The organism is Ruegeria sp. K11 (assembly GCF_056531905.1).
In genome coordinates, this window is record NZ_JBQFMP010000004.1 from 167,766 (window position 1) to 225,436 (window position 57,671).

A 57,671-nucleotide genomic window follows, 5' to 3' on the forward strand; every position below is an offset into this window, starting at 1 on the left:
CCGCGGCGAAAAGCTCATCGTGCCTTCCTGTGTTTTTAATTCCTGTCGGCGCACCCGGGCAATATCAAGGACGTAAATCCGCGGACGTCCGGTCTCGTAGCTGGTATACAGCAGCTGGTCGCCGTTTGGCGAAAACCGAGGTGCCAGGACGATGGCTGCGCTGTCGGTCAGGTATTGCACATTTGCGCCGTCATAATCCATGATCGCCACCCGCTTGAGACGCTGATCCTTTGGCCCGCTTTCCGAGACAAAGGCCACACGACTGTCGAAATAGGCCCCCTCGCCGGTGATCCGGCTATACACCTGATCGGCCACCTTATGAGCCATACGCCGCCATCCCTCGGTCGTGCCCACAAATTGCAGCCCATTGCCCAGTTCCTGCCCCGAGAACACATCCCAGACCCGGAACCGGACCGTCAGCCGGTTGCCCGAAGCACTGACCGCCCCCGTGACCAGAGCTTGCGCATTGATGGCTTTCCAATCCGCGAATTGTACGGGCGCATCAAAGCTGCTGACCCGGCTGATATAGGCGTCCGAGGAAATCTCGCGGAACAGCCCCGTTCCGGTCAGGTCCGACGAAATGACTGCCGAGATGTCGCGAGCATATTGCGCCGCTGCCGGTCCGTCCGGCACAAAGCTGGGCACTGCAAAGGGCAAGGGTTCGATAATCCCCTCGTCGATTTCCAGTCGCAGGGGACCATCTTGCGCATATACAGGAGCCGACATCAGCGTCAGGCCAATGAAGAGGCTGGTCAGAAGTTTCATCATTTGATCCGCATCCTCTCGGGATTGAATGTAATCTCAATATCCTGCCACTGCCCGTATTTGTCAGCAGGCAGGTCGTATCCTTTTGCCCCACAGCGCAGAATCGCGCGCCGTGCGGCTTCGAAAGCCTGATTGGCCGAGGCCGCCGTACCGCCCGAGCTGTCGATCATCCTCAGGCTGCCGCCCACCACTTTCCCCTCGCGCGTAAGCGAAAAGCCAACCACAACAACTGTTTCCAGCGCATCTGTCGACAGTGACCCCACATTCCAGCATTTCGAAACAGCCACGCGCATGGCGTCTTTCTCACCACTGGTCAGCGGCGGCCCTGAAGGTTCGGAGCCGTTGCCCAGCGCCTCGGCCAGCGCGTCATTGATCGCCTGCTCGCTCTGGGCTGGTTCCGTCGGGGCCGGATCGGGTGTTTCCGCAATCTCGGGCGCGGGCGGTGGTGTGGGCCGGTTGGGACGCACACGCGGGCGCGGAGAAGTTTTTGGGGCCGGATCGTCAACTTCTTCCGCCTCGGTCACGATCTCGGGCGCGGCTTCTTCCGGCGCCGTCTGATCCTGTTGTTCCTGCTGGGTCTCAGCCCCTTCATCCAGCGAGACAGGCGGCGTTTCCACATCATCAGGCTTGGCATCCGGTGGCGGCGGCGCAATCGGTTCTGGTGCGATCTTGTCCGCCGGACGCGGCGCGGTCTCCGGTCCCGGTGGTACCGGCAAAGCCGCGACCTCTGTGTCCGGCTGATCCAGTGTTGGTGGTTCCTCGATCACCTCGGGCTCGGGTGGCAGTTCGACGGTTTCCGGAAGAACCTCCTGCTCCGGCTCGGGAACCGAGACCGCTTCGGGCGCGGGCTGTTCGTCGGGCGTGGGCTCGGGCGCATTGGCCTCATCGGGCTGGTCGGGTTGCTGCAAAGCAGTCGTGGTCGGCAATTCGGGCGCATCGCGCTGCGCGGTCATTGCCGCAAACTGCTCACCCGAGATCACGGACACGTCCTGTACCGCCATTGGCAAAGGTTCGGACCTGAAGGTCCCGCCGAACAGGGCCCAGCCGATTAGACTGACATGCGCAATCGCTGAAATCTTGGTGCCGGTATCCACCGCGCAGCCTCACTCTCCACCATCGTCCAGCGTCGGCCCGCCCGTATCGGTCACAAGACCCACATTGGAAAACCCGCCCGCATTCAACGCCCCCATCACCTGCATCACCTGCGCATAGGGAATGGATCCATCGGCCCGCAGGAACACCCGATCACTGCTGCGTTCCGCCGCAATCGCACGCAGCTTGCCGATCAACTCTTCCCGCAGCACATCCGTCGTCTGAATCTGCACCCGACCTTCTGCTGTCAGTGTGACCGTCAAAGGCTCTTCATTGTCCCCCGGCAACGCACTGGCCGCTGTTTTAGGAAGATCAACCGGCACGCCAACGGTCAGCAAAGGGGCCGCCACCATGAAGATGATCAACAGCACAAGCATCACATCCACAAAGGGCGTCACATTGATCTCAGCCATCGGCTGCGCACTGCCGCGCCGTCGGCCTCGCCTGCGCCCGTTCCCACCCGATGATTGCTGAACCGCCGCCCCCATGGTCAGCTGTCCAACTGACGCGAAAGGATTGTCGCGAATTCGTCGGCAAAAGCTTCATAGCCGCCAACAATCCGATCGCTATCCGCGCTGAGCTTGTTGTAGAAAATCACCGCCGGGATCGCGGCCAGCAGGCCCAGACCTGTGGCCAACAAAGCCTCGGCAATCCCCGGGGCCACAACGGCGAGGTTGGTGTTCTGTTGCTCGGCAATCTCGATAAAGGCGTTCATGATGCCCCAGACCGTACCGAAAAGGCCGATAAACGGGGCTGTCGAGCCCACCGTGGCCAGAATGGACAGCCCCTTTTGCAGGGTCTCCGCCTCTTTCGCGATGGCCACATCCATCGACCGGTCTATCCGCGCCGTCGCCCCCGCGATCAGCCCACCATCGGTGCGATGCGAGCGTCGCCACTCGATCATGCCAGCCGCAAATATCTTCTCGGAACTGCCGTCGGGCTGAGTTCCGGTCTGCTCGAACAACTCATCCAGCGGATTGCCGGACCAGAAGCTTTCGTCAAACACCTGCGCCTCGCGTCGCGCGGCCCGGTAATTGATAAGCTTCTGGATGATAATGCCCCAGGACCAGATTGATGCACCGACCAGCATCAGCATCACCAGTTTGACGATAAAGGTCGCGCGGGCATACAGCCCCCACATGGAGAAATCGATCTCCTGCGCCAGCGCCAGCGTTTCAGCTTCCATGAACCTGCTCTTTAGTTTTGCCTGATGGCCATTTGGCCTTGTTTTGCCAAACGCTAACGCAGATGGATGTGAAAAGCCAACAGAACCACCCCGGCGGGCGAAATTGTTACATCAATGCGCGAATCTCTGCCGGAAGGCGCACCGGCTTTCCTTCGGCATTCATGCAGACAGCGGTCACCTCGGCGCGGAAAATTTCAGTATCGCCGCGCTTGACCAATTGCGACATCGTCAGCCGTGCCCCCGATAACGAGACCATCTCGGTCTCGACTTCCAGCTCGTCTTCGAACCTTGCCGCCGCCAGATAATCCGCCTCGATCCGCCGCACGACCCAGACAATACCAGCATCGCGCATCGCGTTCTGATCATTGCCCAGCTTGCGCACCCAGTCGGAGCGGGCACGCTCGATGAACTTCAGGTAATTCGCATGATAAACCACCCCGCCCATGTCGGTGTCCTCGTAATACACACGAACCGGGTAAAGGTGTTTCATTGCGGCAGCTCCAATCTGGCAAACAGGCGCAACGCATGGGACGGGTCCTGCGCTGCACCGGGCAGAACCGGATCGTAAGCGGCCCGGATCAAAGCGGCAACATCGGGCCGCAGAATCGTCGCCTCTCCGGCAATGGCCAATGGCGATTGGCTGCGAAAAGCGGTATCCGACCACAACAGAACCGTTTGCACCACCTGGCTCAGTGCCAAAGTCTCCGCCGGAACCTTGGACAATTCCTTGTCCATCCGCAGAAATACAAAAGCCGCCCGGATGGCCCCGTCTTCTTCGAAGCGGAAAATACGGTACTGATTTGCGTCAGCCGCGACCAGCCGTTCGACCAGCGGGGCCAGATCAGGGATCAAACGATCCAGATCAGGGACCTCTAGCAGCTCCTGCCAGTCGCGGAAGAAGAAGACCATGCAATTGGCACCCAGTTCGGGATCGGTTTCGGCCATCTTATGGCCCGCCAATGTCACAACTGCCTCAAACGCCCCTTTAACGGTGGCCAGAGTCTCATCCTCAACCCCAAACACAATCGGCACAATGGGCCGCCCCCAGCGCGCAAACAGAAACTCTCCGCTCTCGCGGGTAAACAGCGCCTCAATCTGATCCGGAGTCACGCTCGCCCCTTCATCTTTTCAAAAATACTCCCGCCGGAGGCATAAAATCTAAAGCGCGCGGTATCAACCAAACAGATCGCTCTGCCCCTTAGGGGCGGCCATGCCCAAATGGGTCCACGCCTTCTGCGCCAGCATCCGCCCGCGCGGCGTGCGCTGGATCAGGCCCTGCTGCAGCAGATAGGGCTCAATCACCTCTTCCAGCGAATCCCGGCTTTCGGACAAGGCCGCCGAAAGCGTCTCAATCCCGACGGGCCCACCCGCATAGTTCTCGGCGATCAGCTTCAGATACCGCCGATCCGCGCCATCCAGCCCCAGATTGTCGACACCTAGCCGGGTCAACGCCCCATCCGCCAGCTCTCGGGTGATCCGCCCGTCGCCCTCGACAATGGCAAAATCCACCACCCGCCGCAGAAGCCGCCCGGCAATCCGCGGCGTGCCGCGCGACCGCCGCGCAATCTCGCGCGCACCTTCATCATCCGCAGGCGCACCCAGCTTGCGGGCGTTGCGGGTGACGATCTCGTGCAACTCATCGACCGTATAAAACTGCAAACGCGTCGGAATCCCGAAACGGTCGCGCAGCGGAGTGGTCAGCAATCCCATGCGCGTGGTGGCCCCGACCAGCGTAAACGGCTGCAACTCAATCCGCACCGTCCGCGCCGCTGGGCCTTCGCCAATCACCAGATCCAGCTCGAAATCCTCCATCGCCGGATAAAGCACTTCTTCGACCGCAGGATTCAGGCGGTGAATTTCATCGATGAACAACACATCCCGCGATTCCAGATTGGTCAGGATCGCCGCCAAATCGCCCGCCTTGGCCAGGACAGGCCCCGAGGTCATTCGGAAATTTACCCCCAATTCCCGCGCCATAATCTGCGCCAACGTGGTCTTCCCCAACCCCGGAGGGCCATGGAACAGCGTATGATCCATCGCCTCGCCCCGCTTTCGGGCCGATTGAATGAAAATACGCAGGTTCGCGCGCGCCTCAGCCTGACCAATGAATTCATCCAGCCCCTGCGGGCGCAGGGCGCGGTCATTGTCCTCGGGCATCGGCTCTGGGCGCAGGGTGGGGTCGGCATCTACCATCGGGTCACCCTTTCGGAGCCAGAAGTTTCAACGCGGCTCGGATCAATTCAGCTTCGCCCGCATCCGGCAGCGAGGCTGCGGCCTCAGCCACGGCCGACGCGGCCTCGGACGGGCCATATCCCAAATTCGACAGCGCCGAAAGCGCGCCCGCCGACGCTGCAGCGTTGCCTGATCCGGGTTTCTGAACCGGTCGGGGCGCAGGTGTCGGCTCAGCCGGTTCGACCACCTCCAGCGCCGGCCCGTCCATCGCCTCGGTCACGGTGCCGCCCATCGCCATCACGCCGGGGGCCTTGTCCTTGAGGTCCAGCACAATGCGCTGCGCCGTCTTCGGCCCAACCCCTTTGGCCGCCTTCACCGCGCCCCAATCGCCCAGCGCAATCGCACGGCTCACGCCATCCGGACCCAGCGCACTGAGAATGGCCAGCGAGACCTTGGCCCCAACGCCCTGCACGGAACATAGCAGGCGATGCCACTCCTTCTCGACCAGCGACAAGAACCCATAGAGTTGCATCAGGTCCTCGCGCACGACCATATCGGTATAGATCGAAACCCCCTCACCCACTCCCGGCAAGGCCGCCATGGTCCGGTCCGAGCAATAGACAATATAACCAACCCCACGCACATCGATCAGCACATGATCCGCTGCGCGGTAATCCAGTCGCCCTGTCAGTTTGCCGATCATACGCGCACCTCTTTCATCCGCGCCTGTGGCGCAGCCCCATAGTAGGAATGACAAATCGCGATCGCCAGCGCATCCGCCGCATCCGCCCCTTTGGGCGAACAGCCGGGCAATTGCAGCTTGACCATATGCAAGACCTGCTCTTTCTCGGCATGCCCAACACCAACCACCGTTTTCTTGACCCGGTTCGGTGCGTATTCACCCACCGGCAAGCCCGCCTGTGCCAGCGTCAGCAGCGCCACACCGCGCGCCTGTCCCAGTTTCAGGGTGCCCGCACCATCCTTGTTGACAAAAGTTTGCTCGATCGCAGCCTGGTCGGGCTGGTGTTCCGCGATCACCTCGACGATCTGATTGTGCAGCGACAACAGCCGCTCGCCCAGATCATCGCCGTCCGACTTGCAAAGCCCATTGGCCACATGGCTCAGACGGCTGCCATGCGATTCGATGACGCCCCATCCCAGGGTCCTGAGACCCGGATCAATGCCCAGAATGCGCATGTTCTGCCCCAGCCTGCTCGGGTTTTTGTGATCTTTTTATCGGGTTAGCACGAAGCGTGAACATTTTCCAAGAACTTTGCGCCACACGCAAATCCGACACGACTGTTCCCAAAGCGACAAAGCGGCCGATCCGCGACAAGAATTGGTCTGAATCCGACCCGTCCCTAAGGGAAGTATGGCCCTGAAATTAAGGCATTTTCATGCAATTCAAGCTTTGCAGTAATTGCATAGGACACATGCAAATTCCGCGCTTGCGGTGTCAGATCAACATCCCTAAATGCCCGGCAGATCGCAGGATCACGGCACACGCTTTAAACAGAAGGACACAGGATATGGCTGCACTGGACACCACCCGCATCACCACTGGCTCGTTCGGCCTCGTTGGCCGTATCGGCGCAGTATTCGTATCGGTCGTTAACACCGTTGTCGAATGGAATGACGCCCGCCAAACCCGTAACGCGCTGAGTGGTCTGACAGATCGCGAACTGGAAGATATCGGCATGAACCGCGGCGATATTGACGCCATGGCGGAAGGCCGTCGCTAAGACAATCAACCCACCACTCACACGCCCCCTGTTCCTCCCTCGGCGGGGCGCGCAAGAAAACACCGCGTGCGTTTCAGCATGCGGTGTTTTTCGTTGGGCAAAGCACTAGGTCAAAGCGGAAGACGCCGAATCTGCTCTGCGATAAATCCTGATACCGGCTCGATCTGCATGATCCAGGCCCCGGCCTTTTCTACCGATGTGCCTTCTGCCAGGCTATCGACGCGATTTTGATAGGCTCCGGCCCCAAGGCTGGCCAAAAGGAAGGCTTTGAAGCCAAAAAATCCGATAAGGCACAGCACAAGAACCTTTGCCGGTATGCCGGAACGGACTCTTTGGGGTTTCATCACCACCAAACCATCAGATCGCATCGTGGCTCGGTAGCCACGGCTGAGTTTCTGATGCTTCTTGCTCAGCTGCGCAATGCGCTGATCGAATTCCAGTTGCTTTCCAGTCATGGCAGCCTCCAAAAAAAACCGCCCCCCTCGTTTCCATTCAAGAACGGTAAAAAGAGATTGCGTCAAAAAAGTGGCCAGAATCCATAAAACTCCTGCAAATTGCCTAATTTGCGCCCTGTTTGCTTAAGATTAGCGTCGTCCACTCACCAATTTCGGCACGTTGGACCAGATTAAATCTATTCTGTGAATAAACAGAAACCACGTCATCTGCCTGTTCATTGAGGATTCCCGAAAGGATCGCATACCCGTCGCGCCGTAGGTTTTGACCAATTTCCGGCGACAAGGCCACCAGAGGACCCTTGAGGATATTCGCAAATATCAGGTCATACGGCGCGCGTGATTTGAGGTCCGGGTGATCAAATCCTGCGGCTTCCACACACAGAACCTCGCCCGACATTCCGTTTGCTTTCAGGTTGGCCTCGGCCACATCGACGGCGACCTCGTCGATATCGCTGGCGATGATATCTCCGTCCCAGACCCGGGCGGCCGCCATCGCCAGCACCGCGGTGCCACAACCGATATCGGCAACTTTCGAGGCCGAAAAGCCCTGATCCAATAGATAGTCCAGCGCCTTCAGGCACCCCAGCGTTGTGCCATGATGGCCGGTGCCAAAGGCCATCGCGGCCTCGATCAACAGCGGGATGCGGCCTTCGGGCAGATTGTCGGCATCGTGGCTGCCATAGACAAAGAAACGTCCAGCTTCGACCGGGGCCAGCTCACGTCGGACATGGGCGACCCAATCGGTTTCGGGCAGTTCCGAGACCACAAATGGCTTGGCCTCGAACGCCGCAGCCAGCAGCGCCAGTGCGGCCTCGTCCGGGGACTCGGTGAAATAACCGCCCACTTCCCACAGGCCCGAGCCGTCCTCGACCTCGAAAACGCCAACACCTGTGGGTTCGGGATCCAGCCGCTCCATCGCTTCTCCCAGCCCTTCGGCGGCTTTCTTCCCGGTCAGCGTGGTCAGGGCTGTGAATGTGGGCATCGGGGCCTCCTGTCTCAGTTGAGGCAGCGCCTAGGCCGACCGGCGCCCGACGTCAAGCGCTGGGTTACTCGGCGGGCGCTGGTGCGTATTTCGACAGGATGGTTTCGTTGCCCGGTTCCGGGTGGCGCGGGATCAGCAAAGACAACGCCAGAGACACGATCGCCATGGCCGCCGCCAATCCAAAGACCGCACCGGGGGAGATGACCCATAGCAACCCCAGCAATGCGGGCAGGAACACCGCCGCAATGTGGTTGATCGTGAACGCAACTGCCGCTGTGGGTGCGATATCCGCCGGGTCGGCAATCTTCTGGAAATAAGTTTTCAGCGCCAGCGCTAGGGCAAACAACACATGGTCTATCACATAGAGGATCGCCGCAAGGATCACGCCCCAGCCGAACCAGTAGATGCCGCCGTATGCCGCGAAAACGATAGCCAAACCGGCATATTCAAAGATCAGTGTTCGGCGTTCTCCGAAAACGGACACGGCTTTGCCGAGCATAGGTGCTGCGGCCATGTTGATCATCAGATTGATCAGGTAGAGGCTGGTCAGTTCATGCACTTCAAAGCCGAACTTCTCGACCATCATGAAGCCTGCGAAGACGACAAAGATCTGCCTCCGTGCGCCGGCCATGAACTGCAACGCGTAATACAGCCAATACCGTTTGCGCAGGACCAGTTTCTTGTTTTGCGGCGTCGGTGCATCGAATTGTGGATAAGCAAACAGGCAAACCAAAGCCAGCAGAGCGGTCGCACCGCCCGCGGCAATGAAGACGAAGTTATAGGAAAGATCGAACCGATCCCATGTCAGCACGATCAAGCCGTAAACCACCGCCGTTGCTGCCGAGCCCATCGCCACCAGCCAGCCCAAAATCTGCGGCGCACGGTCCTTGGGCAGCCATTGCAACTGCAGCGACTGGTTCACCGTTTCATAGTAGTGAAATCCGATTGAGCTGAACAACGTCACGAACAGCAGCCCACCCAGGCTGGGAAACCACGCGGTGATCGCGGTGGCCACGCCCAGCATCATCAGCGAGATCATCGCCAGCACCTGCTCGCGGATGAAAATGATCACGGCGATGACGCCCACAGCCAGAAACCCGGGTATTTCGCGCACCGTGTGCAGCAGGCCGATATCCGCCCCGTCGAAATTCGCCACCTCTTTGACGAAATTGTTCAGCAGCGCGCTCCAGGCGTTGAACGCGATGGGCATCATCAGCGCCATCATGAACAGCAGCGTCATGGGGCGGCGCCAGAACGGAAGGCTCTGCGCCTCGGAAAGCGGCATGGGTTTCAGCATGAGAGTGCTCTACGCTCATTTTCCGTGTTTGGCGAGGGGGTGCGCGCACATGAACTCTGCACCTGTGCAGGTTCAGTAAAAACTCTGGGGATCGATGTCCACGGTCAGACGGATATCGCCCTTCAGGTGCAGGGGCGCGATCCAGCGGGCGATGGCGTCCTGAATCGGCGCGCCCTTGGGAGCCTTGACCAGCAGGCGCACCCGATGCCGCCCCCGGATGCGTGCGATGGGCGCAGGCGCGGGTCCAAATACCTGAGCATCAATCGCACGCAGCGGCGCATCGTTGCGCGCCATGGCGTTGCCGATGTCAAAGACCGGACCGACCTCGGGGCCGGATAAGACGATCCCCGCCATCCGCCCGTAAGGTGGCACCCCTGCCGCCTGACGGCCTGCGGCTTCGGCTTTCCAGAACCCTTCCTCATCGCCCGACAGAATCGCGCGGATCACCGGGTGTTCGGGTTGAAAGGTCTGCAACAGCGCCTGCCCCGGCTTATCCGCCCGCCCTGCGCGCCCAGCAACCTGCCGCATCAGTTGAAACGTCCGTTCTGCCGCCCGCAGGTCAGCGCCGTGCAGGCTGAGGTCGGCGTCGATCACACCTACAAGGGTCAGCTTGGGAAAGTTATGCCCCTTGGCCACAAGTTGCGTGCCGATGACGATATCCGCATCGCCCTCGGCAATCTCTTCGATCTTCGCTTTCAGCGCGCGTGCCGAGCCAAACAGGTCGGAGCTGAGCATCGCAATCTTGGCTTCGGGGAAAGTGGCCTCGGCCTCTTCCGACAGCCGTTCTATCCCCGGCCCCACGGGGGCCAGCTTGCCCTCGACACCACAGGACGGACATTCCTCGGGCATCGGCTTGGTTTCACCGCATTGGTGACACATCAGACGTTTCAGAAACCGATGTTCAACCATCCGCGCGTCACAATGGTCACAAGCGATTTGTTCCCCGCAGGCACGACACAGCGTCACCGGCGCATAGCCGCGTCGGTTGATGAACAGCAGCGACTGTTCCCCACGTTCAATCCGCTGCCGCACCGCCTGCCGCAGCGAGGGGGAAATCCACGTCCCCGGCTGCATCTGCTCGGCTCGCATGTCGATGGGTTTCATCTCAGGCAGGACCGCCGCCCCGAACCGGGCCGTTAGATCGAGCCGCTCATATTTGCCCGCCTCGGCATTCGCCCAGCTTTCCAGCGAGGGGGTCGCGCTGGCCAAAATCACCCGCGCCCCGCAGATCGAGGACCGCAGAACCGCCATGTCCCGCGCGCTGTAATGCACGCCGTCTTCCTGTTTGTACGAGGTGTCGTGTTCCTCATCCACGACCACCAACCCCAGATCGCGAAACGGCAGAAACAACGCGGACCGAGCGCCGACGACCAGTTGCGCATCCCCCTGCCCAACCATCCGCCAGACCCGACGGCGTTCGGTCATGGTCGCGCCCGAGTGCCATTCCGCCGGGCGCGCGCCGAAGCGCGCCTCGACCCGCGTCAGGAACTCTGCCGTCAGCGCAATCTCGGGCAGCAGAACCAACGCCTGCCGCCCCATGCGCAGCGTCTCGGCCACGGCCTCAAGATAAACCTCGGTCTTGCCCGAGCCGGTCACGCCTTTCAGCAGCGTCGTGCCATAGTTGCCCGAACGCTGGCCCTCCTGTAGCCGTGCAACGGCGGTGGCCTGATCTTCGGTCAGCGCTTTCCCCGGCAGATCGGGATCAAGATCCGGATAGGGCAGATCGCGCGGGCTGTCTTCCTCGCGCACGGCACCCTGCTTGACCAACCCCTTGACCACAGACGACGTCACCCCCGCCTGCTCGGCCAGCTCCTTCAGCGTGAACGCCAAGCCGCCATAATCGCGCAAAACCTCCAGCACCCGCGCCCGCGCATCGGTCATCCGGTCCGGTTCCGCGCCACCCAGGCGGTAGATTTTCCGCATCGACGGAGGATCACCCAACCCCGGCGCGCGGGTCGCCAGCCGCAGCATCGCAGGCATCGGCGTCAGCGTGTAGTCGGCGACTTTGCCCAGAAACAACCGCATCTCTTCCCGCATCGGTGCGACCTCAAGCACCCGGATCACCGACCGCGCCTTGCTCAGATCAAAGCCACCCTGCCCAGGCCCCCAGACCACACCCAGCACTTTGCGCGGGCCCAGAGGCACCTCGACAAACGCGCCCAGAAAACACCCGCCCTCGGGCGCTTTGTAATCCAGCGTCCGGTCCAGAGGCTGCGTGGTCAGAACGGCCACCAGCTCACCCTGATCGAAATACTCCTGCGCGCTCACCGCATCTCCTAACTGGGGGTTTCAGCATCGGTGTTATTGGGGTAAAGGCATCCGCGACCAAGGCCAACCCATCAAAGGACTGCCCTCATGAAATTCTTCGTAGACACAGCCGAGATCGACGCCATCGCCGAACTGAACGATCTGGGCATGGTGGACGGCGTCACCACCAACCCCTCGCTGATCCTGAAATCGGGCCGTGACATTCTGGAAGTGACCAAAGAGATCTGCGATCTGGTCGACGGCCCCGTATCCGCCGAAGTGGTCGCGACCGAGGCCGACGACATGATCGCCGAAGGCCGCAAGCTGGCGAAGATCGCGCCGAACATCGCCGTGAAGGTGCCACTGACATGGGCCGGCCTGAAAACCTGTAAAACCCTCAGCGACGAAGGCCAGATGGTCAACGTGACCCTGTGTTTCTCGACCAATCAGGCGATTCTGGCCGCCAAAGCGGGTGCGACCTTCATCTCGCCCTTCATTGGGCGTCTGGACGACATCAACCTCGACGGCATGGATCTGATCGCAGATATCCGTCAGGTCTATGACAATTACGGGTTCGAGACCGAGATTCTGGCCGCTTCGATCCGCACCGTGAACCATGTGACCGACAGCGCGCGCATCGGGGCCGACGTGATCACCGCGCCACCAGCCGTGATCAAGAAACTGGCCGACCACCCACTGACCGACAAAGGTCTGGAAACCTTCTTGGCCGACTGGGCCAAGACTGGTCAGAAAATCCTCTGACACAAGCGCTGCCGCGCGGTGCCGACAGGCACCGCGCCCGGCCCAACTGCCAGCTCTGATCGACAGATCAGAGTCTTGCAGGCGGGAGGACCTGCCACAACCGGGACGAAATCCACTTTTACGTGCATTTTTTCCAAGGCAATTCCATCCACTCATGTTATAAGCCCGGCAAAACAAAAGACGACCGGACAGGACATGAGCAGCAACCCAAAACTCAAGGACAATCTCCGCGCGGCGATTCTGGCTGAACCCGATGTTGTGCTGGATGACAAGGACCTGATGCAGGCCCTGGTCGCGGCCAACGAACAGGCGCGAGGGAACAACGTCATCGACCTGCGCGGTATCGCCATGCAAAGGCTCGAGGCGCGGCTGGACCGGTTGGAAGACACCCATCGTTCCGTCATCGCTGCGGCTTACGAGAACCTTGCAGGCACCAATCAGGTACATCGCGCCATATTACGCTTGCTTGAGCCGGTCGAGTTCGAAGATTTCCTGCGCACGCTCGGCAATGACGTGGCCGAGATACTGCGCGTGGACCACATCACTCTGGTGCTCGAGACGACGTTGATGGGGGATGATCCGGCCATCAACAAACTGGGCGGTGTCCTGACCGTGGCGGAACCGGGTTTTGTCGACAACTATCTGACTTTCGACCGGTCAGGCCCGGCGCGCGATGTTATCCTGCGCGAAATGCGCCACACAAACCCGAAAGTGTACGGCGAAGAAAGCGCGCATTTACGATCCGAAGCCTGCCTCAAGTTAAATCTGGGCACCGGACGCCTGCCCGGCATGATTGTCATGGGGGCCACCGACCCGCAGCATTTCTCGCCCCAGCTTGGCACCGATCTGCTGACGTTTTTTGCCGGGGTCTTTGAACGGTCGATGCGTCACTGGCTGTCATGAGCCTGATCTCGCCTGCCTGCCGGGACGCGTTGCAGCATTGGCTGGACAGTTTGGGCGCGCTGGCGAACCGGTCCGAAAATACGCTCTCGGCTTATCGCAGCGACGTCATCGACTTTTTGTCCTTCATGACCCTGCATCACAGCGAACGGCAAGGGTTGGCCGCACTGCAACGCATCACGGTTTCGGACATGCGGGCCTGGATGGCGGATCAGCGCGGCACCGGCGTCGGGGCCAGATCACTGGCCCGCAAGCTCTCGGCAGTCAAAGGCTTCTACCGTTGGCTGGCCGAGCGGGAGGGATTCGAGGCCACTGCCGTCCTGTCCACCCGCGCGCCCAAGTTCACCAAGAAACTGCCCCGTCCGCTGGCCGAAGACGCTGCCCGCGCGATGATCGAAACCGTCGAGCTGCAATCGACGAATGACTGGGTTTCAGCGCGGGACGTTGCGGTCGTGACCTTGCTCTACGGCTGCGGGCTGCGCATTTCCGAGGCTCTGTCTTTGACCGGTGCCGACGCGCCCTTGCCGGACACGCTGCGTATTCTCGGCAAAGGTGGGAAAGAACGTATCGTCCCCGTCCTTCCGGCTGCTCGGGCGGCCGTTGACCGCTATCTGACCCTCTGTCCGCACCCTCGATCGCCCAATGCACCGCTGTTTCGCGGCGTGCGCGGAGGGCCCCTGAACCCGCGTGCCATTCAAGGCGCCATGGCCAAAGCCCGCATGCAGCTTGGCCTGCCCGCCACCGCCACCCCTCATGCGTTGCGGCACAGCTTTGCCACGCATCTGCTGTCCGCCGGTGGCGACCTACGGTCGATTCAAGAGCTGTTGGGGCACGCCTCGCTGTCGACAACACAAACCTATACCGCTGTCGATACCGCGCGCCTGATGGAGGTCTATAACCGAGCCCATCCCAAGGCCTGATCAACACACGCGATCAAATTGACCCAAACGGGTTTTTTGCTTTGCATCCCGCTGCCTGATCGTCCAAGACACCCGGATGACACTCAGGTTCAAAGCACTCAGCGTTCACCTCTTCACCGCCACAGGCGCCGTTTTTGCCATGCTGGCCATGCTGGCCGCGGTCGATGAAAAATGGAGCCTCATGTATCTGTGGCTGGTGGTGTCCTTCATCGTGGATGGTATCGACGGACCGCTGGCACGCCATTACCACGTCAAACACAACGCGCCCGAATTTGACGGCGTACTGCTGGATCTGATCATCGACTATCTGACCTATGTGTTCATCCCGGCCTTCGCCTTGTTCAAATCCGGGCTGATGGACGGTTGGACCGGGTGGTTCGCAATCATCGTCATCACCTTCGCCAGCGCCATGTATTTCGCAGACACACGCATGAAAACCAAAGACAACTCGTTTTCGGGCTTCCCCGGCTGCTGGAACATGTTCGTCATCGTGATCTTCGCGCTCGAGCCCAATTTCTGGCTCATCCTGCTACTCGTATCGCTACTGTCGCTGGCCATGTTCCTACCGCTGAAATTCGTACACCCAGTCCGCACCGAACGCTGGCGCAACGTGACCCTACCGATGGCCTTTGCATGGACCTGTTTCGCCGGTTGGGCCGCCTGGGTGGATTTTCATCCCGAAAGCTGGGCCCATTGGGGGCTGGTCGTCACCAGCCTCTATCTGGTGTCAGCCGGGATCGCACAGCAGTTGATTCCACAGCGCAAGGGTTAGAGGACTTCCTCAACTTCGAACTCCGTGCCGTTATGGGTGAACACGTCCCCTTCCTTCAAACCGGTCATGGCCAGATAGATCGGGCTCTGGGTCGAAATCCCCATATAGGTCTTGCCGTCCACCTCAAACCGGGTGGTCGAAACACAGACCACGAACCGGCGGTTGTTGAATTTGACAACCGCACCGGGTTTGACCGTGTCGGTCACGCTGAAATCCGTGTTCTCGATCACATCGATCTTGGCATGGTGCGCGTGCACCGGCGCATCAAACGCCGCCGCCAGATCCGCATTCTCGCGCGAGGCTGCGATATCGTCCTTGTCATGCCCTTCACGATCATCCAGCTGCGAATCCTTCAAAAACGCATCATAGTGCGCCTGCGCTGTCGCAAGCTCCTGTTCTTCAAGCGACATAAGACGGTCGATAATTGCCTTCTTGCGGGCAGCCGGGTCTGTCAAAGCAGTCATGCCAATACGGTCCTTCGAATTCTCTGTTTGATACAAATTGGGCCGCAAACAGCGGGATTGCAACAGGTTTCCCGATATCAGATCAACAGCCCGGCCGCGCCTTCGTGCCGCAGCAAGGCGACCTTGGTCTCAACCCCACCATCGCCGGAAAAGCCGCCCAGACCATTGGCCGCCAATACCCGGTGGCAGGGAATAATCACCGGAATCGGGTTGCCGCCACAGGCCTGCCCCACCGGCTGCGCCGGACATCCCAATTGCCTTGCTATATCGCCATAGGTCACGGTTTCTCCCAGCGGGATCGCATACATCAGATCACAGACCTGTCTCTGAAACGCCGATCCCGCCACATGATACGGCAGATCAAAGTGCTGCAACCGCCCCTGATCATAGGCCTCCAATTGTGCCGCCGCTTCGCGCAACACAGGTGTCACCTCACCCTCATCAAGACCGTTCCAGATCAGACGCGTCACCGCGCCCCCGGTCTCTTCCACACCAAGGCGACCAAATCGCGTATCCACAGCAATCATGGGCATACCCGAATGCTGACCGCGTTTTGACAAAAGGCGCAACCCGAAATCGGATCGCGCCCTTGCTTCTTCTGTTCAAAAATACCTCGGAGCGCGAGGCAGAGCCTCGCAAAAATCTGCGACGCTACCCCAACGCTTCGTCACAGCGTCCGCAAACGCGCTCATGCCCATGACGGCCCACATCCGGCAGGATTTTCCAGCACCGCTGACATTTTGCCCCTTCGGCCTTCTCGAACACGACACCGACCCCTTCGATCTCGGGCGCGCGGAACGCCTCAGCCGGGGCCGGATCGCCGGTCACCGTCAGGCCCGAGGTGATGCACAGATCGTCGACGTCAAATGTGGCCAGAAGATCTCGGGTTTCGCTGTCCTCGACATAGACGATCGGAGCAGCTTCAAGGCTGGAGCCAATCACCTTGTCCTGCCGCTGCACCTCCAGCGCAGCCGTCACGGCACGGCGGACGCGGCGCACTTTGGCAACGGCTTCCTCCATCTTGTGATGACGCCAATGGGCAGGCGTATCCGGGAAATCCACCAGATGGACCGAGCTTTCATCGCCCGGGAACCGCTCCAGCCAGACCTCCTCCATGGTGAAGACCAAAATCGGGGCCAACCATGTGGTCAAGCGGTGGAACAGGATGTCCAGCACCGTGCGCGCCGCGCGGCGGCGCAGGCTATCGCCGTCGCAGTAGAGTGCGTCCTTGCGAACGTCGAAGTAGAACGACGACAGATCAACCGTGGCAAAGGTGAACACGGCGCTGAATACGCCCTGAAAATCGAACGCGGCATAGCCTTTGCGCACCTGTTCATCCAGATCGGCCAGACGGCTGAGGACCCAGCATTCCAGGCGCGGCATATCCTCGGGCGCAACGCGGTCGGCCTCGGTGAAGTCGGCCAGCGAGCCCAGCATGAACCGCATGGTGTTGCGCAGGCGGCGATAACTGTCGGCGGTGCCTTTCAGGATTTCCGGCCCGATCCGCTGGTCGGCGGTATAGTCTGTCTGCGCCACCCAGAGGCGCAGGATATCGGCACCGTATTGCTTGACGACCTCTTCCGGCACGATGGTGTTGCCCAGCGATTTGGACATCTTGTTGCCCTTGGCATCCAGCGTGAAGCCATGGGTCACCACGTTGCGATACGGCGCGCGTCCTTTGGTGCCGCAAGCCTGCAGCATGGACGAATGGAACCATCCGCGGTGCTGGTCGGTGCCCTCCATATACACGTCGGCGATCCCGTCCTCGGTCCCGTCCTCACGGTCGCGCAGAACGAATGCGTGGGTGGAGCCTGAGTCGAACCACACGTCCAGCACGTCGAACACCTGATCGTAATCGTCGGGGTTTACGATGCCGTCGAGGATCTTCTCTTTGAACCCGTCAGTGTACCAGATATCCGCGCCGTCCTTTTCGAACGCCGCCTTGATGCGCGCGTTCAACTCCTCATTGCGCAGCAGGTAATCCGCGTCGGTCGGCAGAGTCCCCTTCTTGGTGAAGCAGGTCAGCGGCACGCCCCAGGCGCGTTGACGCGACAGAACCCAGTCCGGGCGCGCTTCGATCATCGAATACAGGCGGTTACGACCGGTTTTCGGCGTCCACTTGACAAGCTCGTCGATGGACCGCAGGGCACGTTCGCGGATGGTGTCGCCCATCTCGCCCATGCCGTCATCCAGCTTGCGGTCAACGGACGCAAACCACTGCGGCGTATTGCGGTAGATGATCGGAGCCTTGGACCGCCACGAATGCGGATAGCTGTGCTTGATCTTGCCCCGCGCGAGCAGTCCGCCAACCTCGGCCAGCTTGTCGATGATCGCCTTGTTCGCGTCACCCTCGCCACCCTTGCGGGACAGGATGTATTTGCCGCCAAAGAACGGCAGATCGGCACGGAACGAGCCATCGTCCATCACGTTATAGGTGATGACCTGCTCCAACATGCCCAGATCGCGATAAAGCTCGAATTCCTCCATCCCGTGCGACGGCGCGCAGTGAACGAAGCCGGTACCCTCGGTGTCGGTCACGAAGTCGGCGGCACGGAAGTCGCGAAGGTTGTCCCATTCGCCATTGCCGCCCTCGGCACCGGCCAGCGGGTGAGTCAGCTGAATCTTGGCCAGATCCTCCTGCGTAACATCACACAGGCGGCGATACATCGAGTCGTCCAGTCGCGCCCGCGCAAACACATCCGCAGCACGGTCATCGGCCAACAAATAGCGTTCACCGATCCGTGCCCAGCACTCCTCGGGGCGGCCTGTCACTTCGTAGAGGCCGTAGGAAATACCCTCGCCATAGACCACAGCCTTGTTCGAGGGCATGGTCCACGGGGTGGTTGTCCAGATCACCACATAGGCGTTGTCCAGCGTCACATCGCCGGTGTTCACGACCTTGAACTTCACCCAAACGGTAAAGCTTTCCTTGTCGTGATACTCGACCTCGGCCTCGGCCAGAGCGGTCTTTTCAATAGGCGACCACATCACGGGCTTGGAGCCCTGATACAAAGTCCCGTTCATCAGGAACTTCATGAACTCATCCGCGATCACCGCCTCGGCGTGATAGTCCATGGTGATATAGGGATCGGGCCAGTTGCCGGTGATGCCCAAACGCTTGAATTCTTCGCGCTGGATATCGATCCAACCCTCAGCGAACTTGCGGCATTCCTGACGGAAATCGACGATGTTCACCTCGTCCTTGTTCTTGCCCTTCTTGCGATACTGCTCTTCGATCTTCCATTCGATCGGCAGGCCGTGGCAGTCCCAGCCGGGCACGTAACGCGCGTCATGGCCCATCATCTGATGCGACCGCACGATCATGTCCTTGATGGTTTTGTTCAGCGCGTGGCCGATATGCAGGTGGCCGTTCGCATAGGGCGGGCCGTCGTGCAGGGTAAACAGCGTGCGACCCTCTTTCTCGCGCAGGCGGTCATAGACGCCGATCTTTTCCCAGCGCTCCAGCCAGGCAGGCTCGCGCTTGGGCAGGCCCGCGCGCATGGGGAAATCGGTTTTGGGCAGGTTCAGCGTGTCTTTGTAGTCAGGCGTCTCGGCGCACATTTGGGGCGTCCTCAGGATGGTCTTGTCGTGTGGATCGAAGCGGTCAGTGCGATATCTCAAGCACCTTTGCCCGGCGTCTCGTGGTATCAGAGCGCCGGGGATATAATTCGAATAATGATGGCCAAACGATCATGCATGGCCGCGCTTATAAGACGGCCACGCCTAATGGTCCAGAGGTTCCGACCCTTGCGGCAAATGGCGCAGCTTGGCCCAGCGGTTGAGCCACGCGAGCCCCGCCAGCGCCAGCCCCAAGGCCAACAACGAGAACACCCGGATCAGCCCGCCCAGACCCGCGATATCGATCAGAAACACCTTGGCCACCGCCAGCCCGATCACAGCCAGCCCCGCCTTGCGCATCAGATCGGACCGGCGCGCCAGCGACTGGTAGAACAGCACGGCTCCGATGACCAAAAGGGTGAGAGTATATGAATAAAGTTCGGGCTGGGTGACGCCGTTGCCTTCGAACATGCCGCCCGCACCCTGCCAAACGTGCCGGATCGCCAGACCCAACCAGACAGCGGCCAGCGCTGCGGCGACTGCATAACTGATCCGCCGAAGCAATATCGGCATCGCACCGATGCGCCATGCCGAGAATCCGATGGCCAATGCGGGCAGTAGATAGGCCACCGCAAGCGTGTTCAAGACCGGCGGACCCAGCACCGGGTCGGTGAGCGGATCGATCAGCGGGTTCGCCTCGGACAGAGCCTGTGCCAGCCGGGCGATACCGTGTGCGGCGAAGAAGCCTGCCAGCAGATAGCGCGCATAATTCAGCTTGCCGCCGAGTTCGAACCGCTGAACCTGTGCATAGGCCAGCAGCAGCCAGATGACCGCCAAAAGGCCCAGACCCCAATGGCTGTACTTGGCCCCGCCTTCGCCGAACCCCTCTAGCCAGCGCAGCAGCAGCAGCGACAGCAGGATGCCCGCCGTCGCCCACGCAGCGCTTTCCAAGAGCAGCGCGGCGATGGGGCGGTTTAAGGGCTTTAGCAGCGCCCGGCCCGCAACAAAGCCAATCACGGCGGCGGCATAGACCAGCACCATTTCGGCCAGCGGGGCGTTATTGGCCCAACGGAGGCCGGGTTCGAGAACCAGCCGGACGGTTACGGTGAACACTCCTGCCCAGATGAACCAGCTCATTGGGGGCAGATCAAAGCGCCGGTCCAGTACCGCGGCCACGACGATCATCACAGTCAGGGCCACGGTCAGGGCCGCCGAACTGAGCACGATGATGCAGGCAAAGCTGAGACAGGACAGCGCTGACAACGTCGCCAGCGAGGGCCGCATTCGGTCGTCGCCATCAATCCGCGCAAACCGCTCGGCCAGAACCACCATCATCGCCCCAAGCGCCACGGCATGCAGCGCCCAAGGATAGGCCCCGATCACCTTTGCCGGATGCCAACCAACCTCAAGCGCGATGGCCATCAGCGGGGCGAACAGGGCCGAGGCCCCGGCCCAGACCACGCCGTAGCGCCCGCCGTCAAACGAACGCCATGCCGCCAGCGCAGAGATCAGCGCCCCTAACGCCACAAGCGACGTGGCGATCATGGGGAAATCCGCCTCGGTCGTTTCGGCGAAAGTGTCTGCGAAAGCGCGCACCGCCGCGCCATAGTCCAGACCGTGCACCAGCACGAACCAGATCAGGCCCAGCGCAGGCATCACCGTCACATCCTGCAGCGCCGGCGCGCCCTTGGCCCACAGGATCAGCGCCAGTATCAAACCCGCCAGCAACGCGACGCCCAGCCAGAACTCGCCTGTCGAATCCGCCCAGTGGATCGACAGGATCACCGAACTGGCCGCAACGGCTGCAAAGGCCAACCGGGTTGGGAATTCCGGCCACGGGTCGCCTTTCTTGCGCCGGATCATCTGCGTGATCGTCGGGCCGGAATGATCGGGCCAGATACGCCGGGTGGGGATCGCGATGGCGATCAACGCGAAAGCTGTGATGCAAGTCAGGTATCCGGGCTCGGTCAAGGGTGACGAAAGCACCAGCAGAAACGCTGCGCCGTAAGCTCCGACAAGGGTCAGGACGGAAATCCACGCCCAGCGCCGAACCGTGTCGATGCCCAGCCCCAACACCGCGATCACGAAGAAATAGCCATAAAGCCACGTCGGATCGTCCGAAGACCCACCCACGACAAACGGTGCCGCAAAAGCGCCGATCAGGCCCACCGCCGCCAAAAGCGGGCCATGGAACCAGCCCAGAACCAGTCCAAACAGGGCCACCAGAGCCATACCAATCAGAGCGGCTTCGGGGCTGATCAGGCCGTATAGCTGCCGCGCGGCCAGAATGGCCCCGAACAGGGTCACCAGCCCCGCGCCCGAGAAGACCGAGGGCAGATAGGCCGTGGCCGCGTCTTCGTCATCGCCAAAGCGGCGGCGCACGATCTCTCCGACAACGATCAGCGCCGCGCCAAATCCCAGCGCCGCAAGCACCCGAGCGGTCGGGGGCAGCAGCCCGTTTTCGACCCCGTATTGCACCAGAAATATCCCCGCCAGAGCCAGCGACAGCGCAGAGACCGCGTAAAACCAGTTTTCGCGCAGCCACGCGGCCAGCGCGGCAAACCGATCCTGGCGCAGAACGATGGCCGCCGGAGGCGCCGGATCATCATGTTGCAACGATGCCTCGGCTTGTTCTGGTTCGCCGGTCGCCGGAGGTTTGGCCGCAGCCCATGGCCCCGATTTGGGTTTGGTTTCGGACGGCACCGGCCTGGCAGGAGCTGCGGCCTGAACTGGCGTGTCGGGCAAGTGCTCCGCCAACTGCCGCTCAAGCTGTTCAACTCGTTTGCGCAGCCGCGACTGGCCGATCAACAGCACGACGATCAAGACAGGAATGGCCAGCACGATCAGGCCGACAAGGACAAGCAAGGATTCCAACCGAAGTCTCCGAACTATGGCCGACCAAATCTATCCCGCGCCGTGCCGGGTTAATAGTCAGGAAATCCAGATAGATATCTGATGTGGCTCGAACAGATCATAGGACGGCCCATTCCACCGTCTCAGACGTTAGAGGTCAGTTCTCATCTAAGGATGAAATAACGACCCGACCCAATAGGCGATGGCCGCCGCCACGCCTCCGATCAGGAGAGTCTCGATCCCCGACCGCCACCAGGGCGCCAGCGACCATCGGCTTTTCAGTGCGCCAATGGCGAAGAACACGCCCATCGTCATCCATGCAGAGAGCGCAAATGCGCCTTCGACAGACAGAAGGAAAGGCAACAGCGGCACCATCCCCGCGACAAGGAATGCAAAGAACGTGGCCATTGCGGCCTTCAGCGGGTGCGGATCAACGCTGCCCAAACCATATTCCCCTTCGATCATCAGGTTGATCCAGTTGTCATGATTTTCCGTTATCGCATCCGTCGCCTCGTCCAGCACCCGACCCGACAGACCTTTCTGAGATAATATTTCACGCACTTCGCGGCGCTCTCCGTCCGGGTAGAGGTCGATATGGCGTTCTTCGATGGCGCGAATCCGGTGGATATTATCCAGTTCGGCCTTGGTCCCCGAATAATTGCCCGCCGCCATCGAGAACCCGTCCGCCAGCACATTGGCCAGCCCCAGCGCAACGATGACAAACGGCGACAGTCCCGCCCCGGCTACTCCGGCGACAATGGCGAAGGTCGTGACCGAGCCGTCAATGCCCCCGTAGACCACATCCCGAAGGACCCCCCGCCCCGGAGGCGCATTGATCCGCGCGACGATTTCCTGCTGGCTGTGTCCGTGATCGGTCATGGCTGGCTCCGACCCTGTTATGCAGGACTCGGAATGTCTTGGCCTTGCGTCAGATCAAGTTTTGGAAAACAGCCCGACCAGGGCACGCTTGATGATGGCTCGGGTCGACGGCTTGTGGCGGTCGGAAAATGGCAGAGGGCGGCAAACTTCCATGGCGGCAACGCCGACACGGGCGCTGAGCGCGCCATTCACCAACCCCTCGCCAAACCGCCGCGACAGTTTGCTGAGGACCGAACCGCCCAGAACGGGCTCAAGCAGATCGTCACCGACCGCCACCGCGCCTGTGGCCACGAGATGCACGAACACGGCACGCGTCAGACGCCAGCTGCCCCAAAAGCCCGCTCGCCCCCCGTAAATCTCGGCAATACGCCGGATCATCCGCAGCGAGGCGGCGAGCGCGGTGAACACGTCCGCCAACGCCAGGGGAACCAACGCCGTCACAGTTGCGACCTGACGCGCGGCGGCCTCGACCTCGCGGCTGGCGGCGGCGTCAAGCGGGGCCAGCAATTCATCCTCGGTCAAAGTCAGCAGGCCGGAGGCATCAAACTGCTCGTCAATCCTTTCGGCCAGCCGGTCGCGGCCCCATCTGGTGTCGTCCCGACCTTTATAAAACGCGATCAGCCGGTTCACGACCGTACGGGCCTGCAACAGATCATCGGCGGCCAGCGCGGCATCCGCGGCCTGACGTATTCCATCGATCCGCGACAACCGCCCGATGGCGGCCAGTTCGCGCAACGCGATGATCAGAGCGACCAGAATCAACGCCGCAAACAAGCCCGTCAGCGCCCATCCCAGGAGCGGTGCCCGGAGCAGCAGACTATTCACGAAATCCCAAGCGGCGACCGAGACCACGGCACCGACCACAGCCGCCGTCAGCCCCCAGAACCACCGGGACAAGGCCGATGGTTTGTGCGCCGCCAACCGCGCAGCCGACTGCATGGCATTCCCCTGCGGCGCGACCGTGTCCGGCACCGGCGGGGCCTGCGCCACATCGGCAGCAGGTTCTTCGGCGTCAAGATCAATCAGAACCGGGCCTTTAACCATCTGCATTCCCTTTTCGGTTCCAGACATATTTGATGTCCGGAAGGTTCTCGTCATTGTCGGCCCCGTTGCCGCGCGCAACCTCGGCAAAGCCGTTGCGCTCGTAAAACCGCCGCGCGCCTTGATTGGCCTGAAAGGCAAACAGTGACAGATGGGCATGCCCAGCCTTGGCGTGATTCAGCAGGCGTTTCCCGATCCCCTGCCCGCGCGCTGATGCAGTCAGGTACAGCGAATGAATATCCGCCCCATTCAAAGCCAGGAACCCGACCACTCCGGCCTCGGTTTCGGCGACGGTGACCCAATCCAGATCGATCATCCTGCCGCAAAAGGCGATGGTTTCCGCACGCGAGTGAAGCTCGGGCATCCACTCCATCTCGCGGGCGAATCCATACAGGATTTCCCCGGTCGCACCGGCATCGGTGCTGCGGGCGGGGCGCAGGATCAAGGTCACAACCGGTCTCCGATCAGGAATTGCGCCGCGCGGTCCAGCCGGATATGCGGCGGGCCATCGCCCGGTCGCAAGGTCAGCTGTGCGGGGGCAAAATTCATGAACCCATAGTCCTGATCCAGCCAGCTGTCAGCGCCATCACGCGCGGGCCCCAGCAACCTGGAGGGATCTTCGGGCAACTCGCCGGGATAAAAAGCCGCCTGTTTGCCGCCCTGCACGGTGCCCCTTACACAGGGTAAATCCACGCCCTGATGGGTTCGCATCTCTTCGGTTGTTGCGCGCAATGCCGCCAGAGACAGCGCTGCGGTTTCGGCCCCGGCGAACTTTGCGCGATCGCGGGCATCGCGGGTCAGGGCCTCCATGATATGGGTCAGGCGGGCGTGCTGCTGGTGATGCAGGTGATCGGCCTTGGTGGCGGCAAACAGGATGCGCTCGACCCTTTTGCCCAGCAGCAACTGGCTGAGCCACGCGTTGCGCCCGGGTCGGAACGCCGACAGGATATCACCCATCGCACGGCGCATGTCCTCGACCGCCTGTGGCCCCTTGTGGATCGCGCCCAGCGCGTCGACCAGAACAACCTGCCGGTCGATCCGCGAGAAGTGATCGCGGAAAAACGGTTTGACGACCTGAGATTTGTAGGCCTCAAACCGCCGCGCCATCTCGCGATGCAGGCTGCGGCGGGGCGCGGCCCCATCCACCGGCAAAGGCGCGAAGGTCAGGACCGGAGAGCCCGCCAGATCCCCCGGCAACAGGAACCGACCGGGCGTGCAGTCATAGAACCCGGCTTCGCGGGCAGCATTCAGATAATCCGCGAACGCTTTGGCAAGGGCCTGCGCCTGCACCTCATCATGCGGCCCGCCCGGCTCGGTGTCTGTGACCTGAGCCAGAAAACCGGCCGCCTCGGCGCGGTCCGCGATGCGCGCCAGCGTCTCGGACGACCATTGCGCATAGGATTTGTCCAACAGGGCCAGATCAAGCAGCCATTCGCCGGGGTAATCGACGATATCCAGATGCACCGTGCGCGGGCCTTGCAGACCGGACAACAACCCTGAAGGGCGCGCCTTGAAGGACAGGCGCAGTTCGGACACGGCGCGGGTGCTGTCGGGCCAGTGGGGTTGCGCGCCTGTCAGAGCGGACAGGTGGTTTTCATAGTCAAACCGGGGCACGGTATCGTCGGGCTGCGGTTGCAGATACGCCGCGCTGATGCGCCCTTCTTGCTGCGCGACCAATCCCGGCATCCGCCCCCGATCCAGCAGGTTCGCAACCAGCGACGTGATGAACACCGTTTTGCCCGATCGCGCCAGACCGGTGACCCCCAGCCGGATCACCGGCTCGAACAAGGCGCCGGATACGCTGTCGCCTACGGATTCGAACCCGCGCACAAGACTGTCTGCCAGCGATGAAATGACCAAACTGTCGTCCCGCTTTTATTGTTTCGCTCAAGATAGGTAGCCGCCTCGCGACATACCAGCGCTTTCCCGCTCTTGCCCGTTCGGGCGCAGCGCGGTACCAGCGGCTCATGCCAAGATACGCGCTGAAAGTCGAATACCAAGGAGAGCCGTTTGCCGGGTGGCAAAGGCAGAAGGATCAGCCCTCGGTTCAGGGGGCGATTGAACAGGCGCTTTCATGCATTCAGCCCGGAGATCACACGATTGCCGCCGCCGGTCGCACAGATGCGGGCGTTCATGCGCTGGGACAGGTCGCCCATTGTGATCTGATCAAGGATTGGGACCCGTTTCGCCTGTCCGAGGCGCTGAACTATCACCTCAAACCGCAGCCCGTCGCCATCGTGACCGCAGCGCGGGTGGACGAAGATTGGCACGCGCGCTTTTCCGCAATCGAGCGGCAGTATCTTTTCCGCATCCTGATGCGCCGCGCGCCTGCGACCCATGATGCGGGGCAGGTCTGGCAGATCAATCACCAGTTGGACGTACCAGCCATGCAAGCCGGAGCGGACATGCTGATCGGACGGCATGACTTTACCACATTCCGATCCTCGATCTGTCAGGCCGCCAGCCCGATCAAAACGCTGGATGAATTGCGCGTTGAGCAGGTGCAGGGGTTTTCAGGGCCCGAGGTTCATTTCCATGTCCGCGCAAGGTCTTTCCTGCACAATCAGGTGCGCAGCTTTGTTGGCACGCTGGAACGTGTCGGCGCCGGGGCTTGGACGCCCGAGGATGTGCGGGATGCGTTGGAGGCGACGAACCGGGCCGCCTGCGGGCCGGTCTGTCCGCCGCAGGGGTTGTATCTGGCGCGGGTCGGCTATCCTCAGCCGGTTTTCGATTAGATCGCGCGCAGCAGCAGACCGCCGGCGATAACGGCAATCAGCAAACCCGCGACCAGCTCGATGGTCGGGGCCAACACCTGCGCGAACCGGGTGGCCGAGGCCGAGGCCAATAGCCCCCCGCGCAAGCCAAAAGAGGTCCAGCCGACCAGCGTGGTCACGGTGGCTGTACCCAATGCCATCGCAAAGGTTCCTGCCACCCCGACTATGGCGATGCCCATCTGCCAGGTCAGGATCAGCACGAACAGGGCCCCCGTACAGGGGCGCGCGGCGATCCCGGCAATCAGCACCAACGCCTCGCGCAGGCTGCCGACATTGGCCACTTCGTCCGGCGTCGGGCCATGCTTGTGGCCGCAATCGGAACAGACCTCGCCGTGATGGTGGTGATGATCATGATGCGCGTTCGAGCGATGCCGCCTTGCGAAACTGCGCAGGGCCCGCACCACCAGCCACAAGCCGATCACCGCAATCGCCCCGTAGCTTATGGGTGCCATCACCTGTTCGGTCGCGCCCACAAGGCTTTCACGTGACATCTGAAAGATCAGAACGCCCGCATAGACCAGAACGATCGCCGTTACCGCCTGCCCCAGACTGGACAGAACGCTGATCGCCGACAAGCGCCAGAAGGCGACGCGGCGGCCCAGCCCGTACCCTCCGATCAACACCTTGCCATGACCGGGGCCGATGGCGTGAAAGAAACCATAGGCGAAACAGACGGTCAGCAGGGTTGCCACGGCCTCGGGCTGTTCGGCGCGGGCGGCGCGCAGGGATCGGGCGATCTGGTTCTGGAACTCACGCTGCTCGCCAGCTGCCCATGCGGCCAGTTGGTCGAACCCGCCGCTGCCCCAGAACCACAGCAGCAACGCGATGGCCAGCGCGACGGGAACGATCAGGTATTTGGACATGAAACGCGAATCTCGGTGGCAAAATTTTCGCCGACCAGCGGAATGTCATTTTCCTCAAGGTCGTAATCCGCATCCAACGTGCGCAAGAAGGCCTGCATCTGCGCCAACTGGCCGTCGATATCCGCCTCGATCTGTTCGATCAGGCAGGAAGATGGCCCGGATACAGTGACCGGGCGGGTCACGTCATAGGCGGTGTAGTATGTCTCATCAAACGCCTTGGCGGTCAGCGCATCAGCCGGAACGCCACCCCCGTCCACCGCGCGCAGATGGGTTGTGACGATGCGCCCATCCTCGGTCGTGGCCCGTGCGTCCATGGGGCCGGACAAGGCCACAGCCTGACCATCCGCCCAGACGACCAGATCCCCGTTATAGCCTTCAACCCATTGCGCATCGAAGCCGGACAGGAACGCTTCTTCGCTGTCGCTCAGAACGCCGTCGCCGTCCTGATCCAGCCGCATGTCTTCCAGCTGGAGCAACGAAAAGAACTCATCGTAAGCCCAGGTGACGCGCACATGGGTCAGATGGCCCGCATCATCGACAATGAACTCAAGTCCCGTGTCGATGAAGACATGCGGATGAGCCATGGCCGGAATCGGCAGGCAACAGGTGAGTGGGATGACAAGCCAGCGCATGAGCGCAAGATAGGATGCCGGTCCCCGTCCGACAATGCGGTTTCACATAAACGCGCAGAAACCGGCCCATCAGGTCATCCCGGCGGAAACAGAACCAGCGTTTGCAGGGCAGTGCCGACGGGACCTTCGGTGTCATAAAGCACCGATTGAGACATCCCGATCCCCGACGGTTGCCAATGACAGATGGACTCCGAGGCCAGCCAGTCCGAGACCGGTTCGCGATGCACCTGAACGGTCAGGTCGGTGTTCATGAACCCCATCTCGGTCGTGGGTGCGTTCCAGGAAATCCCGTTGCCGCAATCGGCCAGCGGGCACAGGGCCTGAATCGGCGACTGTTCTTCCCCCTCCAGCAAAGGAGGTGTGCGCATCCAAACGGTCTTGGGGCCCGCCCCCTGATTGCCACCCGCCGGGTAAAGGATTTCGGAATGATCCGCGAAACCGGGCAGATCATGGCGCGTTTCGCCGATCGGGAACGGGCCCGTGACGGTGTTTCCCAACTCGGGCGGCTGCAGCGTCACATTCGGGACAGCACCTAGGTTTCGGCGCACCATATGCATCGTGGTCGCTGTGGCGCAAAGCGTGTCGTCCAGATCGTGCACAGTCACCCGTGTGGTCGCCAGTGTCTTGGTGTGGCGCGTGGTTTCCGCCGCGACCCGTAACCCGGACAAAGGCAACGGCCGCAGCAGATCAACCGTCAGACGCGTCAGCATCTTTTCAGGCCCCACCTCGGTCTCGGCCGCGCGCACGATCAACCCGCTGACCGGCCCGGCATGACAATGATCGGCAGACCATGGTCCGCGCGCGGGGTCATTGCCGATAAACGCCCCGTCGGCGCGGAGGTGAAAGTAGCACTGCCGGTCAAGGTCGGGTTTCAGGACCATTGCGTTTCTCAGACCTTTTCCTGCGTGTGTTTTTTCAGCTCAGCCCGCGCAACCTGACGGCGGTGCACCGCATCAGGACCATCGGCCAGGCGCAGGGTCCGCACATGGGTCCAAGCCGCAGCCAAAGGCGTATCCTGACTGATCCCCTGCCCGCCATACATCTGAACAGCTTCATCAATCACCTTCAGCGCGACCTTGGGGGCCACGACCTTGATCTGGCTGATCCACGGGGCTGCAGCGCGCGCGTCACCCTGATCCATGTACCACGCCGCCTTGAGACATAACAGCCGCGCCATTTCGATCTCCATCCGGCATTCGGCGATGATGTCGTAATTCGCCCCGAGCTGCGCCAGCTTCTTGCCAAATGCTTCGCGCTGAAGCGACCGTTTACACATCCGCTCCAACGCGATCTCGGCCTGTCCGATGGCGCGCATGCAGTGGTGGATGCGACCCGGGCCAAGACGTCCCTGAGCAATCTCGAACCCGCGCCCTTCACCCAGCAGGATGTTCTCGGCGGGCACCCGGACATTTGTGAACCGGATATGCATGTGCCCGTGTGGTGCGTCGTCGTGGCCATAGACCTCCATCGGGCGCAGGATATCGATGCCGGGCGCGTCTGCCGGAACCACGATCATCGATTGCCTTTTGTGCTTGGGCTGATCCTCTCCCGCGGTCTTGACCATGACGATGTAGACCTTGCATCGCGGATCACCTGCGCCAGACGACCACCATTTCTCGCCGTTGAGCACATATTCGTCGCCGTCCCGCACACAGGACATGGCGATATTTGTGGCATCTGACGAAGCCACATCGGGTTCGGTCATCAAGTAAGCCGAACGAATCTGACCTTCGAGCAACGGTTTCAACCATTGCTCTTTCATCTTCTCAGAGCCGTAGCGCTCAAAGACTTCCATGTTCCCGGTATCCGGTGCCGAGCAGTTGAACACTTCGGCACCCAGAGGCGTCTTGCCCATCTCTTCGGCGAAATAGGCGTATTCAACCGTGGTCAGGCCAAAGCCCTTGTCACTGTCGGTCAACCAGAAATTCCACAGGCCGGCCGTTTTGGCACGGGCCTTTAGCCCCTCCAGTATCTCGGCTTGCCGGTCAGTGTATTGCCAGCGGTCACCGGTGTTGATCTCGGCCTGATATTCGTCTTCCAGAGGCATGATCTCATCCCGGATCATGTTGGCCACCCGTTGCAGCAAGGCCCGGTTTTCATCCCGCAGGCCGAATGACATGTTCATGAAATTTCCTCCTTCGGCCCGGCAGGCGGGCTTTACGTTTGGTCCGAGAATGACTTAGCTGCCGACAGGATGTCCAGTTGGATGACGGTACGTCACCATGAACAAAATTGACATAAAGGGAACCCGAACATGGCGTTGTTGATTGAAAGCGGCTTGTCAGACTGGATCGGCGATGACCAGATCGCCCGCGACATTCGCAATATGGCCCCCGGGATCGATATCCGCACGCCGGATGCCATGGGTGATGCCAGCCAGATCACCATGGTTGCGGTGGTGGCTCTGCAAGACGATCATCCCAGGCGCCTGCCCAATCTGAAATTGGTGCAAAAGCTGGGTGCAGGGGTTGAAACCATTGTCGGCAATCCGAACCTGCCGGACCACGTCCGCATCGCGCGTCTGAAACCGGACGCGCCCGCGCAAGGCATTGCCGAGTGGTTTGTCGCCTACATCCTGCGCCACCAAAGGCATATGGCACGATACGAAGCCGCGCAGCGCCGGGCTGAGTGGCAGCCCATAGCGCCAGGGTATTCTCCGGATACGGTTGTGGGTGTTCTGGGGTTGGGCCATATCGGCGCGCGCAGTGCACGGATGCTGCGGGCTGTCGGGTTTCAGGTCATGGGCTGGAGCCGGTCACCCAAACAGATCGAAGGCGTCACCTGTCTGCACGGCGCGGACACCCTGCCGGATTTGCTGGGCCAATGCGATCATGTCTGCGCCATCCTGCCCTCGACCCCGCAGACCATCGGGTTGTTTGGCGCCGAAATGCTGGCGGCCATGAAGCCGGGCAGTCAGTTGCTGAACGCAGGTCGTGGAGACCTGATTGACGAAACCGCCCTGACAGCCGCACTTGACGCGGGCGCGCCCGGTCACGCCGTTCTAGATGTGACCCGGACCGAGCCTTTGCCATCGAACAGCCCGCTTTGGACCAATCCCGGTGTGACGATCACACCGCATGTCTCAGGCTGGCATCTGGGCGACGCACTGGCGGATGTGGCCGCGAATTACCAAAGACTGACGGCGGGCGAACCGTTGCTGCACGAGGTCGATCGCGCGCGCGGCTATTAACTTCAGGTCAGGGGGTCAAAACCCATTTGCCCGACGCGTCCTTGCACCTTTGGGTTCTGACCTCGCGCGTCTGTTCTGAGCCACCCGGTTGAACCACGTGCTGCAGGATGACGCAATTGTCGCGGACATCCTGTACGCGAATGGTGCCTTTGGAACCGGACGCCTCGCTGGACCAGCCCTGCTCGGCCCCGACCTTCGGCGTGCCGCTTGCCAGCATCCCGTCTGCGGTGGCGCTGACCACTTCGAAATCAGCAGGGCTCAGCCCCATTTCCGCGATAATCCTGGACAACGGTTTGGCCAGCGCGGCCGTCCCGATGCCGAGAATTGCAGCCAGTGCCAATAGGGCGGAAATCCGGGCTTTCATGATCGCCTCGCCTTTCTGAAAGAGATTTGCATTCAAGACTATACCGGCAGTGCACAAGGGCCAACCCCTGACCGGGTCACCTTCAAATTATCCCGAACAAACCTATTGCGACTCTGACCCTAGGACAGGTGTTCCAATGCCCTCATAGTGCTGGCAACTTGAAGCAGAGGCAGATGATGGCAACTCCCAGTTACTACGCCCCGTCAGGCGGTCACCCCGGTCAGGAACAGCTTTTGACCGACCGCGCGATGTTCACCGACGCCTATGCGGTGATCCCCAAGGGCACAATGCGCGACATCGTCACCAGCTATCTGCCCTTTTGGGAGAACACGCGCCTTTGGGTGCTCTCGCGCCCGCTCAGCGGCTTTGCCGAAACGTTTTCGCAATACATCATGGAGGTACAACCCGGCGGCGGGAGCGACCGGCCGGAAACAGATGCGCGCGCACAGGCCGTGCTGTTCGTGGTCGAAGGAGCGGTGACGCTGACGCTGGACGGTGCGGTTCATGTTCTTGAGACCGGCGGCTATGCCTATCTTCCGCCGGGCGCGGAATGGACCCTGCACAATCGGGGGACCCAGACCGCGCGGTTTCACTGGATCCGTAAAGCCTACGAGGCCGTCCCCGGCCTGCCCGCGCCCGATCCCATCATCACCAACGAACGAGATGTCCAACCGATTGAAATGCCCGATACTCAGGGTCGCTGGGCCACCACCCGGTTCGCGGATCCACAGGACCTGCGGCACGACATGCATGTCAACATCGTGACATTTGAACCGGGTGGGGTGATTCCCTTTGCCGAGACCCATGTGATGGAACACGGGCTCTATGTGCTGGAAGGCAAGGCCGTTTATCGCCTGAATCAGGATTGGGTAGAGGTTGAAGCCGGCGATTACATGTGGCTGCGCGCATTCTGCCCGCAGGCGTGTTATGCGGGCGGTCCGGGGCGTTTCCGCTATCTGCTATACAAGGATGTGAACCGGCACATGCCGCTGTCACTGGCCCATAGATAGGCCCCTTGACCGGCAGGGGTTCACATGAGCCCGGGAATCTGTTGAAATAACAGCAGTTTTAGCATCGGAGATTGTGATGGTACTGCGCGGAGCATTTGTGGCATTGGCAGCTGTAATCGGAACATTGGCGTTTGATGCCACGCCGGTAGCGGCCAAGGAAGAAACCAAATCGGTTTTCGTCATGAGTCGCACCTGGGCGGTGACGCAGGTCTCGGACGCGCCGGTCATCTACAGGGCCACACGCGACAACAACAATCTCAACCCGTTTGGCCCGCCGCCCCGTTTGCGCACCGTTCAGGCGATTGCCGCGATTCAGGAAGCGACCGGGTGCAAGCCGATTGTCTCAAGTATGTATCAGAACATCTCGGGGCAGTTTTTTTCTCAGGTCAGCTGCAACTGACCCCTGACTGAAAGCAGCATTGAGGTCCGACCGACCCGCTGCCATAGCGTGCTTATGAAACTTGCAATCAACGGATTCGGCCGGATTGGCCGCACGATTCTGCGGCAGCTGATGGCCCTGCCGCAGAACAGCGATGTCGAACTGGTACTGATCAACGACATCGCGCCGCTGGACACCTGTGCCTATCTGTTCAAATACGATAGCACCTTTGGCCCCTATCCCGGCGGTGTGGAACAAGGCCCGGCCCATCTGCGGGTAGATGGGCGTTCTATCCCGATGACCCACAGTCCGGACCTGAGCAAGGTGGATTTGTCAGGCGTAGATGTGCTGATGGATTGTACCGGTGTTGCCCGGACCTCGGATGTGGCCCGACAGGGATTGGTTGCCGGGGCCGCAAAGGTCCTGATCTCGGGCCCGTCGCCTGCGACTGAAGTCACGATTGTCCTTGGCGCGAACGAGGATCAGCTGGGCGATGCGCGGGTTGTTTCCAATGCATCATGCACCACAAACGGGCTGGCACCGCTGGTCAAGGTGCTGGACGGTTTAGGGGGGGTCGCGTCCGGTCATATGACGACGATCCATTGTTACACCAACAGCCAGCCTATGGTGGATGCGCCGCGCGGCGATCTGGCCCGGTCGCGGGCCGGTGCGTTGTCGATGGTGCCCACAACCACCAGCGCCATGCATCTGATTGATGAGGTTCTGCCCCATCTGGCGGGCCGGATTTCCGGCGCGGCGGTTCGGGTTCCGACCGCCAGCGTCTCAGCGGTTGATTTGATCGTGACGCTGGAGCGCGGGATGTCAGGTGCAGCATTTGATGCGGCCTTGCGCGACGCGGTCGACAGATCGCCGGTTCTGGGCTGGACAGATGAACCTCTGGTCTCAAGCGATCTGCGCACGCGGCCGGAATCGCTGGTGATTGCCGCCCCCGAGACCCGTCAGATCGGAAAGCATCAGGTGCGGGTTTTTGGCTGGTACGACAATGAATGGGGATTCTCGGCCCGGATGCTGGATGTCGCCCGCCTTATGGCGGCCAGCTAAGGCACACCGGATAGTCCAACCCCTAAGCGAGAGACAATTTCGAACGGGGCGTCGAACCAGAACTCCTCTAGGTTCGCGCCTGCGCCGATCCGGTCAACAACGGCAAACAGGCCCGGACCATGCAAAGGTGTCAGAACACCATGCCAGGTTCCGCGATGGAAGTTTATCGCCTGACCCGGCGAGGTTACGAATGCCTGCGGCTGCCCGGGTTTCCCGTTTTCGTCAGGTGCAGCGATCACCAGAAAGGGCTGATGGGTCATGGGAATGAACGCCTGACTGCCCAGCGGATGGCGCTCGACCATGTCCAGCTTATACGGCAACAATCGCGGATTTGCATTGAACAGGCTGATCCCGGCTCGGCCATCCGAAAACTCCATCTGCGCCAGATCGTGAAAACGCCCGCATTGGCCCTGATTGATGATCTTGTCCGGTTGCCCCGTGATCTCGATCACGTCTCCGAACAGGGCAAAGGCATCCGACGTCAGCGGAGCGGTCGCGATTTGTTTCATGACGGCAGCACATCTTGCAGACGAAACGCGGCAATGCGTTCGACCTGACGGCACGCCTCGGCGAACTCGGTGTCGCGGTCTTGCTCAATCCGCCGCTCGAACGCCTGCAGGATCGAGGCCTTGTCGTGATCCCGGACCGCTATGATGAAGGGAAATCCGAATTTCTGAGTGTAGCGCGTGTTCAGATCGGTGAAGGCCGCGCGCTCCGCGTCTGTCAACGCGTCCAACCCCGCGGATGCCTGCTCGGCGGTGCTCTCCTGCGTCAGCCGCCTGGCTTGCGCCAGCTTGCCTGCCAGATCGGGGTGCGCGGTCAAAACGCCCAGCCGCTCAGTCTCCGAGGCCGAACGGAACACGCGGGTCAACGCATTGTGCAGACCGCCCGCCGTGTCATGGGCCGGACCCAGTTCCAGCGCAAATGCACGTTCGGCGATCCAGGCTGAGTGTTCGAAAACACCGCCATAGGCAGCGACAAAGGTATCACGCTGCATACCGGATGGCTTTTCGCGTGCCACCGGCGGATGCAATGCCGCCCAATGCTGCGCGATTTGCAGGCGGGTGGCAAACCACACATCCGAGTAACCGCGCGCATAATCCAGAAACCGTTTCAGGGCCATCACCCGCCCGGGCCGCCCGATCAGACGGCAATGCAGACCGATCGACAACATCTTGGGGGCACCCGCCTCACCCTCGGCATAAAGCGCGTCGAAGCTATCCTTGAGATAGGTGTAATACTGGTCGCCCGCGTTGAAACCCTGCGGAGTGGCAAAACGCATGTCGTTGCAATCCAGCGTATAGGGCACGATCAACTGATCTCGCCCGGCGATGTTCATCCAGTAGGGCAGATCGTCCGCATAGGTGTCGGCCACATAGTCAAAACCGCCCTCTTCAGCAACAAGACGCACGGTGTTTTCCGAGCAGCGCCCCGTATACCAGCCGAGCGGGCGGTCACCGACAACCTCGGTATGCAGTCGAATGGCCTCGGCGATCTGCGCACGTTCTTGGTCTTCAGGCATATCCTTGTGCTCGATCCATTTCAGACCGTGACTGGCAATCTCCCACCCTGCCGATGTCATCGCCGCGACCTGATCGGGCGAGCGTGCCAACGCCGTCGCGACCCCGTAAACCGTGATCGGCAGGTCTTGCATCAACCGGTGCAGCCGCCAGAACCCGGCCCGCGCGCCGTATTCGTAGATCGATTCCATGTTCCAATGGCGTTGCCCCGGCCATGGCACCGCACCGACGGTTTCGGACAAAAAGGCCTCTGAGGCGGCGTCGCCATGCAGCACGCAGTTTTCGCCGCCCTCTTCGTAGTTGAGCACGATCTGAACAGCCAGCCGGGCCCCGTTTGGCCACTGTGCATCCGGTGGATTGGCACCATAGCCGATCATGTCGCGGGGATAGCGAGGGGGAGTCATCTTATCAGTCATCCTGGCCAGTTCGTTTTACTAGCCTTAACCCAGAAACAGAGGCGGGATTATCAAATCAATCCGAACACTGTTTCCAACTGTTTCGGCATTCCCAATGCTTCCGGGTTTGTCACAGACTGTGTCAAACAAAAAAGACAAGGCGACGTGCCCGCCCGGCGCGGTCAGGACCTGTTTCACGCGACATACAATCAGGAGGTTTTCTTGGCTGGTTATCTGACGACCCATGTTCTGGACACGGCGCGCGGCTGCCCGGCCGGAGGGCTGAAAATCACGCTCTACCGAATTTCGGGCGACACGCGCACGAAACTTGCCGAGACCGAGACCAACGCGGACGGGCGCACCAACGCGCCGATCCTGCCGCAGGATATGTTTGAAACCGGCACTTATGAATTGGTTTTTTTCGCCGGGGACTACTTACGTGCATCTGGTCAGGACGAGGATGATCCCCTGTTTCTGGATCAGGTTCCCATTCGGTTCGGCATGTCAGACCCTCAGGCGCATTACCACGTGCCCTTGCTGCTGTCGCCTTACGGCTACTCCACCTATCGCGGAAGCTAGAGCGGCGCGCTCCCGCCCGTCGGAAGCCCCTGTCGGGGCCACCTCCCGTTGGGCCAGGCAGCGCGCCCTTCGGGCACGCTGCGGTACCGCCTGGATGAACGCGCACCTGTAATTCAATGCGCAACCGCGCCGCGGCTTTGCCGCGGCGCTTGGCCCAACGCTGTGAAGGGCCGGAACGGCACAAACAGGGGCGGGAGGTCGCCTAGGCTGATTGCTCCGAGGCGCGGACCACCTTGCCGATCCGCTCGATCATGAAATCCATGAACAGGCGCGCCTTGGGATCCTGATGCCGCCGGTGCGTGTAAAGGCACGCCATCTGGACCGGAACAGGCGGAGTTTGCGTCGCCACGGCCACCAAGCGCCCTGCCTTGAGATGATCTGCCACTTCGAAAACCGGCTTCATCGCAATGCCCTGCCCCGACAGTGCCCAGTCGGTCAGCACATCCCCGTCGTCGCATTCAAACCGACCGGATACCGCGAACCGTTTCGGCCCCTCGGGCGTTTCCAGCATCCACTGAAACTCGGTCGCGCCCGGAAACCGCAGGTTCAGACATTCATGCTTGTCTGCGATCAAGTCGGCTCCGTTCTCGGGCATCCCGCGGCGAGCCACATACTCCGGCGCTGCACAAAGAACACGCTGGCAATCGGCGATCTTGCGAATGCGCAAGGTGCTGTCCTCGGGCTGGCCGATGAAAAACGCCAGATCCAACCCTTCGGTGGTCAGATCAACCGACCGGTCTGTCAGCCGCAGACGCACGTCGATCTCGGGATATTCAGACAGAAAATCAGGTACATGCGGCGCAAGCAGCCGCCGCCCCACCCCCAGCGGAGCGGCCACGAACAGCGACCCGCGCGGCGCTTCGGTCAGATGGGTGACCTGCGCCTCGGCCTCGTCCACAGCATCCAGCACAGCGACCGCGCCGGGATAAAACGCCTTGCCCTGCTCGGTCGGAGACAGGTTCCGCGTGGTGCGCTGAAACAGACGGACGCCCAGATGATCCTCCAACTGAGAAATTCGCGCCGAAGTCACCGCAGGCGAAATCCGCAAATCCCGCCCGGCGGCGGACATGCTGCCCAGATCATAGACGCGAACAAAGGTGCGGATGTTGTCGAGATAGGACATCTTATCGTTTTTTTTGATACAGTTTGACAATATACGGGAATACCGAAGAAAAGCCCCTTTGCCTAGTGTGACGGCAACTGATCGGAGAGAGCTTTCATGTACGACTTCGCCGTGTTCTGGGACTGGATGGCTTTTGGCGTGCGCTGGCTGCACGTCATCACCGCAATCGCCTGGATCGGATCATCATTTTACTTCATTGCGCTGGATCTTGGCCTGAACCGCGATATCCCCGGCCCTGCGGATGGTGAGGAATGGCAGGTGCATGGCGGTGGCTTCTATCACATCCAGAAATATCTGGTCGCGCCCGAACGGATGCCGGACCATCTGACCTGGTTCAAATGGGAAAGCTATGCAACCTGGCTCAGCGGTGCTGCGCTGCTGATGATCGTCTATTGGGTCGGCGGAGAGCTGTACCTGATCGACGCGCAAAAGGCCGATCTGGCGCTGTGGCAGGGTATTCTGATCTCGGCAGCCTCTCTGACCATCGGCTGGCTGATCTATGACTACCTGTGCAAGTCCGGTTTGGGCGAGCGCCCGACCCTGCTGATGGTTCTGCTGTTCGCGCTGCTGGTGGTCATGGGCTGGGGATACAACCAGATTTTCACCGGGCGCGCGATGATGCTGCATCTGGGGGCGTTCACGGCCACGATCATGACCGCAAACGTGTTCTTCATCATCATGCCGAACCAGCGCATCGTGGTCGATGACCTCAAGAACGGGCGCACACCGGACCCGAAATACGGCAAGATCGCCAAGCTGCGGTCGACCCATAACAATTACCTGACGCTGCCGGTCGTGTTTCTGATGTTGTCGAACCATTACCCGCTGGCCTTCGCGACCCAGTACAACTGGATCATCGCCGCGCTGGTGTTCCTGATGGGTGTCACTATCCGGCATTACTTCAACACCCGCCACGCGCGGGCAGGCAACCCGACATGGACATGGGCGGTGACGTCGTTGCTGTTTATAGCCATCATGTGGCTGTCCACTGCGCCGATGTATGCGCCTCTGGAAGAGGCCGAAGCGCAGCCCCTGACCCCGTTCGAACAAAAATTCGCATCTGCCGAAGGCTTTGAAGAGGCGCATGACATTGTGCTGGGTCGATGCTCGATGTGCCATGCGCGCGAGCCTGTCTGGGATGGCATACTCTGGGCCCCCAAAGGCGTTTTGCTGGAAACCGAAGGCGATATCGCGCGAAACGCCCGGCAAATCTACCTGCAATCCGGTGTCAGCCATGCCATGCCACCGGCCAACGTCACCTTCATGGAGCCCGAAGACCGCCAGGCCATTGTCCGGTGGATCAGAAACGCCGGTCTCTAAGAAAGCGGGGCGTCGCGAACACAGCGGGTCCCAAAACACCGCTTTTCCCCGTTTAAGGTCTTTGCCTGATCGCCATCAGATGCTCTAACATGAAATCAATAAGCTGCGAGGTATGACACGCAGCACAACGATTTCGGCTTGGGGCAGTTGGAACCATATGATGACCAGGGGCAGTCCGCGTCGCCTTTTGAAAGGCTTGGTTCTGGGCGCATTGCTGGTGCTGTCCCCCGATATTGCCGCTGCGCTTGAAACCAGGCTGACGGCACGCGGGGCGCCCAAAGATCTGGTTGAACGACTCCGGGATACGTCATCCGTCCTGACTGCGGACTCCCGCGGGCTGGATACTCCGCTCGAAGTCTTGTCGGCCGCCCTGTCCGATTATCGCACCATCGTGCAGATCATGTATGACGAGGGTTATTTTGCACCCGTCGTCAGCATCAAGCTGGACGGGCAGGAAGCTGCCGAAATCAACTCGCTGGAGGTTCCGGCTCAGTTTAAACGCGCGGTGATCCGCGTAACACCGGGACCGACATACAAGTTTGGCACGGCGGTCGTACAACCCGTCGCCCCCGGGACAACGCTGCCCGAAGGTTATGCAAGCGGTAAGCTGGCCACTACGGGCGCCATTCAACAGGCCGCGTCGGACGGTGTTCAGGGGTGGCGGAACGCAGGCCACGCCAAAGCCGTTGTCGCGGATCAAACGGTCATCGCCCGGCATGCGCAGGCACAACTGGACTCGACGATTGATCTGGATCCCGGGCCACAGCTGACCTTTGGCAAGATGATCATTCAGGGCGACACGAAAGTGCTCCACCGATCAATCGAGAAGATTGCGGGCTTTCCGTCGGGCGAGGTTTATTCCCCCGAGCAGCTGCAGAAAGTTGGCACCCGGCTACGCCGGACCGGAACATTCAGCCTGGTTTCGCTCAAGGAACGCGAAACGCCCAACCCGGATGGAACGCTGGATTTCGACGCCACTTTCGAGGACCTTCCGCCGCGCCGCATCACGTTCGGGGCTGAGGTCGCTTCGCGCGAGGGGATCGACCTGACCGCGACCTGGACCCACCGCAACGTCTTTCGCCGGGCCCAGCGGCTGCGGTTCGAACTTGCTTTGCGCAACATTGGTGGCACTGAAAATCTTGACGGTCGGATTGGCCTGCGCCTGGATCAGCCCGACCGGCTTGGGCCGGATGACAACACCTTCTGGAATGCCTTGCTGGAACGGCGCAACACCGAAAACTACAACGTGTCCGTTGCATCGCTGGCCTATGGTTTGCGGCGCACGTTTTCCGACAGGCTATACGCCGAAGCTTCGGCTGGGTTTCAATTGTCAGACGCGGATGATGCCTTTGGATCGGGGCGAAAGTTCAGGTATTTCATCCTGCCTTTCCGATCCGAATGGGATCAGCGCGACAACAAGGTCAGCGCGACCAGGGGCTACTATCTGGACGCACAGGCGATGCCTTTCGTGGGCCTCTCGGGCACGGATACCGGTATGCGTCTGTTTGCAGACGCACGTGCCTATACAAGCCTTGGCGGCAACGGCAACATTGTCTTTGCAGGACGCATTCAGGTGGGTTCGGTGTTCGGACCGTCCATAGATGGGGTCACTCCGGACTTCCTGTTCTATTCCGGCGGGGCGGGCACTGTTCGCGGCCAGCCGTTTGAAAGCCTCGGAATTCCGGTCGGAAACGAAGTGGCAGGCGGATTGTCCTTCCTGGGCTTGTCCGGTGAAGTGCGCGGGCGTGTCACCGACAGCCTGTCTCTGGTCGGCTTCTACGATTACGGCGCGGTTGATTTGTCCTCGTTCGTTGGCAGCGGGTCGCAGGAACACTCTGGCGCCGGGATCGGGGTTCGTTATGATCTTGGTGGGTTTGGCCCCTTGCGGTTCGACCTGGCCGTGCCGGTTCAGGGCGACACGGGTGAAGGTCTGCAGTTTTACCTTGGGATCGGACAAGCGTTTTGATGCGTCGCACTGCATATCCTCTGCTGATCGCCGCGACAGCGATCATCGCCCCTCTGCCTGCTGTTGCGCAGGACGAAGAGGGTGGCAGCATGATCGAGCGGTTCCTGCAGGACACCTTGTCGGGCGATGACCAAAATGTACGTGTGGTCGGTCTGCAGGGCGCGCTGAGTTCCCGCGCCACGATCCAAGAGATCACCGTCGCCGATGATCAGGGCATCTGGTTGACCATCAAAGGTGCCGAACTGGACTGGAACCGGCTGGCCTTGTTGCGCGGCAGATTCTCGGTCAATGCGCTGGTGGCGCAGGAAATCGACATTGCGCGGGCCCCGGGCACAACAACCAAAGAGGCCCCGCCGCCTTCGGCGGAGACGCAGCCTTTTCAATTGCCGGAACTGCCGGTCGCCATCGAGATTGGCGAACTTCGGATTGATGATCTTTCGCTCGGCCAACCGTTGATCGGGGTTGCAGCCGATCTGAAAGTCGAAGGTAACCTGAACCTGGCAGATGGGACGCTGGATACCAAACTGGACATCGACCGTGTAGACCGTGCAGGTGACACGATCGATCTGACCGCCGGTTTTCAGAACGAAAGCAGCCAGATCGATCTGGACCTGACTGTGACCGAAGCCTCCGGCGGGTTGATTTCGACCGCGCTGGGTATTCCGGACAGCCCCCCCATCGCGCTGACGGCCAAAGGATCTGGGCCAGTGTCGGATTTTACCGCCGATATCGGGCTCAGCAGTGACGATCAGCTACGCGTGACGGGTCAGGTGCGGTTGCGTTCGGCCCCCACAGCAGCAGCAAGCGCCAGCGACGGCATCGCCTTTACCGCCGATCTGGGGGGCGATCTGACGCCATTTCTGACCGAGGATATGGACCCGTTCTTTGGCACCGACACCAAGCTGTTTGTTGATGGCCGGACCCAACCCGAAGGCGCGCTGGAGATTTCCGACATTGAAATCACGTCCGAGGCGCTGAAACTGGAAAGTCAGCTGAGCCTTGCGGCCGGAGGGGCGTTGCAATTGCTGGCGCTTCAGGGCCGGATCACGCCGCCAGATGGGGAAACCGTGGTCTTGCCGGTCAGTGGCGGCGACACATCCATCGGTGCCGCGCAAATCTCGGCCCTGTTTGATGCCCGAAATGGCAGCCTGTGGGATCTAAGCCTGACAGCCAATGAGGTTTCGACCCCACAGGTCAACCTTGAGCACGCCCGGATCAGCGGGCAGGGCACGCTGGATCAAAGCAGCGGGCTGGCACTGAATGGCGACATTCAGGCGGCACTGGACGGGATCGATATGTCCGACCCACCGCTGAACACCGCCATAGGGGATCGCATTACGCTGGACGGTCAGTTTGACTATGGCAGCGACCAGTCCTTGCGGCTGTCTGCCGTCGAACTTGTTGGCAGCGACTATGATCTGACGGCTGACGCACTGATCAGCGGGCTGGCCAGCGGTCTGAAAATCGATGGATCGGCCGCGTTGAACGCCAGTGATCTGACGCGGTTTTCAGATATCGCCGGGCTTGATCTGGGCGGCTCTGCCTCGGTTCAGATCAAGGGCGTCGGGTCGCCGCTTGAGCAGAGTTTCGACGGCACGGTCACCGTCGCCGGGCGCGAACTTGTCACCGGACGTGACGACATCGACCCGGTCATCAAAGGTGAAACCGATATCACTCTGGATGCGAAACGCGGCGCTGATGGCATCACGATCCGCACGTTCACGATCACGGGCGAAACGCTCACCGCGCAGGCCAGCGGAGACGTCACCACCCCGGACGGAAACCTGACCATAGATGGTCAGGCCAGTGTCAAGGCGGATGATCTGTCGATCTTTTCGGGACTGGCCAAGCAAGATCTCTCGGGCGCGGTCGAGGCCGAGCTTGACGGTACGGGAACGGTACAAACGCTGGAATTTGACGGAACTGCGCGTGTATCGGGGAAAAACATCCAGACCGGGTTGGCAGAGTTCGACCCGCTGTTGGAAGGCGATGTTCTGGTTGAGTTTGACGGCGCACGACAGGGCGAAACGGTCACTGTTCGCGATGCAAAGATCAATGCGCAGGTCCTGACCGCGCAAGTTGCAGCCACGATTGAGGACCCGACAGGCAAGATCGGGTTTGATGGCAACGCAAAGGTCAGTGCGCCAGACCTGTCAGTTTTCTCGGGACTGGCCAAACAGCAATTGTCGGGTGCCGTCGAGGCCGAAGTCGATGGGTCCGGCAATGCGCAATCGCTTGAATTCGATGGAACGGCAAAGCTGTCCGGCGACAATCTGCAGACCGGGCTTGCCGAGTTCGATCCCTTACTGGCGGGTCAGGTTCTGATCGAACTGGACGGTGCGCGTCAGGGCGATCAGATCACCATTCGCAACGCCACCGTCAATGGCAACGCGCTGACCGCGCAGGTCGCCGCAACCATCGATGACCCGACGGGTAATTTTGCCGTTGATGGCAAAGCACAGGTCTCGGCACCTGACCTGTCATTGTTCTCGGCGCTGGCCGGTCGCGATCTGGCCGGGTCGATCTCGGGCAATGTGGAAGGCTACGGCACAAAGGGAAGCACGAATTTCGACGTTCAGGGCAACGTCGTTGCCGATGATATCACGACCGGGATCAAACCGTTGGACGCCGTGATAAAGGGGCGCACGACGCTGACTGTAGATGCCGGAGAAGACAGCGAAAAGGGCATCGTCATCCGAACATTCCAACTGACCGGCACCGCGCTGACCGCCAACGCGTCAGGACATCTGGATCGCAGCGCCGGAGGGTTGGATTTCACCGCGCGCCTGGACGATTTGGGACGCCTGTCTCCGGTCATGTCAGGGCCATTGAGCCTGTCGGGCAATGCAGCCCCGACCGGGTCGGGCGTAGAAGGTGAAATCCGGGTCGATGGCCCCCAAAGCTCGTTCGCGGCCCTGACCGGAGCCGTGGACGCAAATGGCGATGCAGACCTGACCTTTAACGCCCGGCTGAACCGGATCGAGCGGTTTGCACCCGAATTTCCCGGCACAGTGACCTCGAACGGAACCGCCCGTAGGGAAAACGGGGTGTGGACGATTGAGTCCTCGGCTCAGGGTCCTGCGAATATCAACAGTACGGTCAACGGCACCTTCAATGAAGCTGAAGGCACCGCTGATCTGAAACTGCAAGGGGGCGCGAATATTGCTTTGGCGAACGCCTTCATCTCGCCCAACACCCTGCAAGGGGCTGTCCGGTTTGACATGGCGCTGAAAGGTGCACCGTCTTTGGATGCGCTCAGCGGCACTATCACAACCTCGGGCACGTCTCTGGCTTTGCCCGAAGTTGGCCAGACCATTACCGGTATCGGCGGTTCCATCGACCTTGCACAAAGCCGCGCTACCATTTCGATGGAGGGCGGCGTGCGCGCGGGCGGCGGGTTCACGATCACCGGACCGGTGGATCTGACGCCGCCTTTCAACGCGCAGATCACCACCACGCTGAACGATCTGGTTCTGACAGACAAGCTGCTTTACGAAACGATCCTGAACGGCCAGATCGCCCTGACGGGTGCGCTGGCGGGGAACAGCAGCTTGGCGGGGCAAATCAATTTCGGAGAAACCAACATCAACCTCGCCGCAGCGACTGGCGCGATTGGCGCGGCCCCTATCCCCGAGATCGAGCATATCAACGAGAGCAATGCCAGTTTTGTCACGCGGGAGCGCGCAAACCTGGTGGCGAACGAAGAGACCACCAAAAGCGACTCGCGGATTGCTCTGAACATCGGTCTTTCTTTTCCCAAGGCGGTTTTTGTCCGGGGGCGCGGCGTGAATGCAGAATTGGGTGGGCGCATTCAGATCGGCGGTACGTCGACCGCTGTGGTCCCGTCCGGTCAGATCGAACTGATCCGCGGGAACTTCGACATTCTGGGCCGTCGTCTGGCTTTGACCAAGGGGATCGTCTCATTGCAGGGCGACCTGACGCCGTTTATCGAGTTTGCCTCGTCCACCAGTACCTCGGACGGCACCGCAACCATCGAAATTGTCGGCCCTTTGAATGCGCCCGAGATCGACGTGTTCTCGGATCCTGAACGCCCGACCGAGGAAGCCCTGGCAATGCTGCTGTTCGGTAACCGGTTCTCGGAACTATCGCCCTTTGTCATCGCGCAGATGGCCGCTTCTCTGGCACAGCTCAGCGGGGCCGGAGGAGATGCCACCAAAGGCGTGCGCGAGGCGACCGGTGTCGACACGATAGACATTGGTGCATCCGAAGGCGGCGCAGGCAGTCTTGGCGCGGGGGCCTATCTGAGCGACAATCTTTATACCGATTTCACCGTCAACACCGAGGGCAACACCGAGGTGAACCTGAACCTCGATGTAAGCGACAGCTTCACCGTGAAGGGAACGGTGGATGGTCAGGGTGAAACCGGGATCGGCATTTTCTTCGGTCGGGATTACTAGCGTCAGAGAAATCCATAAAGAACGAAGGGCGGCCATAAGGCCGCCCTGTTCATTTTGGCTGTATAGTCGTTTATTCCGCCGCGATCGCGTCCTCGATCTTCTCAACACGGATGGCCGAGAACTTGAACTCGGGGATCTTACCATAGGGGTCGATGGCCGAGTTGGTCAGGATATTCGCCGCAGCCTCGACATAGGCGAACGGGATAAACACCATATCCTCGGCAATCGCCCGGTCGGCGCGTACCATGATCTCAATCGAGCCGCGGCGCGTCGTCAGGCGGATCGTCTCGCCCGGTTCGATCCCCATCAGCTTGAGCGTGCGCGGGTTCATCGAACAGTTCGCCTCCGGTTCCACAGCATCCAGAACGTTGGACCGGCGGGTCATCGACCCGGTATGCCAGTGTTCCAGTTGCCGCCCCGTTGTGGCAATCATCGGGTATTCCTCATCCGGGGCCTCATCCGGCGGGATGACGCTGGCCGGGGTGAACTTGGCTTTGCCGCCCGCGCGCGGGAAGCCATCGCCAAACACGATAGACTGGCCCGGATCGGTATCGGACAGGGACGGATAGGTGATCGTCTCGGTTTCAAGCCGGTCCCAAGTGATGTTGTCGAGCGATTTCATCGTCAACTTCATCTCGGCAAAGACCTGAGACACATCGGTATAGTCCCAGTTCAGTCCGATCCGCTGTGCCAGTTCAACGGTAATCGACCAATCCTCGCGCGCCTCACCCGGAGGCGTCACGGCGGGGCGCACCCGCTGTACCTGACGGTTGGTGTTCGAAACGGTGCCGTTCTTTTCATACAGCGCCGAGGCGGGCAGGATGATGTCGGCATAGTTTGCCGTTTCGGTCAGGAAAATATCCTGAACGATCATCAGGTCCAGCTTCGCCAACGCTTCGCGGGCATGATTCACATCCGGGTCCGACATGGCCGGGTTTTCACCCAGGATATACATACCTTTGATGCTGCCCGCATAGATCTGGTCGATGATCTCGGTGACGGTCAGGCCCTTTTCATTCGAGAAGTCGTCCGAATTCCAGACCTCGTTGAACTTGGAGCGGATGCCATCGTCGGTGACAGTCTGATAGTCAGGCAGGAACATCGGGATAAGGCCAGCATCGGATGCACCCTGCACGTTGTTCTGACCGCGCAGCGGATGCAGGCCCGCACCAGGTTTGCCGACGTTACCAGTCATCAAGGCCAGCGAGATCAGGCAGCGCGAGTTGTCCGTGCCGTGGATGTGCTGGCTGACGCCCATACCCCAGAAGATCAGCCCGGCCTTGGCCTGCGCGAAGGTGCGCGCGACCCGGCGCAGTTGATCGGGTTCGATGCCACAGATCGGCGCCATCGCCTCAGGCGTGAACTGGCGCAGATGTTCTTTCTCGGCCTCCCAGTTCTCGGTCCAGCGGTGGATGTACTGGCTGTCATAGAGCTCCTCTTCAACGATCACGTTCATGATCGCGTTGAGCATCGAGACATCAGCCCCCGGACGGAACTGCAGCATTTCGTCCGCGAATTTACGCATACCGACGCCACGCGGGTCCATCACGATCAGCTTGCCGCCACGCTTGGCGAATTGCTTGAAATAGGTGGCCGCGACGGGGTGGTTTTCGATCGGGTTAGCCCCGATGATGATCGCCACATCCGCATCCTTGATGTCGTTAAACGCCGCTGTCACGCCGCCCGAGCCTGTGTTCTCGATCAGGGCTGCCACAGACGAGGCGTGGCACAGACGGGTGCAGTGGTCGACGTTGTTGTGCTTGAAACCCTGCCGAATGAACTTCTGGAACAGATAGGCTTCTTCGTTGGTGCATTTGGCCGAGCCAAAGCCGGCCACGCTTCGCGGGTCTTCGTCGCGCAGGGCTTTCAGCCTGGTGGCGGCCAGGTCCATCGCCTCTTCCCATGTCGCTTCGCGGAAATGGGTCGACAGGTTCGCGGGATCGACATTCAGGCCCTTGGCAGGCGCGTCCTCGCGCCGGATCAGCGGCTTGGTCAGGCGGTGCGGGTGATGGATATAGTCAAAGCCGAACCGGCCTTTGACGCAAAGGCGGCCTTCGTTGGCGGGGCCGTTGATGCCCTCGACATATTTGACCTTGCCGTCCTTGACCTTCAGCGAGACTTTACAGCCCACACCGCAGAACGGGCAGACGCTTTCGGTTTCGCTATCGTAATCCTTGCTGTCACCCTTCTGCTGGTCGTCCAGCACGGTGGCAGGCATCAGTGCGCCGGTTGGGCAGGCTTGAACGCATTCACCGCAGGCCACGCAGGTTGAATCGCCCATCGGATCGTTCTGGTCGAACACCACCTGCGCGGTATGCCCGCGACCAGCCATGCCGATCACGTCATTCACCTGAACCTCGCGGCAGGCGCGGACGCAGAGGTTGCAGTTGATACACGCGTCCAGATTGACGCGCATCGCAACGTGGCTGTCATCCAGCAGCGGGATTTTCTCGGCCTCTTTTGCCGGGAACCGGCTGTCGCTGACATCACTCAGCTTGGCCATGTCCCAGAAATGGCTTGAGGTATCGTGCGCCTCTTTCGGCTGATCCGCGACCAGCAGTTCCATGACCATGGCGCGCGATTTCTCGGCCCGGTCGCTGTCGGTTTTTACCACCATACCGTCTGCGGCAGGGCGGATACACGAGGCGACCAGCGTACGCTCGCCTTCCACCTCAACCATACAGGCGCGGCAGTTGCCGTCGGGGCGATAACCCGGCTGCGGTTTGTGGCACAGGTGCGGGATGGTGAACCCCTGCCCCTTGGCGGCTTCCCAGATGGTCCAGCCCTCGGGCACGGTGACATCTTCGCCGTTCAGGTTGAAGGTGACGGTCTTGTTTGGGCTTGCGTCTAGCATGGCTCTGTCTCCCCTCAGATTTCGTCAGCGAAGTGTTTCATGACAAGGCGGATCGGGTTCGGCGCCGCCTGCCCCAGACCGCAGATCGAGGCGTCGCCCATCACCTGACACAGGTCCTCCAACAGATCGGTGTCCCACTTGTCGGCCTGCATCAGCTTGACCGCTTTTTCACAGCCTGCGCGGCAGGGGGTACACTGGCCACAGCTTTCGTCCTCGAAGAACCGCAGCATGTTCAGCGCCGCGTCGCGGGCGGTGTCCTGATCGGACAGAACCACCACGGCGGCGGAGCCGATGAAGGTGCCATGCGGCTGCAGCGTGTCGAAATCCAGCGGGATGTCGTCCATCGACGCGGGCAGCAGGCCCGACGAAGGCCCACCCGGTTGATACGCTTTGAACGTCTGACCCTCGGCCATACCCCCGGCGGCTTCAATCACATCCAGAATGGTCGAGCCCGCAGGCAGCAGGTAAACCCCCGGCTTCGCGACCCGGCCCGAGACCGAATAGCTGCGCAGGCCCTTACGGCCATTCTTTTCAGTGCTGTTGAGGCATTCCGGCCCCTCACGGCACACTTTCGTGACCCAATAGAGCGTCTCGACATTATGCACGAGCGTCGGGCGGTTAAAGACCCCAACCTGCGCCACGAACGGAGGACGGTGACGCGGCAGGCCCTTCTTACCTTCAATCGACTCGATCATCGCGGATTCTTCGCCGCAGATGTATGCGCCAGCCCCCCGGCGCAGGTCGATATAACCCTTCTCGACAATCCCGGCTTCTTCCAGCGCGGCAATCTCGCGGCGCAGAATTTCCAGAACCGCCGGGTATTCGTCGCGCATGTAGATAAAGCAGGTCTCGGCCTCGACCGCCCAAGCGGCGATCAACATGCCCTCAAGGAAAACATGCGGCGTGCGTTCCAGATAGTAGCGGTCTTTGAACGTGCCAGGTTCGCCCTCGTCGCCATTGACGGCCAGATAGCGCGGGCCTTCGTTCATGCGAACAAAGCCCCACTTCTTGCCCGACGGGAAGCCAGCGCCACCAAGCCCGCGCAGGCCTGAGGACAAGACGTCTTCCTGCACCTTTTCCCAATCGCCGCTTTCGCGCAGTTCTTTCAGTTTGGCATAGCCGCCATTAACCTCATAAGCGGCAAAGGCTTCATACTCCGGCACATGAGCATGGGTGTCTTCGGCAGCAATCGCAGCCTGAACCTTCTCGGGGGTCGCATGGTCGATATGGTTGTGGCCGATCTCAAGCACCGGAGCGGTGTCGCAACGGCCCATGCAGGGTGCCCGGACAACACGAACCTTGGATGGGTCCAGACCGTCCTCCAACGCCTTTTGCAGCTGTTGGGCACCAGCCATTTCGCAGGACAAAGAATCACAGACGCGGATCGTCAAGGCAGGCGGAGGCGTCTCGCCCTCTTTCACCACGTCGAAATGGGCGTAGAAGGTGGCGGTCTCGTAGATCTCGGCCTGACCAATGCGCATCTCGACAGCCAGAGCGGCGATGTGGTCGGAACTGATATGGCCGTGTTCGTCCTGAATCAAATGCAGAAATTCGATCAGCAGATCGCGGCGACGGGGGCGATCGCCCAGCAGGCGCGCGATCTCGGCCTGCGCCTCATCCGTGAACTGACGACCCTTGGGCGTGTGCCGCCCTTTGCCTTTACCTGACTTCCAGACGCCTTTGGGTGCGCCCGATGGCTTGGTATCTAATGGTGCCATGATGCCCTCCGATTCAGGCCCCGTGTCTCATCAGATCAGCATATCGTCAAATCGCATATTTCAATCGCACGATAACGACATCTTATCACCGTAAGGAGGCGACAACGGCTCGCAGCGCCTCGACCGTTGGCAATTCAGGATCGCGGCTGAGCGTGGCCAGACAGATCGGCTTGCTGACCACAGGATCGATCAGAGGCAGTACCTTTGTCCCTTTCAGATCACCCAGCGCCCGCACCAGAATCCGGGGCACAACCGTGGCTGCCAACCCCTCGCGCGCCATGACCATCGAGGCGGTGAAGCCGCTGGTTTCCGCCACCACATGGGGGTGCAGACCCTGTTCGGCGAAGATACGGTCAAGAATACGCCGGTTCTGCATCTGCGGTTCAAGCAGGCTGATGGGAAATTCGGCAACCTGCGCCCATGGGATCGGACCGGTTTCCCCGGTCATATGGGATGGGATCAACAGGACATAGGTTTCTTCATAAAGCGGTTGAACTTCACGCAAATCGGTTCCGATGCTGTCGCCATAGGTGATGCCTGCATCCAGACTGCCCTCATCCAGCCGGTGCTGAATGGCGGTGGCCGACATGGTCTCGATCCGCGCGACGATACGCGGATGGGCGTCGCGCAGCCGCTTGATGAGCCGGCCGGTAAACGCGATCGCAGTCGGAATCACGCCAAGGATCAGTGTCCCGGTGATCTCCCCCTTCGAAGCCAGCACCTGCTGTTCCAGCGCCTTGGTCTCATCCAGAATGCGCCGCGCCCGCTGAACGATCATCTCGCCCTCTTCGGTCAGACCCTGAAACCGGTTGGCGCGGCGCACGATGGAGACGCCGAGCCGATCCTCAAGGTTTCGAATGCGCATCGAGAACGCAGGCTGAGAAATCCCGCACTCCTCGGCTGCCTTGGCGAAATGACGATGCCGCGCAAGGGCGCTGAGCAGTTGAAGGTCACGGATTTCGATCATTTTGAGGGTGTCTCGATAGGCGGGTCGGCACCCACATTAAAGGGGTTTCGACTTGAGAGGAAAGAATGACCCACTGACCCGCTGGAAAACAGCGTTAACGTCAGAAAGAGAACTCAAAAACGCGCAGCCTCGGGAGCATACAGATTGTCGGGTATGCGGGACAAAGCTGCCGTCAGTCGTTAGCGCTTAGCCGTTCCATGTCAGCGTAAACGAAGCTCGCGGTAGGGCTCAGAGCGATGGCAAAGTGAAACGTTTCCCCGTCGGTCTCACTCCGACAAAGCCCAAACATCGAAACTCCCGTATCTCGGTCGGTGGCGTCGGCTTCTTCGAGCCTACAATCCGAAAACGATGCAGCGTCGGTGTGTCCGATTTCAGACATACGCTTGAAATAATACGATGTTGTGGTGATGAGGTAGTCATGGTCGGTTGGTCGGTAAATCGATACAAACAGCAGCCATGTCACCGCGAAACTGGCGACCCCTGTGCCGACCATTTTCCAAGCAATCCGCATTCAACGCCTTTAGTCTGGTTCGCAGCAACATTTTCAACGATTTAGTTGTGCACTTTAGAGACTACTCGGTCAATCTTGGCTCTAAGCGGTCATTAACGTCGGTAAAGTACAACCCATCATGCGCTCAGCTGGGCCGCAGCAATCTACTCTTACGTATTAAACAGGAAATGCATCACATCGCCGTCCTTGACGATGTAGCCCTTGCCCTCGGCCCGCATTTTGCCCGCCTCTTTCGCACCCTGTTCACCATTCGCGGCGATGTAGTCGTCATAGGCGATGGTTTCGGCGCGGATGAAACCCTTTTCGAAATCTCCATGGATCACGCCAGCGGCCTGCGGCGCGGCGGTGCCGGTGCGAATGGTCCAGGCGCGGGCCTCCTTCGGGCCGACGGTGAAATAGGTTTCCAAGTGCAGCAGGTCGTAACCGGCGCGGATCAGGCGGTCGAGGCCGGGTTCTTCCAGACCCATTTCCTCAAGGAACATTTGCGCCTCGTCCACTTCCAGCAGGCTGATCTCTTCTTCGATCTTGGCGCTGATGATGACGTGGGCGTTGCCCTGCGCAGCCGCCATTTCGGCGACCTTGGCGGAATATTCATTGCCCTCGGCGGCTTCTTCCTCGGACACGTTGCAGACATAGAGCACCGGCTTGGTGGTCAGCAGTTGCAGCATCTTCCACGCCTTGGCGTCTTCGGCCGAAACCTCGACCAGACGCGCTGGTTTGCCGCTCTCCAACATCGCCTGCGCCTCGGCCAGCAGGCGGTCCTGCTGCGCCGCTTCTTTGTCGTTGCCTTTCAGCTTGCGCACCAGATTGGCGCGGCGCTTTTCGATGCTTTCCAGATCGGCCAGCATAAGCTCGGTCTCAATCGTGTCGGCATCGGCCACCGGATCAACGCGACCGTCCACATGAGTCACGTCACCGTCTTCGAAACAGCGCAGCACATGGGCAATCGCGTCGGTTTCACGAATATTGGCCAGAAACTGGTTGCCTAGCCCCTCGCCTTTCGACGCCCCTTTCACCAGGCCCGCGATATCCACAAAGGTCATGCGGGTCGGGATGATCCGTTTGGACGACGCAATCGCCGCAAGTTTGTCGAGCCGGTCATCGGGTACGGCGACGTCACCCACATTGGGCTCGATCGTGCAAAACGGGAAGTTGGCCGCCTGTGCGGCTGCGGTCTTGGTCAACGCATTGAACAGGGTCGACTTGCCGACATTCGGCAGACCCACGATTCCCATTTTAAAGCCCATTGCGGCCTCCTGAAGCGATACGACGGCGTCTTCTAGGCAGGTCCGCGCAAATGCGCAACCCGAACGCATGCAGGTCTGTGGTCATCTGCCAGGCGAGTCCGCATGGCAACATCACGGCACTGTGATGCCCCAGTCCCATTGCGAGATGCCTAAAAATTGACCATTAGTCACAGGGTCACCACAACAAAACAAGTCGAAGCACCGTCATGAAATCTCTTTTAATCCTCGTGTTTACGATCTTTGCCGCATCCGCAGTTCAGGCCCAGTCGGTCATTTTTGGCGCGGGCTACGCAGATTTCTCCAGCAGCAACGGCGAAGATCAGACCATCTTTTCGCTGGAATATCAGCATCGCCCATTTCACCAAGCGACGCGATTCAGCGCGGGCTGGGGAACGGCACTGACGGTGGACACCGATGGTGATACGCATATCGGTGCCGGGCTGTTTGGCGTCTACACCTTCGCGGACCGCTGGTTCGCCGAAGTCAGCGTGTTCCCCGGCTATTACAATGCCTCGAATGATGACAATGATCTTGGCGGCAATTTCCAAATCCGCAGCCTTTTGGGCGTCGGCTACACTTTGGACAGCGGCAACAGTATCTCGTTGGCGATCACACACAAGTCAAACGCAAGCACAGAAAGCTTCAACCCCGGAGTAAATGCGCTGTTCCTGCGGTATCATTACGGGTTCTGAGGCAATCTGTCGGTGCGGGATTGATTTCCGGGCCAAGTTTTTGCACATCAGGGTCAAACCTGCATGCAAGGATCACAGATGACCCGTATCGACGCCAAATTCGCGGCCCTGACAGCCGAAGGCAAAAAGGCATTTGTTGCCTATATCATGGCCGGAGATCCGGATTACGACACCTCGCTTGAGATCGTCAAAGGCTTGCCCGGCGCAGGCGTGGATGTGATCGAACTGGGCCTGCCCTTCACCGACCCGATGGCGGACGGCCCGACGATTCAGGCAGCCGGACAGCGGGCGCTGGAAGCCGGCATGACGTTACAGCGCACGCTCGATCTGGCCCGCGCGTTTCGGGAAACGGATGACACGACGCCTATCGTTCTGATGGGGTATTACAATCCAATCTACAGCCGGGGCGTTGAGACCTTTCTGGCCGACGCCAAGGCTGCTGGAATTGACGGGCTGATCGTGGTCGACCTGCCCCCCGAAGAAGACGAAGAACTGTGCCTGCCCGCGCAAGCTGCGGGTTTGAACTTTATCCGCCTTGCCACGCCAACCACAGACGACACGCGCCTGCCGCGTGTTCTGCAAAACACATCGGGCTTTGTCTACTATGTGTCCATCACAGGCATTACCGGTGCCGCCGAAGCGCAGGCCACAGATGTCGGACCAGAGGTGGCGCGAATCAAGTCCGCCACCGATCTGCCTGTGATCGTGGGCTTTGGCATCAACACACCGGAAAAATCCCGTGCCATTGCAAGCGTCGCGGATGGCGCGGTTGTCGGGTCTGCCATTGTCAGCCAGATCGCCGCGGGAAAACCAGTCCCCGAGGTGCTGGAATTCGTAAAAACTCTGTCAGACGGAGCCCACTCGGCCTGACATCCCATCGCAGAAATGCCACCTTCCCGACGGGTACGCCCTTCTGTAGGGCTGCGCGGTCATATCGCGCCGGTGATCGTTGCGGGCCTTCCAAATGATTGGTAAACAAACCTCACCAATCCCGAGGAGGTCCAGAACACATGCCCATCATCACCAATATCGAGGACCTCAAGCGCATCTATGAACGCCGCGTTCCGCGCATGTTTTTCGACTACACCGAAAGCGGCAGCTGGACCGAGCAGACATTTCGCGAAAATTCCTCGGATTTCGATGACATCCGGCTGCGGCAAAGAGTGGCCGTTGACATGTCCGGACGCTCCACAGCGTCACAGATGATCGGACAAGATGTATCGATGCCCGTGGCTCTGGCTCCGGTCGGCCTGACCGGGATGCAACACGCCGATGGTGAGATCAAGGCCGCCCGGGCGGCTGAAGCGTTTGGCGTCCCTTTCACGCTCTCGACCATGTCGATCAATTCGATTGAGGACGTGGCCGAAGCGACAACACACCCGTTCTGGTTTCAGCTTTATACGATGAAAGACGAAGACTATGTCTCACGCCTGATCCAGCGGGCCAAGGACGCAAAGTGCTCGGCTCTTGTGATCACGCTTGACCTTCAGATTTTGGGCCAGCGGCACAAAGACCTGAAAAACGGCCTGTCTGCCCCGCCCAAACTGACCCCAAAGACAATTGCCAATCTCATGACCAAATGGGCCTGGGGTATCGAAATGCTTGGGGCTAAAAGGCGAGAATTCGGCAATATCGTCGGACATGTTGACAGCGTGTCCGACACCAGAGCACTGGGGGCCTGGACCGCAGAACAATTCGACCCCAGCCTCGACTGGAAAAAAGTCGAGAAGCTGATGGAACAATGGGGCGGGAAAGTCATCCTCAAGGGGATTCTGGACGCTGAAGATGCCAAGATGGCGGCCAAATTAGGTGCTGATGCCATCGTCGTCTCGAACCACGGGGGGCGTCAGCTGGACGGGGCGCTGAGTTCCATCCGGGTGCTGCCCGAAATCATGGATGCGGTGGGTGATGATGTCGAAGTGCATCTCGACAGCGGAATCCGCTCAGGTCAGGACGTACTCAAAGCCTTGGCTTTGGGGGCCAAGGGTACATTTATTGGTCGGGCCTTCATCTACGGATTGGGAGCGATGGGGCAAAAGGGTGTGACCACAGCGTTGGATGTCATCCAAAAAGAGCTCGATACAACCATGGCTTTATGTGGCGAACGAAAAGTCGATGATCTGGGGCGCCATAACCTGCTGGTGCCTCAGGATTTCGGAGGTCGGTGGCAAGATTGACCATCGGGCCATGGGGGCGCTGCCCCCGCCGCCCTTTGGGCGCCTCCCCCGGGATATTTTCAGCCAGATGAAGCAGGGGATCCGTTCTTCATCTGGCTATAAATATCCCGGAGCGCGAGGCAGAGCCTCGCTTTGGTCCCAAAGGTTCAAAAACCACTTTCCAAACTGGGTGAATCAAGCTAAGGACGCGGCTTCACGCGGGTATACAGCCTTGGAGGATGCCCGCCCTAACATTGGAGAATTATCATGGCTGGAGAGATTCCTGATCTCGTAGCTCTGGAACGGACGGGGACAGGCAAGGGCGCCGCTCGTCAGGCACGCCGCGACGGCATGGTTCCGGGCATTGTATTTGGTGGCGACAAAGAACCGCTGCCGATCAACATCCCGTTCAACGTTCTGTTCAAGCGTCTGAAAGCAGGCCGGTTCAAGTCAACCCTGTGGAACCTGAAGGTTGAGGGCCACGAAGACGTCCGCGTCATCTGCCGCGACGTTCAGCGTGACGTTGTCAAAGACCTGCCCACCCACCTGGACCTGATGCGTCTGCGTCGGACCACCAAGATCGCGTTGTTCATCCCCGTTGAATTCGTCAACGAAGAAGAAGCGCCCGGCATCAAGAAGGGCGGCGTTCTGACCGTTGTGCGCCCGGAAGTCGAACTGGTCTGCACTGCGGGTGACATTCCTGAGAAGATCACCGTTGATCTGACCGGCATGGAGATCAATGACGTCGCCACCATCTCGTCGGTTGATCTGCCCGCCGGCACAAAGCCGACGATCGACCGCGACTTTGTGATCGCCAACGTGTCGGCACCGACCGGCCTGTCGACAAGCGATGATGAAGAAGGCGACGAAGTGGCCGCGGACGAGGTTGAAGTCGTCGGCCAGGAAGAAGCCACCGAAGAATAAGTTCGGATCGCATCCGAATGTGAAACGGGGTCCTTGGGGGACCCCGTTTTTTGTTGCCTTGTTGGGCTGGAAACCGGGCGGCAAATTGTGCCATCAACCGGGTAAGTAACGCAGTTGGGGACATTGCCATGAAACTGTTTGTCGGCTTGGGAAATCCGGGGCAGAAATATGCCCGGAACCGGCATAATATCGGTTTCATGGCTGTGGATCGGATCGCGCAGGATCACGGGTTTGGTCCATGGAAGTCCAAGTTTCAGGCCGAGCTTGCAGAAGGGCGTTTGGGCGCTGAAAAAGTTCTGCTGATCAAACCACAAACTTTCATGAACCGCTCGGGCCAGTCCGTGGGCGAAGCGATGCGGTTTTACAAGCTCGACTCGACCGATGTGACGGTTTTTCACGACGAACTGGACCTGGCGCCAGGCAAAGTTCGGGTTAAAGCAGGTGGCGGGCATGCGGGGCATAACGGGCTCCGCTCGGTTCATGAACATATCAGCCCGGCCTATGACCGGGTGCGGCTGGGCATCGGGCATCCGGGGCGCAAAGAAATGGTCTCGCCCTATGTGCTGGGTGATTTTGCCAAAGCGGATGCCGATTGGCTGGATGACGTCCTGCGCGGCGTGTCTGACGGGGCTGGCTATCTGGCTGACGGAGAAAGCGGCAAGTTCATGAACGCAGTTGCCCTGCGCACCGCGCCACCACGGTCTTCTAAATCGAAACCCGACAAGGCCGAGGTTGCCGGGAAACCGACCCCTGCCGCAGAGGCGAACAATCGCTCAGCCATGCAAAAGCTGCTGGACAAATTCAAATAGAAACGCCCTCGTTGCCGTGACGTATCGTTTGCAGGCCGGACCCTGGCACGCTCCAATAAGATACATGAAACGGAGGCTATTGATGAGAGCGTTCTTTAAATGGCTGCTGCG

53 protein-coding genes (2 of these 53 cut by a window edge) are annotated in these 57,671 nt (G+C 60.5%); 20 read left to right on the plus strand and 33 right to left on the minus strand.

Annotated features, from left to right (window positions below):
- The 9 genes from tolB to ruvC form a co-directional block, all read right to left on the minus strand.
- Positions 1-768, minus strand: the 5' portion of a protein-coding gene (gene tolB, locus ACR0K4_RS07970) for a Tol-Pal system beta propeller repeat protein TolB (RefSeq protein WP_480517674.1). 552 nt of this gene lie to the left of the window's left edge; only the first 768 of its 1,320 coding nucleotides appear in the window; its start codon is at positions 766-768; the stop codon falls past the left edge of the window.
- The gene (locus tag ACR0K4_RS07975) at positions 765-1,859 is read right to left on the minus strand and encodes an energy transducer TonB (protein ID WP_480853520.1); all 1,095 of its coding nucleotides are present in this window, start codon (positions 1,857-1,859) and stop codon (positions 765-767) included. Before ACR0K4_RS07975 ends, tolB begins: the two co-directional genes overlap by 4 nt.
- Before the next feature lie 9 nt (positions 1,860-1,868).
- A complete protein-coding gene (gene tolR / locus ACR0K4_RS07980; protein ID WP_480853521.1) occupies positions 1,869-2,345 on the minus strand; it encodes a protein TolR in 477 nt (158 codons plus the stop codon).
- A 2-nt stretch (positions 2,346-2,347) separates the two neighbouring features.
- Positions 2,348-3,043, minus strand: coding sequence for a protein TolQ (tolQ, locus tag ACR0K4_RS07985; RefSeq protein ID WP_480853523.1), 696 nt, complete (start codon positions 3,041-3,043; stop codon positions 2,348-2,350).
- Positions 3,044-3,149: 106 nt separating this feature from the next.
- A complete protein-coding gene (ybgC, locus tag ACR0K4_RS07990) occupies positions 3,150-3,533 on the minus strand; it encodes a tol-pal system-associated acyl-CoA thioesterase (RefSeq protein WP_480517666.1) in 384 nt (127 codons plus the stop codon).
- Positions 3,530-4,153, minus strand: coding sequence for a hypothetical protein (locus tag ACR0K4_RS07995; RefSeq protein WP_480853524.1), 624 nt, complete (start codon positions 4,151-4,153; stop codon positions 3,530-3,532). The genes ybgC and ACR0K4_RS07995 overlap by 4 nt, the downstream gene beginning before the upstream one ends.
- 63 nt (positions 4,154-4,216) lie before the next feature.
- On the minus strand, positions 4,217-5,236 hold the full coding sequence (gene ruvB, locus ACR0K4_RS08000; RefSeq protein ID WP_480517662.1) for a Holliday junction branch migration DNA helicase RuvB: 1,020 nt from the start codon (positions 5,234-5,236) through the stop codon (positions 4,217-4,219).
- Positions 5,237-5,240: 4 nt separating this feature from the next.
- A complete protein-coding gene (ruvA, locus tag ACR0K4_RS08005; protein WP_480853526.1) occupies positions 5,241-5,918 on the minus strand; it encodes a Holliday junction branch migration protein RuvA in 678 nt (225 codons plus the stop codon).
- A complete protein-coding gene (gene ruvC, locus ACR0K4_RS08010; RefSeq protein ID WP_480517658.1) occupies positions 5,915-6,412 on the minus strand; it encodes a crossover junction endodeoxyribonuclease RuvC in 498 nt (165 codons plus the stop codon). The genes ruvA and ruvC overlap by 4 nt, the downstream gene beginning before the upstream one ends.
- A 332-nt stretch (positions 6,413-6,744) precedes the next feature.
- On the opposite strand from ruvC, the gene ACR0K4_RS08015 reads away from it, so the two are divergent.
- The gene (locus tag ACR0K4_RS08015) at positions 6,745-6,957 is read left to right on the plus strand and encodes a DUF1127 domain-containing protein (RefSeq protein ID WP_480517656.1); all 213 of its coding nucleotides are present in this window, start codon (positions 6,745-6,747) and stop codon (positions 6,955-6,957) included.
- A gap of 110 nt (positions 6,958-7,067) precedes the next feature.
- On the opposite strand, the gene ACR0K4_RS08020 is transcribed toward ACR0K4_RS08015, so the two are convergent.
- The 4 genes from ACR0K4_RS08020 to ACR0K4_RS08035 form a co-directional block, all read right to left on the minus strand.
- Positions 7,068-7,412 (minus strand): hypothetical protein, encoded by a 345-nt coding sequence (locus tag ACR0K4_RS08020; protein WP_480853527.1) that lies wholly within the window; start codon positions 7,410-7,412, stop codon positions 7,068-7,070.
- Between the two features lie 103 nt (positions 7,413-7,515).
- A complete protein-coding gene (locus tag ACR0K4_RS08025) occupies positions 7,516-8,394 on the minus strand; it encodes a 50S ribosomal protein L11 methyltransferase (RefSeq protein ID WP_480853528.1) in 879 nt (292 codons plus the stop codon).
- 64 nt (positions 8,395-8,458) lie between these two features.
- On the minus strand, positions 8,459-9,691 hold the full coding sequence (locus tag ACR0K4_RS08030; RefSeq protein WP_480853529.1) for an MFS transporter: 1,233 nt from the start codon (positions 9,689-9,691) through the stop codon (positions 8,459-8,461).
- Positions 9,692-9,763: 72 nt separating this feature from the next.
- Complete coding sequence (locus ACR0K4_RS08035) at positions 9,764-11,959, minus strand: primosomal protein N' (protein WP_480853530.1); 2,196 nt, start codon at positions 11,957-11,959, stop codon at positions 9,764-9,766.
- A gap of 87 nt (positions 11,960-12,046) precedes the next feature.
- Here ACR0K4_RS08035 and fsa point away from each other — a divergent pair, with 87 nt between their 5' ends.
- From fsa to ACR0K4_RS08055, 4 genes are all read left to right on the plus strand, one after another.
- The gene (gene fsa, locus ACR0K4_RS08040) at positions 12,047-12,700 is read left to right on the plus strand and encodes a fructose-6-phosphate aldolase (RefSeq protein ID WP_152457215.1); all 654 of its coding nucleotides are present in this window, start codon (positions 12,047-12,049) and stop codon (positions 12,698-12,700) included.
- 195 nt (positions 12,701-12,895) lie between these two features.
- Positions 12,896-13,603 (plus strand): DUF484 family protein, encoded by a 708-nt coding sequence (locus tag ACR0K4_RS08045; RefSeq protein WP_480517647.1) that lies wholly within the window; start codon positions 12,896-12,898, stop codon positions 13,601-13,603.
- Positions 13,600-14,520: a tyrosine recombinase XerC gene (locus ACR0K4_RS08050; protein ID WP_480853531.1), complete on the plus strand. Its 921-nt coding sequence runs from the start codon at positions 13,600-13,602 to the stop codon at positions 14,518-14,520. Before ACR0K4_RS08045 ends, ACR0K4_RS08050 begins: the two co-directional genes overlap by 4 nt.
- Before the next feature lie 76 nt (positions 14,521-14,596).
- Positions 14,597-15,292 (plus strand): CDP-alcohol phosphatidyltransferase family protein, encoded by a 696-nt coding sequence (locus tag ACR0K4_RS08055; protein WP_480517643.1) that lies wholly within the window; start codon positions 14,597-14,599, stop codon positions 15,290-15,292.
- Here the strand turns inward: ACR0K4_RS08055 and ACR0K4_RS08060 are convergent.
- The 8 genes from ACR0K4_RS08060 to ACR0K4_RS08095 all read right to left on the minus strand — a co-directional run bounded on the left by ACR0K4_RS08060 (position 15,289) and on the right by ACR0K4_RS08095 (position 25,947).
- Positions 15,289-15,756, minus strand: a complete 468-nt coding sequence (locus tag ACR0K4_RS08060) for a hypothetical protein (RefSeq protein WP_480853532.1) — start codon at positions 15,754-15,756, stop codon at positions 15,289-15,291. The genes ACR0K4_RS08055 and ACR0K4_RS08060 overlap by 4 nt on opposite strands.
- 77 nt (positions 15,757-15,833) lie before the next feature.
- Complete coding sequence (locus ACR0K4_RS08065; protein ID WP_480853533.1) at positions 15,834-16,289, minus strand: methylated-DNA--[protein]-cysteine S-methyltransferase; 456 nt, start codon at positions 16,287-16,289, stop codon at positions 15,834-15,836.
- 118 nt (positions 16,290-16,407) lie between these two features.
- Positions 16,408-19,317 carry an isoleucine--tRNA ligase gene (gene ileS / locus ACR0K4_RS08070; protein WP_480853534.1) on the minus strand — a complete coding sequence of 970 codons (2,910 nt, stop codon included), beginning with the start codon at positions 19,315-19,317 and terminating at the stop codon, positions 16,408-16,410.
- A 162-nt stretch (positions 19,318-19,479) separates the two neighbouring features.
- Entirely contained in the window at positions 19,480-22,188 is a 2,709-nt protein-coding gene (locus tag ACR0K4_RS08075; protein ID WP_480853535.1) for a DUF2339 domain-containing protein, read from the minus strand.
- 147 nt (positions 22,189-22,335) lie between these two features.
- Positions 22,336-23,046, minus strand: a complete 711-nt coding sequence (locus ACR0K4_RS08080) for a VIT1/CCC1 transporter family protein (RefSeq protein ID WP_480517633.1) — start codon at positions 23,044-23,046, stop codon at positions 22,336-22,338.
- 54 nt (positions 23,047-23,100) lie between these two features.
- Complete coding sequence (locus ACR0K4_RS08085) at positions 23,101-24,090, minus strand: YcjF family protein (protein WP_480853680.1); 990 nt, start codon at positions 24,088-24,090, stop codon at positions 23,101-23,103.
- The gene (locus ACR0K4_RS08090; RefSeq protein WP_480853536.1) at positions 24,083-24,538 is read right to left on the minus strand and encodes an N-acetyltransferase family protein; all 456 of its coding nucleotides are present in this window, start codon (positions 24,536-24,538) and stop codon (positions 24,083-24,085) included. Before ACR0K4_RS08090 ends, ACR0K4_RS08085 begins: the two co-directional genes overlap by 8 nt.
- Entirely contained in the window at positions 24,535-25,947 is a 1,413-nt protein-coding gene (locus ACR0K4_RS08095) for a YcjX family GTP-binding protein (protein ID WP_480853538.1), read from the minus strand. Before ACR0K4_RS08095 ends, ACR0K4_RS08090 begins: the two co-directional genes overlap by 4 nt.
- Positions 25,948-26,054: 107 nt before the next feature.
- On the opposite strand from ACR0K4_RS08095, the gene truA reads away from it, so the two are divergent.
- Positions 26,055-26,822: a tRNA pseudouridine(38-40) synthase TruA gene (gene truA / locus ACR0K4_RS08100; RefSeq protein WP_480853539.1), complete on the plus strand. Its 768-nt coding sequence runs from the start codon at positions 26,055-26,057 to the stop codon at positions 26,820-26,822.
- On the opposite strand, the gene ACR0K4_RS08105 is transcribed toward truA, so the two are convergent.
- The 4 genes from ACR0K4_RS08105 to ACR0K4_RS08120 form a co-directional block, all read right to left on the minus strand.
- The gene (locus ACR0K4_RS08105; RefSeq protein ID WP_480853540.1) at positions 26,819-27,724 is read right to left on the minus strand and encodes a nickel/cobalt transporter; all 906 of its coding nucleotides are present in this window, start codon (positions 27,722-27,724) and stop codon (positions 26,819-26,821) included. The two genes, truA and ACR0K4_RS08105, sit on opposite strands and share 4 nt — an antisense overlap.
- Positions 27,709-28,308: a DUF1007 family protein gene (locus ACR0K4_RS08110; RefSeq protein ID WP_480853541.1), complete on the minus strand. Its 600-nt coding sequence runs from the start codon at positions 28,306-28,308 to the stop codon at positions 27,709-27,711. The genes ACR0K4_RS08105 and ACR0K4_RS08110 overlap by 16 nt, the downstream gene beginning before the upstream one ends.
- 122 nt (positions 28,309-28,430) lie before the next feature.
- Entirely contained in the window at positions 28,431-29,237 is an 807-nt protein-coding gene (locus tag ACR0K4_RS08115) for a thioesterase family protein (RefSeq protein WP_480853542.1), read from the minus strand.
- 8 nt (positions 29,238-29,245) lie between these two features.
- Positions 29,246-30,481, minus strand: coding sequence for an acyl-CoA dehydrogenase family protein (locus ACR0K4_RS08120; RefSeq protein ID WP_480853543.1), 1,236 nt, complete (start codon positions 30,479-30,481; stop codon positions 29,246-29,248).
- Positions 30,482-30,610: 129 nt separating this feature from the next.
- Here ACR0K4_RS08120 and ACR0K4_RS08125 point away from each other — a divergent pair, with 129 nt between their 5' ends.
- Complete coding sequence (locus tag ACR0K4_RS08125; protein ID WP_480853544.1) at positions 30,611-31,546, plus strand: 2-hydroxyacid dehydrogenase; 936 nt, start codon at positions 30,611-30,613, stop codon at positions 31,544-31,546.
- A 7-nt stretch (positions 31,547-31,553) separates the two neighbouring features.
- Here ACR0K4_RS08125 and ACR0K4_RS08130 read toward each other — a convergent pair whose 3' ends face one another.
- Positions 31,554-31,910 carry a hypothetical protein gene (locus ACR0K4_RS08130; RefSeq protein WP_480853545.1) on the minus strand — a complete coding sequence of 119 codons (357 nt, stop codon included), beginning with the start codon at positions 31,908-31,910 and terminating at the stop codon, positions 31,554-31,556.
- Between the two features lie 176 nt (positions 31,911-32,086).
- Here ACR0K4_RS08130 and ACR0K4_RS08135 point away from each other — a divergent pair, with 176 nt between their 5' ends.
- The 3 genes from ACR0K4_RS08135 (at position 32,087) to ACR0K4_RS08145 (ending at position 34,361) form a co-directional block, all read left to right on the plus strand.
- The gene (locus tag ACR0K4_RS08135) at positions 32,087-32,920 is read left to right on the plus strand and encodes a bifunctional allantoicase/(S)-ureidoglycine aminohydrolase (RefSeq protein ID WP_480853681.1); all 834 of its coding nucleotides are present in this window, start codon (positions 32,087-32,089) and stop codon (positions 32,918-32,920) included.
- A gap of 76 nt (positions 32,921-32,996) precedes the next feature.
- Positions 32,997-33,320: a hypothetical protein gene (locus tag ACR0K4_RS08140; protein ID WP_480517613.1), complete on the plus strand. Its 324-nt coding sequence runs from the start codon at positions 32,997-32,999 to the stop codon at positions 33,318-33,320.
- 54 nt (positions 33,321-33,374) lie between these two features.
- The gene (locus tag ACR0K4_RS08145; RefSeq protein ID WP_480853547.1) at positions 33,375-34,361 is read left to right on the plus strand and encodes a type I glyceraldehyde-3-phosphate dehydrogenase; all 987 of its coding nucleotides are present in this window, start codon (positions 33,375-33,377) and stop codon (positions 34,359-34,361) included.
- On the opposite strand, the gene ACR0K4_RS08150 is transcribed toward ACR0K4_RS08145, so the two are convergent.
- Both ACR0K4_RS08150 and puuE read right to left on the minus strand, forming a co-directional pair.
- On the minus strand, positions 34,358-34,870 hold the full coding sequence (locus tag ACR0K4_RS08150; protein ID WP_480853548.1) for an ureidoglycolate lyase: 513 nt from the start codon (positions 34,868-34,870) through the stop codon (positions 34,358-34,360). The genes ACR0K4_RS08145 and ACR0K4_RS08150 overlap by 4 nt on opposite strands.
- Positions 34,867-36,285 carry an allantoinase PuuE gene (puuE, locus tag ACR0K4_RS08155; RefSeq protein WP_480853549.1) on the minus strand — a complete coding sequence of 473 codons (1,419 nt, stop codon included), beginning with the start codon at positions 36,283-36,285 and terminating at the stop codon, positions 34,867-34,869. The genes ACR0K4_RS08150 and puuE overlap by 4 nt, the downstream gene beginning before the upstream one ends.
- Before the next feature lie 213 nt (positions 36,286-36,498).
- Between puuE and uraH the strand changes: the two genes are divergently transcribed.
- Complete coding sequence (gene uraH, locus ACR0K4_RS08160; protein ID WP_480853551.1) at positions 36,499-36,855, plus strand: hydroxyisourate hydrolase; 357 nt, start codon at positions 36,499-36,501, stop codon at positions 36,853-36,855.
- A 202-nt stretch (positions 36,856-37,057) separates the two neighbouring features.
- On the opposite strand, the gene ACR0K4_RS08165 is transcribed toward uraH, so the two are convergent.
- Positions 37,058-37,978 (minus strand): LysR family transcriptional regulator, encoded by a 921-nt coding sequence (locus ACR0K4_RS08165; protein WP_480853552.1) that lies wholly within the window; start codon positions 37,976-37,978, stop codon positions 37,058-37,060.
- Between the two features lie 96 nt (positions 37,979-38,074).
- Between ACR0K4_RS08165 and ACR0K4_RS08170 the strand changes: the two genes are divergently transcribed.
- The 3 genes from ACR0K4_RS08170 (at position 38,075) to ACR0K4_RS08180 (ending at position 45,682) form a co-directional block, all read left to right on the plus strand.
- Entirely contained in the window at positions 38,075-39,298 is a 1,224-nt protein-coding gene (locus tag ACR0K4_RS08170) for a urate hydroxylase PuuD (RefSeq protein WP_480853553.1), read from the plus strand.
- A gap of 160 nt (positions 39,299-39,458) precedes the next feature.
- Positions 39,459-41,264 carry an autotransporter assembly complex protein TamA gene (locus ACR0K4_RS08175; RefSeq protein WP_480853683.1) on the plus strand — a complete coding sequence of 602 codons (1,806 nt, stop codon included), beginning with the start codon at positions 39,459-39,461 and terminating at the stop codon, positions 41,262-41,264.
- Complete coding sequence (locus tag ACR0K4_RS08180) at positions 41,264-45,682, plus strand: translocation/assembly module TamB domain-containing protein (protein WP_480853554.1); 4,419 nt, start codon at positions 41,264-41,266, stop codon at positions 45,680-45,682. Before ACR0K4_RS08175 ends, ACR0K4_RS08180 begins: the two co-directional genes overlap by 1 nt.
- A 70-nt stretch (positions 45,683-45,752) precedes the next feature.
- Here the strand turns inward: ACR0K4_RS08180 and fdhF are convergent, their stop codons facing one another.
- The 4 genes from fdhF to ychF form a co-directional block, all read right to left on the minus strand.
- Positions 45,753-48,536 (minus strand): formate dehydrogenase subunit alpha, encoded by a 2,784-nt coding sequence (gene fdhF / locus ACR0K4_RS08185; RefSeq protein ID WP_480853555.1) that lies wholly within the window; start codon positions 48,534-48,536, stop codon positions 45,753-45,755.
- Positions 48,537-48,550: 14 nt separating this feature from the next.
- The gene (locus tag ACR0K4_RS08190; RefSeq protein ID WP_480853556.1) at positions 48,551-50,254 is read right to left on the minus strand and encodes an NAD(P)H-dependent oxidoreductase subunit E; all 1,704 of its coding nucleotides are present in this window, start codon (positions 50,252-50,254) and stop codon (positions 48,551-48,553) included.
- An 85-nt stretch (positions 50,255-50,339) separates the two neighbouring features.
- Positions 50,340-51,221, minus strand: a complete 882-nt coding sequence (locus tag ACR0K4_RS08195) for a LysR family transcriptional regulator (RefSeq protein ID WP_480853557.1) — start codon at positions 51,219-51,221, stop codon at positions 50,340-50,342.
- 660 nt (positions 51,222-51,881) lie between these two features.
- A complete protein-coding gene (gene ychF / locus ACR0K4_RS08200; protein ID WP_480853558.1) occupies positions 51,882-52,979 on the minus strand; it encodes a redox-regulated ATPase YchF in 1,098 nt (365 codons plus the stop codon).
- Positions 52,980-53,185: 206 nt separating this feature from the next.
- Here ychF and ACR0K4_RS08205 point away from each other — a divergent pair, with 206 nt between their 5' ends.
- The 6 genes from ACR0K4_RS08205 to ACR0K4_RS08230 form a co-directional block, all read left to right on the plus strand.
- Positions 53,186-53,671: an acyloxyacyl hydrolase gene (locus tag ACR0K4_RS08205; protein ID WP_480853559.1), complete on the plus strand. Its 486-nt coding sequence runs from the start codon at positions 53,186-53,188 to the stop codon at positions 53,669-53,671.
- A 78-nt stretch (positions 53,672-53,749) separates the two neighbouring features.
- The gene (gene trpA, locus ACR0K4_RS08210) at positions 53,750-54,541 is read left to right on the plus strand and encodes a tryptophan synthase subunit alpha (RefSeq protein WP_480517586.1); all 792 of its coding nucleotides are present in this window, start codon (positions 53,750-53,752) and stop codon (positions 54,539-54,541) included.
- Positions 54,542-54,681: 140 nt separating this feature from the next.
- Positions 54,682-55,848 (plus strand): alpha-hydroxy acid oxidase, encoded by a 1,167-nt coding sequence (locus ACR0K4_RS08215; protein WP_480517584.1) that lies wholly within the window; start codon positions 54,682-54,684, stop codon positions 55,846-55,848.
- Between the two features lie 246 nt (positions 55,849-56,094).
- The gene (locus ACR0K4_RS08220) at positions 56,095-56,751 is read left to right on the plus strand and encodes a 50S ribosomal protein L25/general stress protein Ctc (protein ID WP_480853560.1); all 657 of its coding nucleotides are present in this window, start codon (positions 56,095-56,097) and stop codon (positions 56,749-56,751) included.
- A gap of 128 nt (positions 56,752-56,879) precedes the next feature.
- A complete protein-coding gene (gene pth / locus ACR0K4_RS08225) occupies positions 56,880-57,560 on the plus strand; it encodes an aminoacyl-tRNA hydrolase (protein WP_480853561.1) in 681 nt (226 codons plus the stop codon).
- An 82-nt stretch (positions 57,561-57,642) separates the two neighbouring features.
- Positions 57,643-57,671: the 5' portion of a serine hydrolase domain-containing protein gene (locus ACR0K4_RS08230; RefSeq protein ID WP_480853562.1), read on the plus strand. 1,135 nt of this gene lie beyond the right edge of the window; only the first 29 of its 1,164 coding nucleotides appear in the window; it begins with the start codon at positions 57,643-57,645; its stop codon lies off the right edge, out of view.

Coding starts and splice junctions, on each gene's coding strand:
- tolR (WP_480853521.1), bottom strand. CDS start 2,345: ATGGGGGCGGCGGTTCAGCAATCATCGGGTGGGAACGGGCGCAGGCGA.
- tolQ (WP_480853523.1), bottom strand. CDS start 3,043: ATGGAAGCTGAAACGCTGGCGCTGGCGCAGGAGATCGATTTCTCCATG.
- ybgC (WP_480517666.1), bottom strand. CDS start 3,533: ATGAAACACCTTTACCCGGTTCGTGTGTATTACGAGGACACCGACATG.
- ruvB (WP_480517662.1), bottom strand. CDS start 5,236: ATGGTAGATGCCGACCCCACCCTGCGCCCAGAGCCGATGCCCGAGGAC.
- ruvA (WP_480853526.1), bottom strand. CDS start 5,918: ATGATCGGCAAACTGACAGGGCGACTGGATTACCGCGCAGCGGATCAT.
- ruvC (WP_480517658.1), bottom strand. CDS start 6,412: ATGCGCATTCTGGGCATTGATCCGGGTCTCAGGACCCTGGGATGGGGC.
- ACR0K4_RS08015 (WP_480517656.1), top strand. CDS start 6,745: ATGGCTGCACTGGACACCACCCGCATCACCACTGGCTCGTTCGGCCTC.
- ACR0K4_RS08020 (WP_480853527.1), bottom strand. CDS start 7,412: ATGACTGGAAAGCAACTGGAATTCGATCAGCGCATTGCGCAGCTGAGC.
- ACR0K4_RS08025 (WP_480853528.1), bottom strand. CDS start 8,394: ATGCCCACATTCACAGCCCTGACCACGCTGACCGGGAAGAAAGCCGCC.
- ACR0K4_RS08030 (WP_480853529.1), bottom strand. CDS start 9,691: ATGCTGAAACCCATGCCGCTTTCCGAGGCGCAGAGCCTTCCGTTCTGG.
- fsa (WP_152457215.1), top strand. CDS start 12,047: ATGAAATTCTTCGTAGACACAGCCGAGATCGACGCCATCGCCGAACTG.
- ACR0K4_RS08045 (WP_480517647.1), top strand. CDS start 12,896: ATGAGCAGCAACCCAAAACTCAAGGACAATCTCCGCGCGGCGATTCTG.
- ACR0K4_RS08050 (WP_480853531.1), top strand. CDS start 13,600: ATGAGCCTGATCTCGCCTGCCTGCCGGGACGCGTTGCAGCATTGGCTG.
- ACR0K4_RS08055 (WP_480517643.1), top strand. CDS start 14,597: ATGACACTCAGGTTCAAAGCACTCAGCGTTCACCTCTTCACCGCCACA.
- ACR0K4_RS08060 (WP_480853532.1), bottom strand. CDS start 15,756: ATGACTGCTTTGACAGACCCGGCTGCCCGCAAGAAGGCAATTATCGAC.
- ACR0K4_RS08065 (WP_480853533.1), bottom strand. CDS start 16,289: ATGCCCATGATTGCTGTGGATACGCGATTTGGTCGCCTTGGTGTGGAA.
- ileS (WP_480853534.1), bottom strand. CDS start 19,317: ATGTGCGCCGAGACGCCTGACTACAAAGACACGCTGAACCTGCCCAAA.
- ACR0K4_RS08080 (WP_480517633.1), bottom strand. CDS start 23,046: ATGACCGATCACGGACACAGCCAGCAGGAAATCGTCGCGCGGATCAAT.
- ACR0K4_RS08085 (WP_480853680.1), bottom strand. CDS start 24,090: ATGGTTAAAGGCCCGGTTCTGATTGATCTTGACGCCGAAGAACCTGCT.
- truA (WP_480853539.1), top strand. CDS start 26,055: ATGCCAAGATACGCGCTGAAAGTCGAATACCAAGGAGAGCCGTTTGCC.
- ACR0K4_RS08105 (WP_480853540.1), bottom strand. CDS start 27,724: ATGTCCAAATACCTGATCGTTCCCGTCGCGCTGGCCATCGCGTTGCTG.
- ACR0K4_RS08110 (WP_480853541.1), bottom strand. CDS start 28,308: ATGGCTCATCCGCATGTCTTCATCGACACGGGACTTGAGTTCATTGTC.
- ACR0K4_RS08115 (WP_480853542.1), bottom strand. CDS start 29,237: ATGGTCCTGAAACCCGACCTTGACCGGCAGTGCTACTTTCACCTCCGC.
- ACR0K4_RS08120 (WP_480853543.1), bottom strand. CDS start 30,481: ATGAACATGTCATTCGGCCTGCGGGATGAAAACCGGGCCTTGCTGCAA.
- ACR0K4_RS08125 (WP_480853544.1), top strand. CDS start 30,611: ATGGCGTTGTTGATTGAAAGCGGCTTGTCAGACTGGATCGGCGATGAC.
- ACR0K4_RS08130 (WP_480853545.1), bottom strand. CDS start 31,910: ATGAAAGCCCGGATTTCCGCCCTATTGGCACTGGCTGCAATTCTCGGC.
- ACR0K4_RS08135 (WP_480853681.1), top strand. CDS start 32,087: ATGGCAACTCCCAGTTACTACGCCCCGTCAGGCGGTCACCCCGGTCAG.
- ACR0K4_RS08140 (WP_480517613.1), top strand. CDS start 32,997: ATGGTACTGCGCGGAGCATTTGTGGCATTGGCAGCTGTAATCGGAACA.
- ACR0K4_RS08145 (WP_480853547.1), top strand. CDS start 33,375: ATGAAACTTGCAATCAACGGATTCGGCCGGATTGGCCGCACGATTCTG.
- ACR0K4_RS08150 (WP_480853548.1), bottom strand. CDS start 34,870: ATGAAACAAATCGCGACCGCTCCGCTGACGTCGGATGCCTTTGCCCTG.
- puuE (WP_480853549.1), bottom strand. CDS start 36,285: ATGACTCCCCCTCGCTATCCCCGCGACATGATCGGCTATGGTGCCAAT.
- ACR0K4_RS08165 (WP_480853552.1), bottom strand. CDS start 37,978: ATGTCCTATCTCGACAACATCCGCACCTTTGTTCGCGTCTATGATCTG.
- ACR0K4_RS08170 (WP_480853553.1), top strand. CDS start 38,075: ATGTACGACTTCGCCGTGTTCTGGGACTGGATGGCTTTTGGCGTGCGC.
- ACR0K4_RS08175 (WP_480853683.1), top strand. CDS start 39,459: ATGACCAGGGGCAGTCCGCGTCGCCTTTTGAAAGGCTTGGTTCTGGGC.
- ACR0K4_RS08180 (WP_480853554.1), top strand. CDS start 41,264: ATGCGTCGCACTGCATATCCTCTGCTGATCGCCGCGACAGCGATCATC.
- fdhF (WP_480853555.1), bottom strand. CDS start 48,536: ATGCTAGACGCAAGCCCAAACAAGACCGTCACCTTCAACCTGAACGGC.
- ACR0K4_RS08190 (WP_480853556.1), bottom strand. CDS start 50,254: ATGGCACCATTAGATACCAAGCCATCGGGCGCACCCAAAGGCGTCTGG.
- ACR0K4_RS08195 (WP_480853557.1), bottom strand. CDS start 51,221: ATGATCGAAATCCGTGACCTTCAACTGCTCAGCGCCCTTGCGCGGCAT.
- ychF (WP_480853558.1), bottom strand. CDS start 52,979: ATGGGCTTTAAAATGGGAATCGTGGGTCTGCCGAATGTCGGCAAGTCG.
- ACR0K4_RS08205 (WP_480853559.1), top strand. CDS start 53,186: ATGAAATCTCTTTTAATCCTCGTGTTTACGATCTTTGCCGCATCCGCA.
- trpA (WP_480517586.1), top strand. CDS start 53,750: ATGACCCGTATCGACGCCAAATTCGCGGCCCTGACAGCCGAAGGCAAA.
- ACR0K4_RS08215 (WP_480517584.1), top strand. CDS start 54,682: ATGCCCATCATCACCAATATCGAGGACCTCAAGCGCATCTATGAACGC.
- ACR0K4_RS08220 (WP_480853560.1), top strand. CDS start 56,095: ATGGCTGGAGAGATTCCTGATCTCGTAGCTCTGGAACGGACGGGGACA.
- pth (WP_480853561.1), top strand. CDS start 56,880: ATGAAACTGTTTGTCGGCTTGGGAAATCCGGGGCAGAAATATGCCCGG.